We start from the raw sequence: 57671 nt of genomic DNA, 5'->3' as shown, positions 1-57671 counted from the left end.
TTAATGGCGAAATAAAGTTATCTTCACGCTGTTTTTGCGTTAAGCAGTTGCGTCGTTTTGGCAATGCATTTTTCGCAGCATCATTAATTTCACGACTCAATGCGGGTAAGCTAAACAGCTTGCCTTGATTAGCTAATATAATTAAGCGGTCAGCATGCTCATCAAACGCTATTTGTTGCTGTTGATAATCATCAACCTGATAAAACAGCTGACCCGTGTCAAGATGATAAATACTAGGCTTACCTTGGTTAATTATTAAATATTCTGCTGATGCTGATAAGCTTAAATCCCCAGCTTCTTCAGTGGTGTTAAATCGATAAAGTTCTTGCAAGCTAACAGTGTCAACAACCACAACAGCTTTGTCTTTTAATCCAATAACCAGCTCACTCCCCTTAACAAGTAGGTCTGCAATATCAGACTGGAAGGTCAGTTGTTTTAAAACCTCACCGGTTTGCAGATCCAAGATACCCACTTTACGCTTGGCTGCTTTTATTACCAAACGGTTTGCTTGTGACACAAAGTAGGCATCAAGAACTCGGGCTATTTTAGTTGTATTAAACTGCGGCTTTTTCGCTTGTAAATCATAAAGCATCACCCCTTTTTTATTATTACCTAGCAATAAATAACGCCCATCAGCACTCAGCCTAGGCTCGGTCATGATGGTATCTTCACTAAGGGGGATTTCGGCGATGCTTTGTTCGCTCATCAAGTCAACGGAGTAAAGCGCTTTTTTGTTCCAAGAATCTTCAATAAATAAAACAAACTGCTGTGCTTCATTTAATAATGAAACCGAAGCCGAATCATATTTGTCACCAAACTCAATTAAGCTGTTCTTTTCTAGATCAAATACTTGGTGATTGCCATAACCACATTCCACACTTATAAAGCGTTTTGCATTGGCTACATCGGCGATATTAACACGATGTCGTTTACACAAATCTATGCGTCGAACAAGCTCACCACTCAAGCTATTAAACATATAAAGCTGGTTTTTATTATCAAGGCTCTGTGCTGCCAGAGTGTGCCCGTCAGTGCTAAATTCAGCGCCCCATAAATTAATTTTTTCGCTAAGTGCTATGCTCGGGCTATTTTTCAGTAATGACCAAATTGAAATACTTTTGTCATCACTCGAGGCGTTAACCAACTCACTATTTGTTAAAACAAGCTTTGTGCGCTGATTAATTTTAAAGTTATTAACTTCAATAGCAGTTGCGACATCCCACACACGCACATTTTTATACGCTAATGTGATCAAAAGCTTACCGTCTGGTGTAAATGCGCCATCTTCAACATTTGAAAAATGGCTAAGCTGACTACCTTGATTTGTTTTGATATTCCAAAGTGTCGGAGCCTTTTCTAAACTACGAATAAAATCAGCATTTTCGGTTGTCGATTGTACTTGGTTAACAGTGGCCATTGCATAAACGTATTCTCCATTTTTACTCATCAAGGTATGAATATGCGGAGTAACTCCTTGTTGCTCGCCACTTTCAACTGCTTCAACACGGGTACCATTTAGATCGTAAATAACTAAGCCTTGGCTATCATTGGTAAAGCCTGTTTGTCGAGCTAAGCTATTTTTAGCTGTAAAATCATAAGCTAAATCCAATGAGCGTATTTCATTTCCATTTTGAGCGTTGAAGAGTTTAAGTGGCCCCACGAGCTCAGGAGTCGTTAAAATATAGTGACCATTTGGGCTAATTTGAATGTCTGCCAAGCCGTATTGTTGAGAATGTTTAACATCGTATAAAAGCTCATTATTAGTGACATCCCAAGCAATGAGCCGGTCAAAATGACTGCTCATATAAAGGATTTTGTTATCAGGACTAAATACTAGGTTTTTTATCTCGGCTTTAATTTCGGTGCTTTGTTGTTTGGTTAAGGTATCACTATCCCAAACACTGACTTCGCCCTCACGAGTCGCTATAGCAAGTTGTTTGTTATCACGGCTTAAACTAAAACCTTGAACAAACTGTTCAGTTTTAAGCAGTTTATCTTCGTCACTATCTGTTATTGATAAACGCTTAACTTTGCCATTTGAAAGTACAAACAGCTGCTCATTTTCAACATATTGGTACTGTTCAATTTTTTCTTGTGCTTGATAATAAAAGTGTTTGTTATTGGCATAAATCGCCCGACGCAATTGCCCTATTCCACCGGGCATTGGACGCTCTCCCCCATATAAACCGGGTAGTGCATTGAGGCCTAATAGCAACGCAGTATCATGCTCTCCATCATCGTTTGCTTGACGGGCTCTATCAAGCAAAAAGCGACTTTGATTTAACAATGAAGCATCACGCTGCTCAGTTGCTATTTTAGTTTGCTGTTGCGCAAGCTGTTCATTTTTAATGGCTTGTTGCTGTTTAATATAAGCAAAAACACCCGCAACCACTGCAATAACAGCTAGCATAGCGACGGCACTTAACCATTGGCGCAAACGCTTTGCCTTTTGCTTAGCAAGTTCTAATTGATAAGCTTGATCGCGCTTAGTTAATGCTCCGAGTGGCACACCTAAAATGCCTGCGATAATTTTTAACAGCATCAATTTTTGTTGAGCTTGGTATTGCTCAACATATCGAGCTAAATCTTGGCTTGAAAATTCAGTGCGCGATTTTAAATACTGTTTATATGCTTCAATTGAGGTCCAGCCTTGTTCAAGCTTGCCATCATGATTAACCCGAAAATCAGCCGCTAGAGGCTCAGCTAATTGCGTTGTTGGGTTACCCTGTGCGTCGTAAGCATATTGTAAGGGCTTTGGAAAACATTCATCCTCTGGCGCAACCCCTTGCGATTGCTTTGTTTTATCCCAGCTTGCATTTGGTTCACCGTCAATCATTGCGGCAATAATTTGATCGCTTCGGCCTAACTTTTTGAAGTAATCGATTTCATCTGCAACATAAGTAGATGCCACAGCATTAGGTGAACATAGCACGATAAGCAGTTGAGTATTATCTAGTGCACGTGTAATTGCATTGCCAAGATCAGCATCGGCTGGGAGCTCTTCTTCATCACGAAAAATAGGGAAAATACGCTCTGGGATCAACTCGCCACGGGCATTTTTTTGACCCACTAAATCTTTCGGGATTTCATAGGTTTCGATTGCTTGGTGCAACCAAGTTGCCCACTGCCGTCCAGTTTGCTTATTATCAGCGTGACGATATGAGATAAACGCCAAGTATTGATGCTTAACTAACTTCTCACTCATTAGCTAATCTCTCTTAAAGTCTACAATACGCACTTCACCATTAGGGCGCTGACTAGTAAACGGGTAACGGCACTTAAACTGTTCTGGCACACCATGCTGCCACCAATTTACAACATCAGCTGTACCGCCAATTCCTCTGCTAGGTTGAGAATCCCACACTGCGATTAGCTCGTCGGCCATAGCAACCAAGTGCGCTGCTAAAGAGGCATATTGCAAAGCACGAGACTCATTAGCTGTATCTTCCATCTCGGCTAAACTTCGATAAACAGGGGGAATTTCTGCAAACCACTGTGCTTTGGCGAGCAACTGTTCAAACTCACTATCTTGTTTACTAAAATCCAATTTATACAGTTCGTAAGCCATGGGCAGTAGAGCAATAAAACTAGCGTCTAAATGGGTTAGCGCTCGCTCTATCACTAATCTATCAGCTCCTTCAGCAAGACCAGAAACAAACTGAAAATGACAATTTGGATGAGCCTGCTTAATCGCATCTAACTGCTGATCAATGTCTCGAACCAACGTGTCATGTTGCTGGCTTTCAAGGTTTGTGAAGCGATGGCCTGTGACTGCCACGGTGACCACTTTTTCAATGCCAAAAGGTTGCGTTGTATCTTTTGCCAGTAACAGTAAATCGTTAACAGCTGAGGCAAAAAAATCACTATTACCTTGCTGCTGTTGTTGTGTTAAATCATGCCAAGGTTTTATCAGTGTATGTCGTTTTGCAATATTTGAGCGAGTACTAGAAAACTGCCAGCCATCAATTTTACGCTCAGCGCACCAGCGAGCATGCTCCATCGACGACATCACATTGAGCTCGTTATCTGATAATTCAATGCTGTTTGAGTGGCTGCTAAAACGTGCATTTACCATCGCCAGTTTTTCACGCCAACTCAGCGCAAAAGCTCTATTGGCTTCCTTTAAACTATAAGGTAGATCTTGCCATGAAGTAACATTAGCTTGATTTGCTTGATAGCTTTGTTCGTGAGCTCGCTTAGCTAACACTGAGCCACGAGGCTGAGTCACTGCGCTAATATTGATATCTTTACTGTTATCATTAAAAGCCACCAAGTTATCAGGTACTTGCCTTGTTTTAGCTTGTTGTTGTTCACTAAATTCGGTGTAGCTAGTCGCGTAGTAAATGGGTGCCATAAATAAGCATTCAACTAGCATCTTATTGCGAAGTGTCAAAGCGATTGAGAAACAGTTTAATTGCTGTGTATCGAAAATATAAATTTGCGTTGCATTAGAAATGATATCGAGCAGCAGTTTATTATCTGCGAGTAATTCATGAATTTGCTTATTAATAACATTAAGCTCAGCGGCAGCGTCAATAGCTGTAAGCTCTGCACTCAACTCTGCATTAGATTCGGTAGTGATTAAAGTAATTTTTACCGGCTTTAAACTACTGTAGATAGCACTTTTCGCATAAGTTCTTGCTAAATCTAACGCCGCGTCATTACTACCAAAAATAACCAAATGAACTTGGTCTTTTCCTTGAATATTAAGCAGTGGTAACGGCGAATGCTTGGCGAAAAGCTGCTCTGCTAGTAACTGGCTTTTACGCCAAAAGCGTAATTCAGTGCTGGTATTTTCAATAAATCGAGGGAGTTGTTTAAGTTGATCCGCTAATACCCGACTATGCAGATGTACAAAAACGGGCGCTTTCAAGTTGGGTAAGTTAGTAAGTACTTGCTGTGCAATAGTAATGTTATGGCTATCATCGCCACAACAGAAAAATACCGCCTCAGCATGCTGTAAATGAAGCTTATCAGCAACTGATTGATTAATATCACCAACATGCACAATCGCACCTTTTTGTTTCAGTAAGGCAATATGACTATTTTCAGGGTTACTTTCGATTGCTATAACTGATTTATTCGCAGCCAATGCAGATAGAGCAATGGCAGAACCTTTATTTCCCAAACCAATAACAAGCTGAAAATCAGAGCGAGGCCTCAGTAAATATACAATGAGCTGCTTTGCACCATCAAAAATTAGATAAAAGAAAATTAATGCTGTCGTTAAGGGGGCTGCAAATCGAGCAAATTCAATGAAAGGGTTCATTTGATTGGTTTTATAAAGCTCTTGTGTCCAATCACCACTAAAAGCAAACAGGCCCGCAATTGCATATATATTGTTAGCTAAAGGTTCACTCCAGCGTGTTGTTTGCGATACACCAAACAGCCCCACCAACATAATGAACATAAATAAGCCGAACAGAAATAAAGTCGATTTCTTTTGTGAATCCATGGGCTACCTTGGGTTATTTTTATAGTTTATATTAGGAAATAATAACCCCTCAACGCAGTTACCACCAGCGAGGCTTACTAAAGCCCACCCGATACGTCTATAAAACTGCCCGTTGTGAATGAGGCTTGCTCACTTGCCAAAAAGTAAATTGCTGAAGCGACCTCTTCTGCCTCACCACCACGCCCCAGCGGCAACTTAGATTTTAACCTATCGACTCGGTTTGCCTCACCGCCATCGCGGTGCATATCGGTATAAATAAGGCCTGGCCTTATCCCATTAACTCGAATACCTTTACTCGCCACTTCTTTGGCAAGGCCAATCGTGAAGGTATCAAGTGCTCCTTTGGATGCGGCATAATCTAAATATTCATTTGGCGAGCCTGTGCGTGAAGCACCTGATGAAACATTCACAATACAGCCTTTGTCCATACGCTTTATAGCTTCTCGCGCGCACAGAAAGGCGCCTGTAACATTACAACTTAAAATAGCGTTGATACGCTTAGCATCCATCTCTAATAACGGCATTTGCGGCATCATCATCGCTGCGTTATTAACTAATACATCTAACCGCGAAACCTTAGCATCTAATTTAGCGAACATAGCGAGCACTTGCTGCTCATCGGCAATATCAGCTTGCAACAAATAGGCATTCACGCCAAGCGCATTTATCTCATCAGCGACCTGCTCTGCACTTGCGTGATCAGACTTATAGTTAATACATACATCATAGCCATGTTTAGCAAACAGTTTTGCTGTCGCTGCACCTATACCGCGGCCTCCTCCGGTAATAAGAACCACTGGATTCGTGTTCATTCTGACTCCTTGAAAACTAACCTAAACTGCTCACACACCAACGGCATATCAGGGTGACATTGATACTCTGTGTCCGCGAGCTCTCGCTGGTAATAATCCCAATGCACACGCTGCCAGTACTCAAGGCTTTTGTCGCCCTCGCCTTCTAATGCGGCGTAATCGGTGCTTATTTGATTATATGGGGTGATAGTTACAGAAACGGTTTCAATAATGCCGAGAGGCTGTCCCTGCCAATTGGTAAAAATGGCTAAATCACCAACTTCAGGAAGGGCTTCATTATTGGCTTTAAACCAATAAAGTGAAGGGGTTGTTGCTTGTTTTACACCATTTAAAACCAGCAATGCGCAGTCATTGGCATCTTGCTCATTGTCGCAAAAATGCCAACTTGGCAGTTCAATCACTTCGCGCCCTGATTGCTCATTAAAGCGAGCAATCATCTGCGCGATACGCTGCTCGTTACTTAACGGCTGCAACGACAGAAATCTCAACGAGTAGTGCATCGCGCGCCATTTTTGCCTCAACACAAGCGCGAGCTGGTGCATGACCCTGTGGCACCCATGCATCCCAAACAGCGTTCATCTGTGCAAAGTATTCCATGCTCTTCAGGTAAATTGTGGCACTTAGCATGTGCTCTTTGCTACTACCTGCTTCAATAAGCAGCGCCTCGACCTTATCTAGCATGGTTTGAGTTTGTTCGGTGATATCTTTTTCGGCATCAGCACAAACTTGGCCGCATAGGTATACTGTGCCGTTATGCTTAACGATGCGGCTCATACGCGCACCGGTTTGTAAACGTTCGATTGTCATAGTAAGAACTTAAAAAATTAACAGTGGCGCTAATTTAGCAAATCCACTGTTAGATTTCGACGTTATTTGGCGAGTGAATACTGAGGTACTGACTGCGCTGTTTGTGTTCATCATATTCGATAACAGCAACCGCTCCTGTATTGAAGATTGGCATATGACCAGGGCTTAACTGGTCAACTAAGTAGCTAACAATTGGCATATGGGCAACGACCAACCAGGTATTGCAGTCTGGGTGCATAGCAATCAAGGTTTCTAGGTAATCAGCAGCAATTTGCGGTACACCATCGGGGGTAATATCACTGCAGGTTTCGTTAAATTGTAACGAAATATGTTGCGTCGCATCCAAAGCAGTTTGTTGTGCGCGAATGTAAGGACTTACCAACAGAGCATCAGGTTTATGGTGTGTTGCTAACCACTGCCCCATTCGACTGGCTTCTTGGTGACCGGTCTCGGTCAGTTGTCTTGCTGCATCATCTGCTTGCATTGGCGTAGCTTCGCCATGGCGCATGATTAAGATTGTTTTCATAAAAAATCAACCGATTAAAGAATATAAAACAGTAGCCAGTTTGCTTGATTGTTCGCTATATTAGAATATCATCACTAGATACATTAAACATCCGCTTATGATATTCAGGTAGATTTTCGTAGCTCTGTCTTTTTTAGCTTTCCTGAAAATATCATCTGTTGTTAGGACATTAACGCACTCTTTCAGGAGCATCTTTTGAATATCAGCCGCAATGATAACAGAACATATCAACCCCTAACACTGGACAATGGTCTAAAAGTACTTTTAGTGCAAGACTTAGAGTCAACAAAATCAGCGGCTTCAATGGCTATTAACGCAGGCCATTTCGATGACCCCCTTGATAGGCAAGGTCTCGCGCACTTTTTAGAGCATATGCTTTTTTTAGGCACTGATCTGTACCCAGAATCGGGCGGATTTTCTAATTTTGTATCGCAATCTGGTGGTAACACCAATGCCTGGACTGGCACTGAGCACACTTGCTACTTCTTTGATATTAATAACCAACAGTTTGCTGAGGCACTGGCACAATTCAGTCGTTTTTTTATTGCCCCACTCTTAAATCCTAAAGAGACAACTAAAGAACGTAATGCTATAGACGCAGAATTTAAACTAAAAATAAAAGATGACGGCCGCCGTATTTATCAGGCTCATAAAGAAACGGTTAACCCAGCGCACCCTTTTGCAAAATTTTCGGTCGGTAACCAGCAAACCCTCGCGGATCGTGAGGGCTGTATCAGTGATGAGCTACGTGCTTTTTTCGATAGCCACTATCAGGCTCAGTGGATGACACTGGTGATATGTAGCAATGAAGATATTGCGACCATGACCACCTGGGTAAAACAGTTATTTAGCGAAATTAAAGGTCAGCCAAAAAGTAAAGAGATCATAGAGCAGCCACTTTACCGTAAACAAGACTTAGGTAAGGTGCTGCATATTGAGCCACATAAACATATGCAAAAGCTCATTATTAGCTTTGCGATGCCAAATATTGATGACTTTTACCGTCACAAAACCGTTAGTTTTATCGCTCACTTACTTGGCTACGAAGGCAAAGGTTCGCTGTACTCTATTCTAAAAGAGCAAGGCTGGATCAATGCCCTCTCAGCAGGTGGTGGCATTAATGGCAGTAACTTCAAAGATTTTAACGTAAGCATGGCGTTGACTGATGAAGGTATTGAATACTATGAAGATATCGTAGAAATGGTGTTTGAGTATATCTGCTTGATTAACCAAAACTGCGATAAATTGCCGCGCCTTTATCAAGACAAAAAGAACCTCTTGCAAATTGCCTTTGATAACCAAGAAAAAGCACGTTTAATTGATTGGGTTAGTAACTTAAGCATTAATATGCAGCATTACGATGAAGCCAACTATGTGCAAGGCGATTATTTAATGGAAGGCTTTAACCGCTGCGCCCATGAAATTGCCATGCAATGGCTAACACCTGATAACATGCGCTTGGTACTCATTCATCCAGGTGTTGAGCCTGAGCACACTACAGCTTGGTACAACACCCCATATAAAGTAGAAGACATCTCAGCAAGTTGGTTAGAAGCGCTTAGTGAAATAAACACGCCATTACCACAGATGTGCTTACCAAGTGCTAACCCATACCTCACAAAAGATGTTGAACTATTACCATTAGACGAGCCAAATAAATCACCTGAGCTTTTAGTCACACGAGACGGCTTTGATTTTTGGTTTAAGCAAGACGCGACTTTCAGAGTAGCTAAAGGGCATTTTTACTTAGCAATGGACTCAACCTTTGCAATTAAAGATGTTAAACACATGGCCCTTACCCGCTTATTTGCAGACCTGTTTATGGACAGTGTTGCTGAGCAATTTTATCCAGCAGAATTGGCTGGTCTCAGTTATCACTTAACCTCGCACCAAGGTGGCTTAACCCTACATACTGCGGGTCTTTCATCGAGTCAGTTAGAGCTGGTTAATGAGTTACTTGAAGCACTCTTTAATGTTGAAATCTGCGCAAAACGCTTTGCTGAATATAAAAAGCAGCTCGTTAGACACTGGCGAAACAGCAATCAAAACAAACCTGTTAGTGAGCTATTTAGTATTTTGGGTGCGCAAATTATGCCGTGGAACCCAGAGCCGAATGCCTTAGCACAGGCTTTAAAGGATACTAGTTTCCATCAATTTAATTGCTTTAGAAATGAGTTTTTTAAAGCCTTGCACGTTGAGTCTTTTTTACATGGTAACTGGCAACGCTCTGATGCGCTTAAGTTCCAAAAGCAAGTGACAGAGCACCTAGCCGGCAGCACCACAATTATTGATTTAACGCGACCACTTAACGATATAACTGAAGTAGATCAGCAGCGCTTCACGTTAAATTGTAGCGATCATGCGATGGTGCTGTACTATCAAGCACAAACGGATGACACTACCGAAAAGGTGCAAATGATGGTACTTAATCATTTAATAAACCAAGATTATTTTAATGAGTTAAGAACCAAGCAACAGCTCGGCTACTTAGTTGGTGCGGGCTATGCTCCTTTTAATACCCGTGCAGGTATTGCTTTTTACGTGCAGTCACCTATGCATAGTGCTGATGAGATACTTCAGCGTCACCAGCAATTTATTAATAATTATGTGGCACAAGTAAACAACATTTCTGAGCAGCAATGGCTAGATACCAAAGCAGGTCTTGTTACACACATTGCTGAGAAAGATAAAAATTTACGCTTACGCTCACAGCGCCTATGGTTAGCTATTGGTAATCGCGATACTGAATTTAATATGCAACAACAGCTTTTAGAGGCACTTGATAAGTTAAGCCTTACTCAAATGCAGCAGTATATTACCGAAACGTTCAGTGAAAACAGGCCAAGAATAGAACTTTTAAGTGAGCCAAAGGCTAAAAAACAGCCAAAAGCAAGCCTTTCTTCGCATTCTCTTTGACTCGAACGCGAGCTTAGATTAGATTAATTGGTGCGAATTACGGTAATGCATTAATGATAAAAATAATAAAAATGATTTCTGCTTTTTTAACAATAAGTATGGCTGGGATTTTTTCAGCATCCGCCAGCCCCATAGAGCTTGAACAGAGCACATTGCTGCTTATTCCAAGTGCTATTATGATGCTGTTATTGCCGTACCTATTATTTATAATTTTCAAATTAAAGCGCTCTCGAAAACAACTGCGTATTTCAGAACATCGCTTAAAAAGTACCGTAGAAGGCAGTGGCGATACCCTCTGGGATTGGAATATTAAATCCGGAGAAGTGCTGCGAATTAATGATAAATACACTTCAGATACTAACAGTAGCAGCGGCTTTCCCCCTAACCGCGAATTGATTCACCCACACGACTTACAACACGTTGAAACAGCCCTAAAAAAACACTTTGCCGAACACACCGCCTTTTTTGAAGCAAGTTACCGGATTAAAGACAGCCTCGGTCGTTGGCATTGGGTACTAGATCGCGGCAAGATCATCGAAAAAGACGCAAACCTCAACCCTTTGCGTATGACAGGCACTGTAAGAGATATTTCTCAGCTTAAATCAACAGAAGCCCGTTTAAACCTATTTGCTAAATGCGTTGAGTCGCTAACTGACGCCATCGCCATTTTCGATAAAAACTTTAAGCTGGTTGACTTAAACCCAAGCTTCTTAACGCTATTTGGTGGTACACGAGAGCAATACCTAAAGAAAGATTTTACCTTAAATGGCTATGACCAAAGCTATGTGGATGAAATTAAAGCCACCGTAAAAGCGACGGAACATTGGCAGCAAGAGGTTAAACTTCGCAATGCGAAAAGACAACTGCTACCAATTGAAATTTCAATTGATGAAATCAAAAATGAGCACAACCAAATATGTAACTATGTCGTTGTGTTTTCAGATCAAACTGAGCGTAAAAAAGCCGAATCGCAATTACATAATTTATCGAACCGCGACCGTACAACAGGCTTACCTAATCGAAACTTATTTTTCACTAACCTGAAAAAGCTCGCTAAGCAAGATAACCATCACGCTTTATTAGTGTTTGACCTAGATAACTTTAAAAAGATTAATGACTCTCTGGGTCACCAACTTGGTGATAGCTTGCTATCTAAGCTTGCGATGCGTTTGAATAAGTTAACCCGTGAAAAAGATGTGTTTTATCGCCTAGGCGGTGATGAGTTTGCACTGGTAATGTCGGGTACCAACGATATACATACCATCACTCGCATGGCAAAACTCTTTTTAGCCGCAATTGCCACCCCTTTTAATATGGCAGGTCATGAACTGGTGATCACCTCAAGTGTCGGTATCGTGCTGTTCCCTGAAGATGGCAATACCCCAGAGCTATTACTTAAAAATGCGGATACAGCTATGTATCACGCAAAGAAAAAAGGCAATAGCTATCTGTTTTTCAACGACACAATGAACCGTGAAGCAGTTAAACGCTTACAAATCGAAAACTTAATGCGTTACGGCCTAAAAGAAGATCACTTTGAAGTGTATTACCAACCGAAGATGAATATTCGTACAGGTAAACTCGATGGTATGGAAGCGCTTGTGCGCTTTATTACCCCGAAAAAAGGTGTGATCAGCCCAGGAGTGTTTATTCCTATCGCTGAAGAAACTGGGCAAATTATCGAAATTGGTGAAGTTGTTTTAAACAAAGCATGCCGCGATGTAAAAGCATGGATAGATCAAGGCTTATTCAACGGTCGTGTTGCTGTGAACTTATCAGCTAAGCAGTTTAGTTTACCTGATTTAACCACCCGTATTGATGTGATTTTGCAAAAGAATGAACTGCCCTCTTACTTCCTTGAACTTGAGATCACCGAAGGTACGGTTATGGACGACCCTAACGAAGCAATTGCAGTAATGCGTTCACTCAGTGCTCGTGGTATTCACCTTGCGATGGATGACTTTGGTACGGGTTACTCATCTTTAGCCTATCTTAAACAGTTCCCGCTTAATACCTTAAAAGTTGATAAAGCCTTTATTGATGATATGCAATCAGAGCGTGGCCGCAATATGGTTGACTCAATTGTAACCATTGCCCATAACCTTGATTTGCATGTGGTTGCAGAAGGGGTCGAACAAGCCGAACAGGTTGTGATGTTAGAACAGTTAAAGTGTCAGACGGTTCAAGGCTACTATTACTCTAAGCCACTGTCTCAGCCTGAATTTACCGCCTTCCTACAAAAACAACTCGATAAATCTGCGCCTAGCCTGTTAAAAACAGCAGAAATTTAAGGTCGCCAGCCACAAGATTGGCGGCCAACATGGCGCACAAATGCGCGGCGGTAATGCACATTAAATAAACACCAAGCGATAGGCCCAAGCACTCCACCTAACAGCATCCAACGCTTTACCGGCATTCCTTTAGATAAAGACTCTAAATACATCACCAAAATAAACACACAGCTCAAAAATACAAATAACACACAGCACCTCATTAAAATCAGCGGCAGTGTACATAATTTCAGCAAACTTTAAAACTTCTCTCATGCTATACCCTCTATAAGGCTTATTTATACTGACCTTTATGGTAGTTAACCTTACTTTCTAGGCTGTTGAAATGATGTACAAAAACCAGCCTCACTGCTATTATCGGTACGTGCAATTTGCACAAAGGAATATACAAAAATAATTATGAGGAATCGTTATGTCTGAAGAATCAGCTAACATCTATGAAGCGCCAGAAGCTGAGCTTACTCAGCAAAATAATGGTGGTAATAAACCTATTTTAAACTTTGACCGCTTTTCTGCTTGGGGCGTGTTCTTTTTATGTCTTTTCACATTTGGTATCTACGCCGTATACTGGCTAGTAAGCCGAACCAATAAAGCCAATGCATTAGCAAAAAACCAGGTAAGCCAAGGCTTAGTTTATGGCTATGTTGCTTTGTACATTGTGAATATTGCGTTGTCTTTTACAGGAATTTCACCTGAAATTGGTGGTATTGTGTCACTGATTTCGTTTGTTGTTGCCATTGTATTAATTTTCTCTCTTCGTACATCGATTAAAGAGTTGATTAATGAAGGCAGTAATGAACCAGTTCATTTAGGTGGTATTTTAACGTTTTTCTTTAACGTTATTTATTTCCAATACAAAATTAACGAAGCTATTGATAATCAAAAATAATCGTTTCGCTTATTAGCTAATAAAAAAGGCATTGAATTCAATGCCTTTTTTATTGCGGGTTGCTATTAGGTTATTACAATGCCCCGGAGTGCTTCACATTTAAATAGGTGTTAAGCACATGCGGTAGTAGCTGCTCAGGGTTACAATCTATAGCTATTACACCTTGTTTTTTCAGCTTCGCCATATTGGCTTTATGTGAATTTAATAACGCTAATGCTGCACAATAGCTGGTTGCATCTTCGTACTTTTCAATAGGCTCATCGAGCACCTCATTTACCGCCCGATTATTAATATTAATAAGTGCCACTAAGTGGTGTTTTTGTAATAGCTTAATTGCAGGCATTAACTCATCAATGCTTTGCTCATCAAGTGTGGTGACTAATAACACTAAAGAACGCTTACTGCGCTTGGCGATTAATTGGTTTACAGCCACTAAATAGTCACTGCTGCTCTTATCTGGGTATAGATCATAAAAGTGATTCATTACCCGTGATACATTCTGCGCGCCTTTTACATCGGGTAACCAGCGCAGGTTTTGATTAAAGCTTTGCATGCTAAACCAATCACCTTGCTTTAAAACGGTGTGTGACAGCAGTAGCAATGCATTTAAAGCATGATCAAAGTGGCTGCCTTCATTAGCTTCAATGGCCATTTTTTTAGAGGCGTCTAGCATCACTATAACGTGTTGGTTTTGCTCTTCTTGATACTCACGAGAAATGAGTTTTCGACGCTTACTGGTCGCCTGCCAGTCTATCTGTCTAACACTATCACCTTGGCGATATTCGCGTAATTGCTGAAATTCGATACCATCACCGCGCTTTTTAGTGAGCTTTAAGCCTGAAATAGGCTTATTCACTACGCCATTTAAATGCTGCTTTGAAGTAACTCGGCTAAAGTCGGGATACACTTTTAATTGAATTGCTTGCACAGCTAACCAGTTTGTTTGCCAAAGGCCAAATGGCGACCCTACCCTAAGTTCAATGGCACTGATCTGCGCATCACCTCGTTTGTGAGCGCGTAATGTAAAGCTCTGCTTTACTTGTTGCATTGCATCTATAAACACCGTTTGCTGTGGCTTTTGTAGCTCAATTGCATTACTTAAATGAACACTGACATCTAGCATGGTCGCATGCTTCGCTTTGTTTTTAATCACTAGCTGCAATGCTTGGCGGCGATACAAAGCCATGTTGAGACTCGTTTGTGCACTTACTTCAAGTAAAGGCTCTGACTTCGCCGCTATGTAATCTACAAATGCGAGCAATAAAGGCACTAAGAGCAAGGCCGTTAGCACTAAGCTGTCAACTGATGCAATGGCACAGACAAGCAACAATAACAGCAACAAAGCTGTTAATTGTACTAAGCGTTTTGCAGGTCTATGCTTAATGCGATTCATGAGCGTGGCGCTTCAACACTGGCTAAAATGGCATTGATCACTTCATCAAATGACACCCCTTCCAGCTCCAAATCAGCCGATAAAATTAATCGGTGTCTTAAGATATTCACAGACACTGACTTCACATCATCAGGAGTTACAAAGTCACGGCCATTCATTAATGCCATTACTTTTGCCGCTTTAATGATATTAATTGAGGCACGTAACCCTGCGCCGTGCAATACGCCTTGCCAAGTTCGTGAACTACGCACGATATCGACGGCATAATTCAGTATTTGTTCGTCTACTAAGATATCTGCACAAAGCTGTTTAATTTCCGCAATTCGATTAGCATCCAATACCGCAGGGAGCTGCTCTACTTTGGTTTCATTAGAGACAATTTGTGTATTCAGTTTTAAAAGCTCAACTTCCGATTCATGAGAAGGAAAACCAAGCTCCACTTTCATCATAAAACGGTCTAATTCAGCCTCAGGCAGTGGGTACGTCCCTTCTTGATCTAATGGGTTTTGAGTGGCTAATACCATAAACGGTGAATCAATAGATAATGACTCGCCATCAATGGTGATTTGTTGCTCTTGCATCACCTCAAGAAGAGCTGATTGCGTTTTAGCTGGTGCACGGTTGATTTCATCAGCCAGCAAAATATTAGTAAATGCTGGGCCTTTTTTGATATTAAATTCACCTGATTTCATATCATACAAACTATGACCAACAACATCTGAAGGCATTAAATCCGGTGTAAACTGCACTCGCGAAAAGTCTACATTTAAGCTTTTTGCCAAGGCTCTAACCAGTAGCGTTTTACCAAGCCCAGGAACCCCTTCAAGTAACACATGGCCACCCGCAAAGAGCACTGTAAGCACATCTTCAACAATGGCATCTTGACCAACTAACACACGCGAAATGTTATGCTTTACTTGTTTTACTGCATCAGCTGCCTCAACTAAGCTCATGCGATTAGTGTCCAATTCCGTGCTCATAAGGCATTCCTTAATTGTTTAAATCGTTTTATATATTCTGTTCGTTGTTCTTTGGACTCAGGCAACTTGCTAGCAAGCAACTCAGCCACATTGTGTTTTTCAAAATGAGTTAAATTAGCGATGATCTGCGCCTGCTTTTCAGCACTAAGCATCTTAAAATTAGGCACTCGCGACTCTACTTTGGCGTAAAAATCTTTCTTGAGTGCAGTAAATAGCACGGCTTCGTGACCATGCTCTGAATAAAAGTTTGCCACTGCACGAATATGCTGGTTAAAGCTGGTTTTTATATCGAAGTCAGGAGCATAAGAGCGGCCTATACGACTACTGATATGCCACACTGCAAGCACAATTAATAACAGCAACGTCACCACAAATTGCCAGCTCCAGTGCCATAATTTGGCAAACCAATTTGGGTAAGTCAGGTAAGGTACATAGGTTACTTTTTCAGCCCCTTTACTTAACCAAAGTAATAAACTGCCATGATCCAGATGGCGAAGTCGGTAATTGGTAAAAGGTAACAGCGATGGCATCACAATGACCCTACCTTGACCAAATGCAAAGTCACACATCAAGGTATCGCCGTTATCATTGTTGGTACTCACACCGGGGCAGTTTTCAATAAAAAAGGCACGGCTTAGCTCAAGGTCAAGCTGAGTGTTTTCATCAATTGATAAAGTACTATTTTTATTCCCTTCTTTGAGCATCGCAAAATCATATTCAAAAACATCTTCTTGGCTTTCTACATTGATGCCAAGCTGACTAAAAAATACTGTGCTATCTATTGCCAGCTCATCACGTTGCCTGTTTAATACATAAATTAAACGCCCGCCTTCTGCGACCCAATCGGCAAGTTGTACATCTAACTGGTAAGAGTCAGCAAGCACCGCCTCATCCAAAATTAAGATACTTTGCGGGTCTATGTTTAACTCATCACTTTGTGCTTGCTCTGCCAAGCGTTTGTTTTTATTCCAATCGATACCATTGGCTTTAAGTAGCCGCTTAGCCATCGTAAAGTTATCTCTTGCCACATCACTATGAAAGCCAATTTCTATTTCTTTTTTCTGCCAATCTAAAGAAGCAATACCAGCAATAACAAATAAGCTAAACACCACTAGCGCCGCTATGAGCACAACCTTAAGCTTCATGGGCTTGCTCCTTAGTCTCTGTTGTCATTGCCGTAATTTGCTCTGTCAGCTCGATAAAGTCGATATCAGGGGTTTTATGGCCCCAAGCAACCGTGACCCACGCAGAAAATAAGCGGGCAAAAATTTCTTGCCCTTGATTTGGCACCCTAGCATCTATTGCACGTTTACATTCGAGCTCAGTCATCGAGCGGTGCAAGCGCACTTCATGTTGTTGCTGCGCCCAACTCAGCGCATGATGAAGCAAATACGCCAGCGCCAAGCGGTGCTCACCTCGCTCAAAACACTGCTTTGCTGCGGCAATTAAATCTGTAGGTAAATCTTTGCTTTTAATTTCTGCAAATAAGGTTGGGATAACAGGCTCTTCATTCACTTTACTGCGCTCAGGCAAGCTTAAGTTGGCAAAAAAGCCACGCTTTTGCATCAGGTAATAAACTAGCCAAATAACTAATAAACCGACCAATACCCAAACTAACACGCCAAACACTTCACCAATGGCAGTAAACACATCGATAAGCCATGACCAGTCACTATCTGATGAACTCGCTTTTGCTTCGATATTTGGCACCCAAGTAGTCTCAGTTTCGATGACATTAGGCTCATTATAAAGAGCAGTAACTTGCTCTTTTACTGCTTGCTTATCGATTTGCTCGGCGTAGCTTGTTGATGGTTGCAGCGTAAACGTTGTTAGCATAAGTAGTGCTACAGCACTGACTACGCCTGCAAGACGGGTGCGAATATTTTTAAATGCCAGCTCGATATCCCATCCCTCTAGTTCAACACGGCGGTGTAAGTAAGCAAGAAACCCACCGGTGACAAAAAGCGGTGCCACTAACGAGATACTGATGATATAAATAAAGTTAAACGCTATCTCAACCCAGATAGGCGCTTCGAATAGTTGGTACATGGCTTCTTGTGCAGAGAATGAATGGGGCACAAGTGCAATTGTCAGCGCAGATATACCCATCAATAAGATAAACTCAAAATGTACACAGAACAGCATCCACAATGTTTGCTTAGGCTTAGTTGAAGCAAACAATACCTGCTTACGCTTAGTTTTGCGTTCACCTGATAGTCGTTCAAGTTGCTCTACGGGGGCTAAAAATGCTCTGTTTGGGCTGAGCCTAAAAACGGTTAAATGCGCTAACATATCAGCGATTTTTAACTGCTTGAGTGACTTTAAGCTACTCATTATGTTGACTGGCTGATTGAAAACCGCTTTTGACATGTAATCGAGCAAAGGTCGCTCAAATACAGGTTTAAGCCACCAAACAACAAAGCCACCTATGCCCCAGCTTAATAAAAAGCCGACAATCAAAAATACGGGTACTGCCATCATCAAATACAAAGAGACCAATGCCACAGCATGCTGCTTAACTAGCAACACTGTTAAATCAAAGGTTTCGTAAGCACTGCGCTTGCGAGGATTGAAGCTAAGACGATTAAGCTCCATAGCGCATTCCTCTGTATAAGCGAAAAATGACATAAGCCCAACAACCGCTGCCAACTAAATATTTAACTTCGTTAGCAATATCACGGGGTGACCAAAATGCTTCGATGAAAGCGGCAATGACTAACATCAAAAATGCGCCAACAATCAGTGGAAGCGCTTTTTGTGCAGCCTGTTTCATCGCATATGCACGGGTATACTGCCCTGGATTTAACAAGCCGTAGCCTATTTGACACCCGGCCGCTGAAGCAATAATGATAGCGGTTAACTCAAACGAGCCATGGGTTATTACAAACGAGAAAAACGGCCCTTCAAATCCAACATTCACAATGTGAGCCGCAACGGCACCAAAATAAAAACTATTGAACAACAAGAAAAAGGCAGCGCCAACACAGAACAATACGCCACCTGCAAACATCTGAAATGCGATACCAATGTTATTGTAGATATAGACCCCGAACATCATCAGATCTTGCGATGCGCCGCGCTCCGCCGATTGAACGCTACCACTAGGGTTATACATTTGTTCGATATTAAGTACGGTGCCTTGCCCTAAAAATGTATACGCAGCATCAGGGTCTATTGTCACCCAAATAAAAGCAATTAAGGCCAATCCCCAGAATGCCAATAGGTTAATACCAAGCATTAAACGATTTTCATACAGTGCACGCGGAAATGCCGTGCGGGCCACATGCCATATTTCAGAAAATTGATTGCTTCGAGATAAATAAAGGCGCTTCTGCCCTAACTGCACCAGCCTGTTTATTTGCTCGATCAACACTGGACTATATTGACGACTTTGCGCAATGGCTAAATCATTACAGACTTTGCGATACAAGTTAGGGAAATTAACAGGTAAAGACTCTGCACTATTTTGTTCACAAAGCGCTTCAAACTCATCCCAACTGACACTATTTGATTTTACAAATTGAGCTTGCTTCATTGCTTACCCTCCTGCTGCGGGTAATCGTTATCGTGTTGAACTTGCCCAGCAAAGTGGCGTGCATAGCTAACGAGCTGCGCCTCAATCTCATGCTCTTCAGCAGAAAACGGTGCAGCTAAAATAGCTGCCAACTCACGGCGCCTTGCATCAGATAATTCATCATGACGCTCTGCAAAAGCAAGCACCGCTAATTGCTCTTCGGTGGTTAAGCTAATGGTAGGAATATGCACTTCACCTTGAGATAATTCAGGGCGCGTAGCTAACTCATCGTCGTAAATAACCATGGTGCCTGCAGCCCAATCACCAATGCGTTTAAAACGGTTGTTAAACAACATAACCACAAGGCCTAAGAAATAGCCTATAGGTAGCATATCGGCTGGGCGTAGTAAGTTACGCACTACAATTTGCGAAAAGCTTGCTGGTAAACCATTGTCTTGCACAACACGAATTTTTAGGCGTTTTTTACCCGGCGTTTGGCCACTTTCCATTTCAAACAGGATGTTATAACCCCATGAAATTAAAAAGTAAGCAATTAATATAAGTCCTTGCCCAGCATCGCCAAAAAAGGCAAATACAGTACCTACAGCAAGTAAAACCAAACTACGGATAATAAAATCGATGATGTAGGCATAGCTTCGGGCAACAACGCCAGCGGGAGTAATGGCGATATCAACGCCTTCGGGGAGTTTGATGTATTCTCTGTTTTCCAATCCGTGGTTCAACATTAATCTACTACTGGTATTTATTGTTGTTTTCGTAAGCCAATAATAATGCGCGTTTTTCGTTCCTTTTTCAATGAATTTTGTTATGAGCGCGTTACAAATAAAACAAAAAAACCGGCTATAAGCCGGCTTTCAAAGGGGTTACAGAATTATTTTTCTGCGCGACCCATAAATTTATGCTCAACGGTATTAATACGAATACGGTCGCCTGTTGAAATATGCTCAGGAACTTGAATCGTTAAACCCGTTGTTAAACGTGCAGGCTTTGAACGTGCACTTGCTGAAGCGCCCTTGATTGAAGGGTCAGTTTCTTCAACTACAAGCTCAACACTCGATGGTAAATCTAAGCCAACTGGCGAGCCATCAATCACAATAACGTGCAGACCTTGAGTTTCTTCATTAACGAATAAAATCTCTTCGCTGATTGCTTCTTTATTTAGGTTATATGGCGTGTAGTCTTCGTTATCCATGAAAACATACTCTTCACCGTCAATGTAAGAGAACATAGCTTCACGACGAATGAGATCAGCAAGCTTTAGCATGTCGCTGTCTTTAAATGTTTCATCAACTTTACCACCTGTTACCACATCGTATAAACGCATGCGGTATAAACTGCCACCAGCACGGCCTTGTGGTACTGAACGTTGAATATCTTTAACTACTAAAACACGGCCGTTATGCTCGATAGCGGCGCCTTTTTTAACTTCACTTGCCTTAGGCATGGGTGTATTCCTATCGTTTTTTGATGACAGAAATTTACCACGTAATGGCTTTTGTTCAATAAAAATTTACAGTTTTGACTCGCAGCCGTTATTTATTCGATTTTTCAGCAAATTATGACAATAGTTGTCTCAAAACTACGAAAAAGCTGCTATCTTTATAACTACGAAAAATGACTTCAAGGATTGGATCATGAATCAACACACAGTACACGAGTATTTAATGAAAAAGCCATTGGTGATGATCACCCAACCATTTGGCCAAGATGTCGACGTTTACAAGGTGAATCATAAAATGTTTGCCACCCTTGCCGAGGGCAAAGAAGGCCAAACAGACGATGAGGGAAACCTTGTATGGTGGCTAAATCTGAAATGCGATCCAGATGAAGCCCAAGCACTGCGTGATATTTTCCCGTCGGTGATCCCGGGTTATCACATGAACAAACGTTTATGGAATACGGTTATTTTAGACGGCACCGTACCACAAGGAGAGATTGAACGAATGATTGATAATTCGTTTGATTTAGTGGTTGCGAATATGCCAGAAAAAGACAGAAAAGCGATTGAGCTTCATCTGTAAAATTGCGCACTGATCACGCTCTGTGATCAGTGCAACTTAAATGAAAATGATGATCGGTATACAAAACACCGCCAATAGCATACGCATCTAGCTGCTTATCGACTAACTGAAAACCACATTTCTCAAGTACTTTTTCTGAACCGATATTACCCTCGGTGACAACCGCTTTAAATTCACGTACGGCATGTTCTGTTTTGGCGTAATCAAGCACTGCTTGCAAAGACTCTGTGGCATAGCCACGACCATGAAAATTAGGCAGCAACAAATAACCGACTTCTTGACTATCTGGCACTGTTGATGAAGTAAACCCAGTTACCCCCACCTCTTTACCTGTACTGGTTTCAACAATAACTAAACAAAGTGGTGAATTCGAATTTGGCTGCCAAGGCTTTAAACGTTCATTAAACTTAGCTCGCAGCTGCGCCTCTGAGGGCTTATCGAAGCATTTAGCTATAACTTGGGTATCATTATGCAAAGTATAAAACAATGGCCAATCATCGGCATTTAACAGCCGTAATGTTAATCGCGCAGTGGTGAGAGTCATGGTGATTAATCGCTTTGTAAATAAACCTAGTTATAACAAACTGATTTCGTGAGTTAAATACCACTTATGGCCAATACAGAAGAAAAAAGCCCCGCTCAATGAGCAGGGCTTTTAAAATTAACTAATTAATTTAAATAATTAGCTTTTAGTCGTTTCTGTATCGGCATCTTCTGACGCTTGCTCGTCTTCAACCACTTCTTTGGTTACTTCAACCGGATCGACAGGCGTAGCTTCAACTACTGCCGGCTCTTCGCTTTCTGCTTGGTAAAAACGACCACCTTTTTCAGCCATTGCTTTTAACGTATCGCAAGGTGTGAAAATTGGGTTGTAGTTAGCAAAAGTCGCCATTTCAGAGCTCACTTGTGCTGCACCAAGTTTATCCATATAGCTAAATGGACCGCCTAAGAATGGTGGGAAACCAATACCAAAAATAGCACCGATATCACCATCACGCGGGCTTGCAATAATGCCATCATCTAAACAGCGCACCGCTTCGTTTAGCATTTGCGCAACACAACGTTTAGCAATTTCGCTCTTGTTTAAACGAGGTGATGGCGTAACACCAAGTAGCTCGTATACTGACTCATCCACTTTTTTATCTTTCTTATCGTAAAGATAAAAACCACGGCCAGTCTTACGACCTAAACGCTTAGAATCGATTAAGCGATTAAAGGCATCCGGGGCTTTAAAGCGCTCGCCCAATTCTTTTTCAAGGATTGGCGCAATTTTAGAACCGATATCAATCCCTACTTCATCAAGTAACGCTAAAGGCCCTACCGGGAATCCAAACTCAACCAATGCTTGGTCAATCTTTTCAATTGGCTCACCTGCTAGCAGTAAATTAGCCGCTTCATTGACATAAGGCGCTAAGATTCGGTTTACATAGAAGCCAGCCATATCTTTAACCACAATCGGTGTTTTACCTTGCTTACGGGCAAAATTAACAACGCGTGCGATAGTCTCTTCAGACGTACCTTCATGTGGAATGATCTCAACAAGTGGCATTTTCTCAACAGGTGAGAAGTAATGCAGGCCAATTACATTTTCTGGGCGTGCTGCATCAGCAGCAATTTGTGCAATTGGTAATGATGAGGTATTACTTGCAAAAATCGTGTTGTCTTGGCACTCACGTTCTACATCAGCCACCATACCTTGCTTTAAAGCAAGATCTTCAAACACGGCTTCGATAACGATATCAATGTGTTTAAAGCCGCTGTAATCGGTGGTACCGGTAATGCGGTTCATGGTTTGTTGTAGCTCTGCTTTAGATAAAATACGACGCTTTTGCTTTTTATCTAAAATTTTATAGCTGTAGTTCATTGCATTGCTGATGCCCTTTTCAGCCACATCTTTAATGCGCACAGGAACACCCGCTTTTACAGCACTAACATGGGCAATACCCGCGCCCATTAGGCCGCCACCTAATACTGCCGCTTTAGCGATTGCTGGGGCATCATCATTACGCCACTCTTTTTTCATTTCAGTGGTTGCAAAGAAAATACCGCGTAATGCTTTTGACTCATCGCTCATTACCAGCGTGGCAAAGCCTTCAGCTTCAGTTTTGTATGCTTTTAACTGATCAAGTTCAACACTTGCACGAACCGCTTTAATAATGGCTAAAGGTGCTGGGTAGTGACCGCCTGTTTTCTTCAGTACATTTTCTTGTGCTTTTTTGAAAATAATATTGCGACCAAATGGGTTTGACTCAAGTAATTGGCTTAAACGGTCTAGCTTTGGTTTAGTGACCTTTGCCTTACCTTTCAGAGCAAACTCTTTAGCAACGTCAAGTAATACACTGTGTGGTACACAGTCATTTACTAAGCCTGTTTTCTTCGCTTGCTTAGCACGTACTTGCTTACCAGTAAGCATCCACTCAAGTGCTTTTTGCAAGCCAACTAATTTTGGTAAACGTTGAGTACCGCCACCACCAGGTAATAAGCCTAACTGTACTTCTGGCAAACCAAGCTTAGTGATATCGCTGTCTGAACACACGCGATAATCACAAGCTAAAGCAAACTCTAAACCGCCACCCAATGCAGCTCCATGAATAGCACTTACTGTTGGGAAAGGCAGCTTTTTCATATCGAAAAATGCTTGCTGACACATTTCGCTTAATGCTAATGCATCTTCACGGCTATTGGCGCTATCAAGCATTTTAATATCAGCACCGGCGATAAAGTTATCGCTTTTACCACTGATAAATACCATGCCTTTTACTGCTTGCGCTTGTGCGTCTTTAAGTAAGGTTTTTAAATCTTCTGCAAAACTGCTGCGCAGGGTGTTCATTTTTTCACCCGGCACATCAATGGTTACAACGGCTACGCCGTCATCAGCCACTGATAAACTAAATACTGAATCTGTCATTACGCACTCTCCAATACAAAGGCTGCGCCTAAGCCACCCGCTGCACACGCAGTCGTAAGCGCTAAGCCGCCACCGCGACGATTAAGTTCATGTAAGCTTTGCGTGATCAGGCGCGCACCTGTTGCCGCAAATGGGTGACCGTATGCAAGTGAGCCACCTAATACATTGAACTTGTCCATGTTAATTTCGCCGATCGCTTTGCTGCGACCTAGCTTTTCTTGTGCAAATTTATCTGACGCAAACATCTTCATATTAGCAAGTGTTTGCGCTGCAAATGCTTCATGCATTTCGATTAAATCTAAATCAGCTAATGTGATACCTGCTCTATCTAGGGCAATTGGCGTTGAGTGCGCCGGCCCCATTAGCATATCTTCATGTACACCAATTGCTGAGAAAGCAAAACTGCGTACATAACCTAGAATGTCGTAACCCAATGCTTTGGCTTTACTCTCACTCATCATTAATACCGCAGCGGCACCATCAGTTAATGGCGTTGCGTTAGCTGCAGTCACTGATCCGTGTTGACGGTCAAATACTGGTTTTAATTTCGCGTAGCCTTCAACCGTTGAGTTATGACGAATGTTATTATCTTGCTCAATAAAGCTCTTATAAGGTGCAACATGGGCAGTCATTACTTCATCTTTAAGTTTACCATCAGCCCACGCCTGACTTGCAAGGGTGTGCGAACGATGTGCTAAGGCATCTTGATCTTCACGGCTGATGCTATGTGTTTTCGCCATTTGCTCAGCCGTTTGACCCATAGATAAACCAGTAGAGTACTCAGCGACCGCTGGCGGTACAGGAAGTAAATCTTTTAAACGTAGTTTAGAGAAAATCTTTAATCGCTGACCAAGCGTACGTGCTTTGTTTAAATCAACAAGGCTGCCCGCTAATTTTTTACTAACACCAATAGGTAATACAGACGATGAGTCAGCACCACCAGCAATACCTACTTGCACTGAGCCTGCCATAATTGACTCGGCTACGTTAGCAATGGCTTGGAAACTTGTTGCACACGCACGCGAAACAGAATAAGCATCAACAGAAACAGGCATACCCGTACCTAATACGATTTCACGGGCAATATTTGGCGCTTCTGGCATTTGCACTACTTGTCCAAATACAAGTTGGTCAATTTCAGATTTATCAAAGTTAAGTCGTTCAAGCATTTCGTTGACAACTAACTTACCCATATCAAGGGCTGGTACATGATGGAATGCTGTGGCTTGCTTTGCGAATGGCGTTCGCAGGCCGCTAACGATAGCGATACGATCGCCTTTTGCTGTTTTAAGTATATTTTGCTCAGACATTTATGCTCTCCCGCTGACAGGTCTGACCTGTTTGTTTTTCCTGATTCTAAAACAACCCGTGTACGAATGCCAATAGTAAGTTTTCAACCATAGGCTTTTTTCAGCCTATTTACAAAAAAACACCGTATTTATATGGTAGGCTAAAAATCCTTAAAAAATAACGAACTATTTGAGGATTTTGTGTCTAACACTTGTGTTATAACTTTTGAATCCTTATAACTTGTTAATAGCGCCCCACCACGGTACCGCGCAAATAATTTATCGGTACTGAATATAACCCATTGGCGCATAACAAAAACAATTTTTGACTCACGCTTTTAGGACAGTCTTTTTATTATGGCAGTTAACGCATTTTCACAATTAAAATCATACCTAGACACGCAAATTATCGGCCAACCACAATTAACTCAAGCACTGTTAATCGCAATTTTGGCAGATGGCCACTTATTAGTTGAAGGCCCTCCGGGTCTTGCGAAAACGCGTGCAGTCAATGCCTTAGCGAAAGGCGTTGAAGGCAGTTTCCAACGTGTACAATTTACCCCAGACTTATTACCTGCAGATGTAACTGGTACCGATATTTATCGCCAGCAAACCAGTGAGTTCGTATTTGAAAAGGGCCCGTTATTTCATAACCTAATTTTGGCTGATGAAATAAACCGTGCCCCTGCTAAAGTGCAATCAGCCCTACTAGAAGCCATGGCTGAACGCCAAGTAACGGTAGGTAAAAACACCTATCCACTGTCTGATCTATTTATGGTTATGGCAACCCAAAACCCGCTAGAACAAGAAGGCACTTACCCACTACCAGAAGCTCAGCTTGACCGCTTCTTATTGCATTTGAGCATTGATTACCCGGGTGCTGAACACGAATTAGATATCCTACGCCTAACCCGTGGCGAGGCTATTTCTGACAAGCAAGCAACGACACAGCAAATTAGTCAAAGTGAGCTATTTGCTGCCCGTAAAGCGATATTAGGTTTGTATTTAGCTGAGCCGCTTGAGAAATACCTAGTACAGTTAATTGTTGCCACTCGTGAAGCAGCAGAGCTTGATGAACAACTTGGCCGCTGGATTGAATATGGCGCAAGCCCACGTGCAACAATTGCCCTTGATAAGTGTGCCCGCGCGCATGCTTGGCTAGAAGGCCGTGACTTTGTTGCCCCAGATGATATTCAAGCAGTGCTGCATAATGTATTGCGTCACCGTATTATCTTAAGTTACGAAGCACAGGCCGATGGCATCAGTAAAGACGATGTGATCAGCCGTATTTTAGAATTGGTGGCAGTACCATAAGCTATGTCGAGCCAATTTGATACAGCGGCGTGGTTAGCAGCGAGTCATAGTCAAGGCGTCAATTTATCACTCAAAGAGTTGATGTATTACAAAGCCAAAGCTCGTTTGCTAGAACTTGCGCCCAAAGTAAAAATCAAAAACAGCTTGGCTGGGCAATACCTTGCGCCTCACAAGGGGCGTGGTATGGAGTTTGCCGAGGTGCGCCATTACCAAGCCGGTGATGACATACGCTCTATCGACTGGCGTGTTACTGCACGCACTGGCGAAACCCACACTAAGTTGTTTCAAGAAGAAAAAGAACGCCCAGTTTTTGTATTTACCGACTTTTCTAACTCGATGCTGTTTGGCTCAAAGTTACTGTTGAAGTCAGTGCAAGCAGCGCACATTAGCGCATTGGTTGCTTGGTCGGCGTGTCAACGAGGTGATCGCATTGGTGGCTTGGTGTTTAATCAGCAAGGTCATCACGAATTAAAACCCACCTCACGTGAAAAAGCCGTATTAAAGCTTTGTCACAACTTATGTGATATTCACAGCCAAGCTCTGACTAATATCGATCAAACAGCCACCAGCTTATTTAGCGAAAACCTTAAACGTCTTAATCATTTAGCAAAACCAGGAAGCTTGGTTTATATCGTTTCTGATTTTAGCGCCCTTGATGAAGCAAGTTTCAAACAACTTGAAATGTTGAGCAGGCACTGTGAATTGATTGGCTGTCATATTAGCGATCCGTTCGAGCACCGGCTACCTGCTTTTAAACAAACGGTGACTGTATCAGCAAATGGCCAAGAGCTTGCTTTACCATTAATGGATAAGCAATTTCGTGAACGCTTTGCCAAGTCAGCTGAAGAGTCGTTTTCTAACAGATTAAAACGCTTACAAAAATCTGGGCTTAGTTTAATTTCATTCAGTGCAGCCACTCCTCTTGAGCTGCAATTAGTGAGAAAGTAACAATGCAAAAAAATCCGCTAGATGGCTTACATGATGTCATTGCACCGACCGAGGTTGCATGGTGGCCACTTGCTCCAATTTGGTGGCTGATTATCGCCTTAGTTGGTTCGTTATTAATTATCGGCTTAGTGCTTTTATATAAAAACCAGCAATTTAAAAAAGCCAAAAAACAAGCGATTAAGCTAAGTAAAACCCTTGGTGATGATGACGCGCAAGAGCTACACATTATTTTAAAACGCTTAACTCGTCATTATTACAGCAATCAGCTTGCTTCTCAGCCTTTGGCAAAGTGGTCTGAAAGTTTATCGAAACTGAGTGGCGATAAATTTAGTTACGACGAATTGATGCCGCTTTATCAGCAACAAAGTAATAATGCTGAACTTGCAGCTAAATTACGCAATGCTATTAGCAACTTTAAACTCAAGGAGCCAATTAATGTTTGAGTTTAGTTGGCCATGGTGTTTTGTGCTTTTACCTCTGCCTTGGTTATTAAGCCGCTTTATGCCGTTAAAGCAGCAAGGGCAGTTACGTTTACGTATTCCTGGCTTTGCTAAGCTGGGCTTAAATAATCAAGCAGTGCAGCAACATAGCCGAAAAGTCTCATTGCTCGAGTGGCTAGTATGGGTTTTATTGGTTGTCGCTATTGCAAACCCAACTTGGCTTGATGAACCTATCACGCTGCCTAATGAAGGCCGCGATATTATGCTGGCGGTGGATTTATCTGGCTCTATGACAGAGCAAGATATGGCCTATCAGAATCAATATGTTGATAGGCTTACCATGGTAAAAGCTGTACTCAGTGACTTTATTGAACAGCGTCAAGGCGACCGACTAGGTCTTATCTTATTTGGTGATACCGCATTTTTACAAACGCCTCTTACTCGTGATGTTAAAACCGTGAGCCAAATGCTCAGCGAAGCGCAAATCGGCCTAGTAGGTAGAGCAACAGCCATTGGTGATGCATTAGGTTTATCTGTAAAGCGTTTTGCTAATAAAGATGAAAGTAACCGTATCGTTGTACTTTTAACTGATGGTCAAAATACCGCAGGTAACCTTGATCCAGAAGATGCCCTGCTGTTAGCCCGCGAAGAAGGCATTAAGGTATATACCATAGGTGTTGGCTCTGATAACCCGCGTGGTTTCAGCCTATTTAATATGGGTGGTATGAGTGGCGGTAACTTAGATGAAAGCTTACTCAAGCGTATTGCCGAGCAAACCGGCGGCTTATACTTTAGAGCAAAAGATGTGGCTGGCTTACAGCAAATTTATCAAGAGCTCGATAAGCTTGAGCCAATTAGTAGCGATGAACAAACGTTCCGCCCACAAATTTCATTGTTTTATATTCCACTACTTGTGGCGCTAGGCTTAATAAGCTTAGCAATGCTCGTCAGTTTTATTCGCCAATTTAAGCAGGAGAACTAGTATGGATTTTGAATTTATTCGCCCTGCCCTACTTTGGTTATTAATTCCCGCGCTGATTATTTTTAGTGTGCTGTTGGTACGCAACAAAAAAAGCGCCCCTGCTGATTTAATTGCGCCCCATTTGGCGCAGTTTGTAATGAGCGACAATCATAAAAAACAAAGCCAACCGCTTTGGCTAGTTGCTGTATTTACTCTGTTAGCCATCGTTTTTGCAGCAGGTCCAAGCTTTGAAAAGAAACAGGTTCCGGTGTTTCAAGCAAAGAATGCGCGGGTCATTGTGATGGATATGTCGTACTCCATGTTCAGTACCGACATCGCACCAAGCCGATTAGTGCAGGCTCGATTTAAAGCACTTGATATGATTGAGCTTTTCAAAGAAGGTGATACGGCATTAGTGGCTTATGCAGGCTCTGCATTTACTATTTCACCGCTAACTAATGACGCTAGCACTTTGGCTAACCTTATCCCAAGCCTAAGCCCTGATATCATGCCGAGCAAAGGTTCAAATGTTATTGAAGGCCTAGAAAAAGCCGACGATTTACTTAAACAAGCTGGCTATTTAGATGGTGATATTATTTTAGTCACCGATGGGGTTGATAGCCTAGATCAAGAAGATATTAGCCGCTTTACCGCTCAGTCTAATTATCGTTTAAATGTCTACGGAGTTGGCACAGAGCAAGGTGCGCCGATTAAGTTACCAGAAGGTGGCTTTTTAAAAGACATTCAAGGACAGATTGTGATTCCGACGCTTAATGTTAGCCGTTTAAGCTCGCTTGCGCGCAACAGCGGTGGCAAATTTGCACTATATCAAACCAGTAATCAAGATATTCAAACATTTGCTCCCACCGCCAATGCAGAAATACTCAAAGATGAGAAACAAAGCCAAGCATTATGGCGAGTTGATGCAGGTATTTACGGCCTGATTATTTTATTGCCGTTAGCGCTCTTTTTAATTCGCCGTAGCAGCTTAGTGCTTGGCTTTTTGTTTGTTATGCTCCTACCTCAGCAACAGGTTTACGCTGCTGAGTTACCAGACGTATTTAAAAACCAAGACCAACGTGCTCTTGATGCCTATCAGCAAAATAAATTTGAACAAGCCGCCCAAGCACAAAACACGCGATTAAAAGGCGCTGCTCTTTATCAGCAAGGTAATTACCAAGCTGCGATGGATGCGTTTAGTGAAGATAAATCTGCGACGGGTTTGTACAACTACGGTAATGCCCTTGCTAAGGCTGGTGAGCTAGAACAAGCCATTGAAGCGTATAAGCAAGCCCAGCAGCTTAAAAATGACTTCACTGAGGCAAAAGAAAACCAAGCCCTCGTTGAACAGTTATTGCAGCAGCAAGAGCAACAACAGCAGCAACAAGATCAACAGCAAAACAATGATCAACAAAACTCTGATGGCCAGCAAGATAACCAGCAAAAGCAACAGGGTGAAAATTCACAGCAAGGCGAAAACTCTGAGCAAAGTGAGCAGCAAGATGGCCAACAACCGTCAGAGCAAGGTGAGCAATCAGATCAAAAAGGTGAGCAAAGCGAGTCAAATAGTGATCAGCAAAACAAACCTGAAATGGAATCACAAGCAGACAAGTCGTCACAATCTGGAGAACAACAGCCAGAGCAAGCTCCCGAGCAACAAGATGCTCAGCCACAGCCATCGCAAAACGACGAACAAGCTAAACAGCAAGCAGAGCAACAAGCAATGCAGGCACAAGCTGCTGAACTGACTAATGAAGAGAAAGAAAAAGCTCAGCAACTTAACCAGTTGCTGCGTAAAGTTCCCGATGATCCTGCGATCTTATTAAGAAATAAAATGCAATTAGAAGCACAAAAACGAAACTACCAACGTCGTCCACGAGGAGCCGAAAAATCATGGTAATGCGATTATTATGTTGTTTATTGCTAATCGCGGCAGCGCCGCTTTGGGCTGCCACCCAGCTACAGGCAAGTGTTGATAAAAACCCTGTCCTTGCCGGTGAGTTTTTTGTTTTAACCATCTCAGCAGACGACTCTATTAACAGCGAACAACCAGACACTTCGGTGCTATTAAAAGACTTTGTTGTTGGGCCAACCAGTGTTAGCTCGCGCACTAATATTATTAATGGTGAAATCAGTAAGCAAACTAACTGGTCTGTAAAGCTGATGACCCGCAAAGAAGGCACTTATACCATCCCTGCATTTACTGTAGCTGGTGTCAGTTCAAAACCGATTGAGCTAACGGTAGCTAAGCGCAGTCAAACCTCAGAGCAAAATAAAGAAGCCTTCATTAAAACAAGCATCAAGCCAAGTAGCTTATACGTGCAAGAAGCCGGTGTTTATACGGTTAAATTGTATTTAGACAACAACAAAGAATTGCTTGATGGCAACTTAACTACGCCAGAAATGGAAAACGCTGAGCTAACCCCAATTAACAAGCAATCTGAAGACTATGAGTTAATTGATGGCAAACGCTATTTAGTGATCACCCGTGAGTACTTAGTGCAGCCACAAAAAAGTGGTGTAAATACTATTACGGCACCTGTTTTCAATGGCCGTATTCGTCAAAACTATCGCCAAATGGCTGTGTCAGCGATGGGCGAAGATGTTGATGTTGAAATCAAGCCAATTCCAGAAAACTACACAGGTGCATGGTTACCAAGTGAACTGGTTAACCTTGATGAGCAATGGCAACCAAAAGATGACACCGTTGAAGTTGGCACGCCGATCACTCGAACTATCACCTTAACCGCATTGGGGGTTACTAAAGAGCAACTTCCTGATATCGATATGCCGCAGGTTCAAGGTTTTAGAAGTTACCCTGATGAAAAAGAGAGTAACCACCTGGTACGTGATGGCCGTGTTATTTCACAGCAAACGGCTTCTTATGCTTTATTACCGCAAACGCCGGGCACTTACACATTGCCTGAAATAAAGCTGCCTTGGTTTAATACTAAAATCAATCGTATTAGCTATGCGACCATACCTGCTCGTACATTAACTGTTGTGCCAAGTACAAATCCACTCACACCAACAGCTCCTGCTATCGCAGAGCCGCAAACCGCAAGCTCTAATGAGCAGAGTGATACACCAACTAATGTACAAACCGTTACGCAAGTTACAACCCCTGTGTGGCTTATTATCGTGGCAATTGTCGGCTATGGGCTTTGGTTAATCACCTTAGTGCTTTACATTAAAAAGCGCACTCAACAGTCGGTAGCTGAGCCATTACCTACCAGTGGTTCATCAGTATCGTTGAATGAGCTTAAGCAGTTTGCAAAGCAAAACAATAGCTCAGGGTTTTATAACGCGTTGAACCTTTATGCAAAACAGCAGACAGGTAAAAATGCTGCAGCAATCGAGTGTTTACTAGCATCACTGAAAAATACACAACTTAATGATGAAATTGCTAAATTACGCACTAAACTTTATAGTTCAGCAGATGAACAGGTTGATTTAAGCTTAATCGTCAGCTTGCTAAGCCAAGCTGCAAAGCACACTAAACCGACAAGTAATGATACTGAATTAAAAAATCTTTACGATTAACTATTATTCTAATAGGTTGAATATAAACGGCTAATCTTGAATTAGCCGTTTTTTTAAGAAAAAAATAATAATCTCAGAAAGTTTTTTTCTGATAGGCAGGTCTTAGTTACTATGACAGAAAAACAAAAGCGATATGAAGCGCTGGTTCATGTCTACCACAGTGAGCTTTTTCGCTTTGCGTATTGGTTGTGTCGTGATCAGAACATTGCTGAAGACTTAGTGCAGGAAACCTTCCTGAGGGCTTGGCGTGCCTTGGATTCACTGCAAGATCAACAAGCAGTCAAACCTTGGCTGTTAACTATTTTGCGCCGCGAGAACGCACGCCGCTTTGAACGTAAACAATTTGATTACGCCGATGTTGAAAACGACACCCTTGTAGATGAACAAAGTACAACCCTTGATGCTGAAATGGAACAAACAGTGATTCAACGACAAATAGGAAAGTTATCACAAGAGTATCGAGAGCCATTGCTATTACAAGTAGTAATGGGTTGCTCTGGCGATGAAATTGCCCAGATCCTCGATTTAAATAAAAATACTGTCATGACACGACTTTTCCGTGCCAGAAACCAGCTTAAAGAGGCTTTAAGCAGTGATGATGATCAACTTAGAGGAGCATCAAATTAATGGATGAACTCGAGTTTCGCCGCCGCATCCTCGCCGAGCCAAGCACTATTGATAAGGAACTTGAAGCGTTTGCCGAGCAGGACACAGATAAACAGGCGTTTATTGATGATGTGCGCGCTTTAGATGATGAACTAAGTAATGCGCTTAACATCCCCGTGCCTGAAAATTTAGCAAAGCGAATTATTGATAATACCTATGCCGCAGAAGAAGCGCCTTCAGAGCAGCCGCTAGACACCATTATTGAGGCTAAGTCGCGCTTTGCCTTTAATCGCCTGTATTTAGCCGCTGCAGCGTCGTTTTTAGTAGCAATTAGTGTGTTCTTTGTCACTAACAAACAACATACGCTATACAGCGTGGGTGAGCATGCCTTTGCGCACCTATACCATGAGATAGGCTCGCTAGATAAACATGAAGCGATAGACCTTGCCTATGTGAACGAAAAGTTTGCCACCATTGGCGGACATTTAGATGAGCTACCAGGTAAAGTAACCTATTTAATGTTTTGTGACTTTCAAGGCAAAAAAGGTCTGCACTTGGTATTTGAGTCTGATTTTGGCCCGATGACGGTATTCATTGTGCCTTCTGAAGAGCAACCATTTGGCACTGGCTCTGACGATTTCAATGATGAGCGTTTCGCTGGTCACATCAACCGTGGTGAGCGAGCGGATACTATCTTAATAGCGAGTATTGGCGCTCCACTTGATAGCTACAACAGTATGATCAATGACGCCATTCGCTGGCTGCATTAATACCTACTCGTAGTAACATATATTACAGGCATAAAAAAACCGCAGTCACTGCGGTTTTTTTTATCGCTATAAAGCTGGTTACTTACAAACGTCTGCTACTGCATTTGCAAAGTAATCAATGTTTGCATCACTGATACCAGCAACGTTTACACGGCTAGAACCAACAATGTAGATTGAGTACTCTTTTTGTAAGCGCTCGATTTGCTCTTTATTAATACCTAGGAATGAGAACATACCATTTTGACGGTCAATAAATGAGAAGTCTTGCTCAATGCCTTTCGCTGCTAAGCTTTCTTTGATTAAAGTACGCAAACCATTAATACGATTACGCATTTCATCAAGCTCGTCATGCCACATTTGCGTCAGTTCAGTGCTACCTAAAATCGTGCTAACAATATCAGCACCATGTGCAGGAGGCATTGAATAGATGCTACGTACAACGCTTAATAATACAGAGTTTGAGATATCAGCAGTTGCTGCATCTTTAGCAATGATTGAACATGCACCGATACGCTCGCGGTATAAACCGAAGTTTTTCGAACATGAAGAGCAGATGATTAGCTCATCTACCGCTGCTGCTAATTTACGAAGACCCGCTGCGTCTTCTTCAAGGCTTGAACCAAAACCTTGGTAAGCAATATCAACCAGTGGCGTGAAACCAACTTCAACAGCAAGATCAGCAACTGTGCTCCATTGCTCAGCATTTAAATCCATGCCGCTTGGGTTGTGACAACATGCGTGGAATAACACAACATCACCTTTAGGCACTTGCTTAAGGGTATTAATCATGTCATCAAATAAAAGGTCTTTATTTTCGTAATCGTAGTAAGGGTATTCTTTTACTGTTAAGCCCGCCGCTTCAAATAAGCTGATGTGGTTTGCCCACGTTGGCGTAGTTACCCATACAGTCGCATCTTTGTTGCAGCGCTTGATGAATTCAGCTGCAACACGTAATGCACCTGTACCACCTGGTGCTTGTGCAGTGCGAACACGGTTAGCTAAAAGTGCTGGATGCTCACCCAGTAATAAGTTTTCCATTTTTTGACAGTAATCTAGGTTACCTGCCAAGCCAATGTACGATTTACTGGTTTCGTTTTCTAAACGAAACGCTTCCGCTTTTTTAACCGCTTTTAATACAGGCGTATTGCCTTGCTCATCCTTATAAACACCTACACCCAAATCGATTTTCTTTGGGTTTGTATCTTGTTTAAAGGCCGCCATTAGGCCAAGAATAGGATCTGTTGGTAATGGTTTTAATTCTGAGAACATTGACTATCTCTTTTTATAGGGGTTAGCGTTGCCACTAGCTTAACATAAAAACCCAGCCTGATTACTAGTTAAATTAGACCAAGAGTTGAGGAATTTTAATACAACAAGCCACAAGTAATGCAAGGGTTTGCTGATCAAAGAAATCATTATTAAATGCTTCTGCATCTATAATACCTAAGCATTCATTTTTGTCTGATAATAATGGTAAACAAGTCTCAGCTTTCACCTTAGGATCGCAAGTATAATACTCACCACCTTGTGCGAGGTAATCGGCTACGTTATTGATCACACGCCCTTGCTTAGAAAGTGCAACTTGAACATTGTTACTACCTTTAGCAAATGCTTCAGTTAGCGGGAATAATGGACGGCTCGGTGCACCATGATAAACCAGCTTTAATAACTGAGAACCTTCATTAGTCTCTGTCGCTTGATAAATACCAAACCAATCAACTTGAGTTTGGGCAACAACAAAATCGATAATTTGTTGAAGCTTAGCCAGTTTTTCAGTATTGGTAGCATCATCGGCAACATAATCATTTAATTTGAATGGTTCATCTTGTAAGTAGCCAAACAAGCTACACGCACCACCCTCGCCTAGCTCAGGAATTTGATACTCCCAACGCACTGCTGGTAAAGCTGACTCTGCAAGATAATGTTCAAGGTTTGATAATTGCTCAGCAACCAAATTTTCTGGTAATTTAAGCTGAGCTGTCGATAAGTAGTTAGAAATCATTTAGCCATCCAAACATCTATAATGCCAGAATGATAACATGCGATTTTAGTGTGAGCTAGTACTGCTTGCTGTTAATTGATAATAAATTTCGACTTGGTTGCCTGCACTATTGAAGGTCACTTTTGAAGCTACTTCCCCAAGCAAGCACAAGCCTCTACCATGCTCTCTTGCAAGGCTTTGTTGATTTGCCTGTTCTTTACTAAAACCATTTCCTGAGTCGCAAACAGTAAAATATAAAGCAAGTTCTTCTGGGCAATAACGAATATCAATAATGATTAAGGCATCGGTTAAATTTGCGAGTGCCTCTTCACGTTGTTGATAATAAATTAAAAAGCCATCTTCCTGATTTTTGACCTCTGAGTCGAGACCTAACACCCCATGATCTAAAGCGTTGTTATAAGCTTCTGAGAGTATCAAAAAGATATTAGCGCGATGTGCATTCAACCCTGCTACTTTGCTTATTACATCAACAACTTCCAGCACCGGATCGGTACTTTTGATTTGCTTTGAGTTCAGGCTCAATGAAAAATTAAAAGGTAATGCGGATAGCGGCTCTGATTTTTGCTCAGGCTCGCGCATTGGTAAGCAATTTAATAATACGAGGCTCAAGTCGTCTTGTTGTTTATTACCACGGGCAAATTTATTGACTCGTTCAAGTACATGCTCAGTAGAAATAGCAGGTTTTGAGGCTAGCACTTTTTTAAAGCGATGCTCACCAAAGTACTCGTCATGTGGACTAGTCGTTTCAATGATACCATCGGTTGCCATGACAATACGGCATGTGTCTTCTACTTCAATGTGAATAAGTGCACGTTCAAATTCATCTTCTTCTAAAATACCCAGTGCCATATGTTGAGATTCAAGGGTACGAATAACTTCACCGCTTTGATTGATGATATAGGTATCGGGTAAGCCCCCTAGCCATGCCGAGATACTTTTTCCGGTACTGCTAAGCTCTATGATGGTTGCAGCACAAAACATGTGGCCTGGTAATAACTTACCTAATACTGAATTGATTTCTGCGGCAATATCACTCACAGACATGCCCTTACTCACCATGGTATAAAATACTCTTGAAGCAGGGAGAGCTCCGACTGCAGCGGCTAAACCATGACCAGTAAAATCACCAAGCATGCAATATAAGCTACCTAATGGGCTTTGTGCGACCAAAAACATATCGCCATTAAACATAGCCGCAGGCGATAAATGAAAATCTAAATGCTTAGGAAAAGATTGTTGGTTCTCAAGAGCATTATTAAAAATATGTTCGACAATTTCATGTTCGCGTTCGACTTGATTTTGATGATATTCAAGTTGTAGATTTTGCTCTCTTGCCTTTTGGCTTAAATTACGGATCCGGCTATGCGCTTTAATTTTCGCGTTAAGAATCACTTCTTGAAACGGCTTATGCAAAAAATCATCACCACCAACCGATAAGCAACGCTCAAAGCTCGCTTCGTCTTCTAATGAGGTAATAAAAATAATCGGTAAGTAAACTTGGCTAAAGCGCTCTTTGATAATCGCTGCGGTTTCAAAGCCGTCCATCACAGGCATAATGACATCGAGTAACACAATATCAATGGTGTGTTCTTCGAGCAGATTTAAAGCAACAAGACCGTTCTCAGCGGTATAAACACGGTAGCCCTGCTGCTCTAACATCACGGTTAATAAGCGACGATTTAAGGCAAGATCGTCTACAACCAGAATATTAAGCATCAATCAATATCGAACTTTTTATCAAAACGTGAGATTTGCAGGATTTTTTTCAATTGCGGTTGGCAGTTACTAATTTGAATTGTTTCAACTTTGCCTGTTAGGTTTTTTTTCATGTTCAGCAACATGCCTAAAGCTGAGCTGTCCATGTAATCTGTTTCTCTAAGGTCTATAACCACTTTATCGATATTGTCGTTGAGATCGGCATACGCCTGACGAAAAGATTGCACCAAATTAAAATCAAATTTTCCTTTGATTTGTACAGTTAATATAGCGCCATCAGCAGAAGTGCTGCGCGTTAAACTCATAATAAACTCCTAATAAACAAATCTTTCCTGATACTTAACTAAATATAACCGCTTAAAACAAATAAGCCAAAAATTAAAACACTTAGGATGAAATTTGTTATCATTTAGCCAAGCTTCTATAACGAGATCTACCATGAGCGATAACAATCTAGTTTATTCAACTGCAACGGGTCGCATTGAGCAACCTAAAGAAAGTAAACCAAGCCAAGGTAAAATTTTTAAAGACGGTTTTTTACGCATTGAACGTCAAACCAAAGGACGTAAAGGTAAGGGCGTGATGTTAGTTGTTGGTATCGACAGCGAGCAGCATGATTTAAAAAAATTAGCCAAAACCATTAAAAGTAAAATGGGCCAAGGCGGTGCAGTAAAAGACGGTATCATCGAAGTTCAAGGTGATGACAGAGATAAGCTAAAAGCGATTCTCGAAGGACTAAAATTTAAAGTTAAAATTGCAGGGGGCTAATCACCCCCCTTTTTTGCGTTCTGTATTTTATGAATTCAACGAGTTGAGCTGTTCATAAAGTGCAGGCAACTCATCTTCAGGGATAGGCTTGCTATAGTAGTAACCTTGCACAATATAACAGTTGTTGTTTTGTAAAAACTCAATCTGCTCAATGGTTTCTACCCCTTCAGCAACAACATTAAGCTTCAGCTTTTGTGCCATAGCAATAATCGCAGCGGTAATTTCCATATCATTACTGTCTTGTGGAATATCTTTCACAAACGAGCGATCAACTTTCAAAATATCCACAGGGAAACGTTTTAGGTAACTCAGTGAAGAATAGCCAGTACCAAAGTCGTCGATTGAAATTGATACACCCAAGGCTTTTAACTGATGCAGTTGTAAGATGGCTGCTTCAACATGCCCCATCAGCATACTTTCTGTTAGCTCAAGGTGTAAGCGTTTGGGCTCAACACCTGTTTGCTTGATGATCTTATCCAGTGTCGACACCAAGTTCGCATCTTTAAATTGACGTGCCGACAGGTTGATTGAAATATTATTCTTTAAGTCTTGGCTTGCTAAACGTGCAGCAAACTCACACGCTTCTTGCAGTATCCATGCGCCTAATTCAACAATTAAACCAGTTGCCTCAGCAATAGGAATAAACTTAGTTGGTGGGATCATCCCTTCTTTAGGATGGAACCAACGAATAAGTGCTTCGTAGCCAACCACTTGGTTATTTCTACAATCAACTTGTGGCTGATAATAAACCCTAAACTGCCCTTCGCGAATACCAGTACGAAGCTCATTTTCAATGAATAAGCGCTCGTTTGCTGCAGCATTGAGCTCTTGGCTATAGAAGTGGAAAGTATTACGCCCTTTCGCTTTTGCTTCATACATCGCAAGGTCGGCATGTTTAAGTAGCTGATCTTCTTCTTGGCTATCAAATGGTGCCATTGTGATACCAATACTGGCACTGATGATCACTTCATTGTTACCTAATTTGATTGGCTCATTAAGTGTGCGCTGAATCGTATTAGCCACTTCCATGGCATGTGTTTGATGCTCAATACCACTTAACAGGACCGCGAATTCATCGCCGCCTAAACGCGCTATTGTATCTTCCGTACGCAAACGCTTTTTCAAACGGTTAGCCACTTCAACTAATAACTGATCCCCTGCATCATGCCCTAGTGTATCGTTGATACGTTTAAATTCATCTAAGTCAAAATAGAATAAGGCAAATGCATAATGGCCACGTTCAGCCAGTGCCATTGATTTACGCAGCTGCATTCTGAAGAAAGTACGGTTAGCAAGCCCCGTTAAGGTATCAAAGTAAGCCAATTGCTCCATCTTACGCTGGCTTTCTTTTACAAACGAAATATCTTGAGCTGATGCCACATAACTGGTGATCTCACCACCATCTTCACGAATTGGTGAAATACTTAACGAAACCCAAACTGATTGGCGCTCATTCCCTTGTAATAAGGTATCCCCGCGCCAATAATTACGGCTTCGCAAATCGATATCAATATCATCGACTAAAATCGCCATTTCTTGTGAAATGATATTCAGCAGCGGCGAGCCAATAAAGTGACGCTCCTCAAAACCGGTCATTTCAACCATTTTCGGATTCACGTATTTGATCTCAAAGTCTTGATTGGTGATCACCACACCGGTACCAGAGAAAGCCACAGCTTTAGATAAACGATTCGCCGCTTTTTCCGCTATTTCTTTTTCACTAATGCGCTGGTTTAAGCCATCGATCAACTTACGAATTTCAATAGCCATATCTCTAAACGAGCCATTTAGCGTGCCAATTTCATCTTTATTAGCCTTTGGAAACTCAGTTTGTAATTGCCCTTTGCCAAAACTAACTACCGCATTAACCAACGAATGAATGCGACGCAGTACTAATTGATAAAGTGCTTGATGCAATAACAAAGCAACTAAAATAGCGTACAAGATAAACAAGCCAAAGAATTTTACTTTTAACTCTTCAAGCGCAGAAAGTGCCGACGAACGTTTTTTATAAATTCCAATATACCAATTTAGATTCTCGACTTTACGAATATTGATAATGTGAGTTTCGCCATCTTGTACGAATGAATTTGCCGACTCAGGTAACTTTAAACGAATGGTTTCAGACACTAGTTTTTGCAGATCAGGGTTTACAAAATCTTCGGTGAGTAATTTTTTACCTTCACGACCATATTGCTCAAGCGTGGTTTTATCTAAATCAGGGTGAGCTAATAGCTGACCTTTTGCATCAAACACTAACAGATGCTGCTCACGGTCACCGATAGGTAGCTGTGCCAATAAGGTTTCAAGCGCGATATCACTGCCCGTGACACCAAAAAAATCGTTATCAAGGTAGATTGGCACAAGCACACTCACCACCCACTTATGCCAAATAGTATCGTAATACACTTTTGACCACACCGCTTCTCGGCTTGGGTTAGTTGCAGCCTGAGCGTAATTGAAGGTTTCGCCTTTAGTAAAATCAAAGTCACCAGGTACATTGAGTGCCCAGTTTGGTGGCGCGATCCGAATAAAGTTATCTTTGGTGACAAGGTAAAAATTAAAGAAATCTTGAATTAAGGTCGGTGAAACGATTTTCCATAGCGATTCAGAATCGTTTATAAGCTGTTTATAAAATTCAGAATATTTATCTTGAGGGAGAAATGCAGCCGATAAGCCATCTTCTGAGGTACTACGGATACTGCCATCGAGGGCAAATTTGAGTTCTGCGCTGCGTTTACTTTGTAAATGCGATTCGTTGTGAAGGAGCTGGCTGCTTACGACGTTATTCGCCTGCTCAGCAATATTGATTTTGGTTTTGATCAAGCGGTTAAATTGACGACTCAAGCGTTCACTAGAGTGCTTTAAAAGTTCGTGCTCTTCAAACACAAGCTGTTTTTCTTCAGATTTAAGCATCAAAGCCGCAGCACATATACCTGCAATCAAACAAATCGCAGAGATCAGCAGCGACAATTTCATACTTAATGAATTCACACCAAAACGTGATGGCGGTCGTCGATACACCACAGGACTACCTTATTAATAATTGTTATTATTTATTGTGCAAAAACAAATATACCAGATTCATTTTTATATTTATAAATTTTTTATAAATATAAATGAATTTTCTGAGTAAACACCGATGTTTTCTAAATTAGCTGCGATAGGCAGTTGACTTTACATACAAGTGTTTTTACATTAGTTCAATGAAACAAATTATCTCTCGCACTTATTTTTCGTTTTTTAGCTTCTTTAGATAGAGGAGGCTTAACTGTTTGCGAGATAAATTCACCGAATAGCTAAAGCCTCCCACTTGGGAGGCTTTTTTGTTTGTGCACTGTTTTGGAATGAGGAAACCAACATGAGCATTGATACATTAAATGCGTTACGACACGATATTAATGAAATAGATTCCGACTTATTGGTGTTACTGGCTAAAAGACGCCGTATTAGCCACAGCGTAGTTGAATATAAAATTGCCAATAACAAACCGATTCGCGATGAAGCCCGCGAACAAGCATTACTCGAAAAGCTTATTAATTATGGTAAGTCGCTAGGTCTAGATGCGTACTACATCAATAATGTGTTCCAAACTATTCTTGAAGATTCTGTTTTGAATCAACAAGCAATGCTACAAAAGAATCTAAACCCTGAAGCGATGAGCGAAAGTCATCGTGTTGCATATTTAGGTGGTCAAGGTTCTTATAGCCAATTAGCCTGCCATAAATATTTTAGCCGTCGCCCAGGTAAGCTGATTGAGATGGGCTGTTCGAGCTTTGATCAAATCACTGGCAAAGTTGAAAGTGGCCAAGCTGATTTCGGCTTACTGCCAATTGAAAACACCAGCTCAGGTAGTATCAATGAAGTGTTCGATTTATTACAACATGCACAAGTATCAATTGTCGGTGAGGTCACTCACAGCGTTGAGCACTGTTTATTAGCAATGCCAGGTACTGAGCTTTCTCACATTAATAAAATCTTTGCTCACCCACAGCCTTTTGCTCAATGTAGCCGCTTCATTCAGGGTTTAGGTGATATTCAACATGAAACCTGTGACTCAACCTTCCATGCATTACAATCAGCGGTTGAAACTACAAACAGCGCCGCTATCGGCTCAGCACAAGCAGGTAAAAATGTAGGGTTAGAAGTCGTTAAATCAGGCCTTGCAAACCAAAGCGAAAACCATAGCCGCTTCATTGTCGTCGCGCGTAACCCGTTGCAAGTATCTAAGCAAATTCCAACAAAAACCAGTTTGATTATGGCGACCAAACAACAAGCGGGTTCATTGGCTGATGCCTTGATGATTTTTAAACAACATCAAATTAACCTAGTAAAATTGGAATCTCGTCCAGTACCTGGAAACCCATGGGAAGAGGTGTTTTATGTTGACCTTGAAGCAAACCTTGATGACTTACATGTTAAGCAAGCGCTTGAAGAGCTAAAAGAACACACCCAATACACCCGTGTATTAGGCTGCTATCAAAGTGAGTCTTTGCAAGCTGTTAGTGTGTAACAGCCAGCCTAGGTATGATTAATGAAAAGGAGCTCGTTGGCTCCTTTTTCGTATAATTTCATCTTAGATACTTGCACCCACTGCCCTGTCTAAGCATAATCTTGAAAACAATTTGAAATTGGAACTTTCATGAATTGGTTAGCAGAATTAGCAACTAAAAGAACACCTTGGTTATTATTAGCCGTTATTTCCCTCGCATTTGAAATCACTGCGTTATTTTTTCAATACAACATGGGCCTTGAGCCATGCATCATGTGTATATATCAACGTACCGCTGTTTTAGGCTTACTTGCAGCGGGTGTGATTGGTGCAATTAACCCACAAAATATGGTTGTTCGCTTAGTCGCATTTGCCACTTGGGGTGTCTCTGCAATTTGGGGTTACTTTATTGCCAAAGAACACATTGCAATGCAAAACAATACTGACCCTTTTGCATTTAGCTGTGCATTTGAACCTAACTTCCCAAGCTTTATGCCTTTGCATGAATGGATCCCTAGCTTCTTTGCCGCTACTGGTGATTGCGGAAATATCGATTGGCAGTTTGCTTCTATGAGTATGCCAGCATGGATGGAAGTGATTTTTGCAGCATTTTCAGTGGTATTTGTGGCTGTTCTAGTTAGCCGATTAGTGAGTAAAAAGTCGCTATAATGATTTATTTTTTTACTAGCCAAATCCCTGCTTTAAAAAGCTTTAAAGTAAGGCAACGCCAGCAAATTATTGCCCTTGCTTTGGCTCATTTAAGCCCAAGCAAAAAGATCATTTTATCAGTATGTAAGCTTGCCTTTTTAGCACCATTATTTTTAGGCTTGGCCTACTTTGAAGGCTGGATGCTTATTCCTTGGTTATTGTTAGCGGGCTTGAGTTACCCACTCATCACAACACCTATCGAAAACATGTTCGCATTAGCGCATTTAGACAAAGCTATCGATGAATTTAAACAGGGCGAATAACGCCCTGTTTAGGTGTATAGCCCGCTATTTATAATGTAATTTTCCCCTCAAGTTTAGCAAATAGCTTATCGCCAATTCCTTTTACTTCTTTTAATTGCTCTACCGACTTAAACGGACCTTGCTTTTTACGGTGCTCAACAATCGCTTTAGCTTTTGACTCTCCAATACCCGGTAATTGAGTAAGTTGATCTATGCTGGCTTTGTTTATACTGAGCTTTTGCATTTTAACTTGTGTTGCTTCGGTTGGTTTAACGGCGAATGCCGATGTAGCAGGTAGTAACGCAATGCTTGTGGCAAGTAAAATACTTGATAGTAATTTCATAATTTCCTCCATGATGTCCATCTTGGACAGGTAGTTAGCTATTACCCAACACTCACTCCATCGCTTGTGTTTAACTTTGGGTAACAATTTAAATAAAGCTAATGTCCCTATTATTGTCAAATTTGCTGAATAAAATTTTTCTCAAGTTACTTGCAAAGTAAGCCCCGAAGCATTACTGTATATAAAAACAGTAATCAAAGTAGCGGTATTACGCTGCAAATGCCACGCTTAAATGCAGGAGAAATCATGGCTGTTGTTGTTAAATATGTTGTAGAAAGAAACGGAGTCGAGCGCATGACGTTTACTACTAAGAAAGAAGCTGATGCGTATGACAAAATGCTCGACATTGCTGAGTCATTAGAACTAATGCTTGAAAAAGTTGATGTACCATTAAGCGAGCAACAAATTGAGTCACTGGCGCTTGAAATGGCAAAAGAAAAAGACCAATTTATGGCGGTACTTAAAGGTGCAAAAGACGCCCCAGCTAAGCCTAAAAAAGCAAAGTCAGACGACAACGTTGCTGATATAAAAGAAAAAGCGGCAAGCTAAACGCAAATTTAGATCATAAAAAAGGGCAACAGATGTTGCCCTTTTTTGTGTTTAATCAAAAACTACAGTGACGACTCAACTTCATCAAATAAGTCTGTAATTTCTTTTTTCGGCTCAGCAGTTGTAAGGCTAACAACAACAATAGCAATTGTTGATAAAATAAAGCCTGGGACAATCTCATAAATGATTGCACTTAATGCTTGGCCATCAATTGTAATTGGCGCGTAAATCCAAAACAGCACTGTTGCAGCACCAACAACCATACCACTAATAGCGCCTTGTAAGTTCATACGCTTCCAGTAAAGGCTCAGTAATACGAGTGGACCAAATGCAGCACCAAAACCTGCCCATGCATTACTCACTAAGTCTAAGATAGAGCTATTGCGGTCATAGGCTAGGTAAATAGCAAATAGAGCAACCAAAATAACACTAATACGACCTACTAAAACCAGCTCTTTTTGCGATGCACTACGGTTTAAGTAAATCTTATAAAAATCTTCGGTTAGTGAGCTTGAACAAACTAATAACTGTGATGAGATAGTACTCATAATCGCCGCTAAAATAGCTGCCAATAAGAAGCCGGCAATTAAAGGATGGAAGATAAGCTCAGACAACACTAGGAAAATCGTTTCTTTATCATCAATTGGCATTTGGTTTTCAAGCATATAAGCAGCACCAAATAGACCTGTTAGCACAGCACCAATAGCTGAAAGCGTCATCCACGACATACCCACACGGCGCATAGTCGGCATATCTTTCACAGAACGCACAGACATAAAACGTACAATAATATGTGGTTGACCAAAATAACCAAGGCCCCATGCCATTGCAGAGATAATCGCTATCGTTGAACCACCTGCAAACCAATCCATCATATTAAGTGCATGAATTTCTGATTCTTTTGGTGAGCTTAATAATAAGTCATAGCGTGCATTAGCAAGTGTATCCATAACTGGCTGATCAAGCATGGTAAACGTTGCAATTGGCACAGCCAGCAACGAGATAAACATGATACAGCCTTGTACAAAGTCAGTCAGGCTCACTGCTAAGAAGCCACCAAACAAGGTATATAACACGACGACACCGGTTGTGATGTACAGACCCATTTCGTAGCTCATATTAAATGAGTTTTCGAACAACTTGCCGCCTGCAACAACACCTGATGACGTATACAAGGTGAAGAAAACAATGATTACAATCGCAGAGATCACACGCAGAATATTTTTATTATCATCAAAGCGGTTCGCGAAGTAATCTGGAATGGTGATTGAGTCATTCGCCTTTTCTGTGTAAACACGTAAACGAGGCGCGACTAGGAAGTAGTTAGCCCAAGCACCGAGCACTAGACCTATGGCAATCCAAACCTTGCTTAAACCAAACAAATACATTGCACCCGGTAGACCCATTAGCAGCCAACCACTCATGTCTGATGCGCCAGCTGAAAGCGCAGCAACACTTGGTGATAAATTACGACCACCTAGCATATAGCCTGATACATCGTCGGTAGATTGCTTATAAGCATACAGCCCAATCCCCAGCATGACGATGAAGTACATTGCTAACGAAATTATCATTCCTGTTTCCAAATTAGCCTCCAAAAGTTGTTTAATGTTGGCTTTTAATCCGAATAATGACTCGCAAGTTATTTAATTTTAAGACATTATTGGGGTAAAAACCGATATCACCCATGACTATAACATGCTTCCCCCCTACAACTCCAATCAAGCAGTTCAATGGCAGGGTTTACAATTTCAACCTTTTCATAACAAAAATATGATATTTAATCGCAAGTTATAGAATTCAATTGCAATTTATCCTAGTCTTAAGATCAGAATAAAATCAGTATTTATCCTCAAATACTCGCATTTAATTAATGCTATTTCAGGCACAATGACATATATTGCTGATGGATAAATGAATTAACCGAAGTGGACATGCCAGGACTATGTATTTTTACGCTGCACGCCAACCTATTTTAGATAAGGAAAAGAAACTTGTCGGCTACGAACTCCTGTTTAGGGATGGCGTAGATAACGTGTTTCCAGACATTGATGGCGATGAAGCAACATCACGACTCATTGAAGGTAGTCAGTTCAATTTTGGTTTAGAAGATTTAACGGATAACAAACCAGCTTACATTAATTTCACTTTAGAGACACTCCAAAAAGGCTACCCTTTATTACTGGGTAAAGAACAAGTCGTTGTCGAAATTCTTGAAACTATTCAACCAGGTAAACGTTTACTTGCTCTGGTTAAAGATTTAAAAGAGCGTGGTTACACACTGGCCCTTGATGATTACATTCATCAACCTGTCTGGCGTCATTTTTATCCGTATATCGATATGATCAAAATTGACTTTTTAACCACAGACAAAGAGTCGATTGAAGCGGTTATTGAAGCGATAAAACCTCACCCGCACATCAAGTTGCTTGCCGAAAAAGTCGAAACTTACGAGAAATACCAACTTGCCCTAGAAATGGGTTTTAGTTACTTTCAAGGCTTTTTCTTTTCAAAACCGGAGATGGTACAAAGTAAAACTTTGCCACCTTCTGAGATGGCTCTTGCCGAGCTCCTATACGAAACATCAAGTATTGATTTAAACCTTAGAAAAATCACTGAGGTGTTTGAACGTGACGTTAACTTATCTTATAAGCTATTACGCTATTCAAACTCCGCGGCATTTAAACGCCGTGCCGAAATCAGCACAATCAAGCAAGCGCTTATCGTATTAGGAAGCGAAGAAATTAAACGTTTCTTGTCGCTGTTATTTGCAGCTCAAGTATCTGCAGATAAACCTGCTGAACTGATCCGCCTGTCGCTAACCCGAGCACGGTTTGCTGAATTACTGGCAATTAGTCATGGTAAGTTACGCGATACAGGTATGGCTTTCTTAACAGGCATGATGTCATTAATGGATGCTATCTTAGATGAAGATATGCCAAGCGTTATGAATAAGTTACCGCTGACCAACGAAATTAAAGACGCTCTACTTAAAGATGAAGGCTTACTCGCTACCTATCTAAACCTTGTAAAATTCTATGAGCAAGCAAATTGGGAAAAAGCGAAAGAAATCCAACAACAGTTGGGCCTTAAGCCAGAAGAAGTACCGGACGCTTACCACGACGCATTAAGTTGGTCTAATGACCAAATGAGTGTGTTTGGAGACTGATGAATATCAATCTATTAATGCTATAAAAAATGCCAGCAATTGCTGGCATTTTTATTTGAATAATCTTAAAGATTTTCTAAGAAGTCTTCGTCAAAATCATCAGGCTCTTTTTCTACTGGCGGATTACCATCATGTAGCTCATATAATTGACGCTGGAAGTAAATATCCTTCATGAAGATATAAGGGTCTAGCGACTCATTTAATAGGCTCTCTTGTGGCATTAATGAAGCACGGGCCTCAACCGCTTTCAGCGCGAACACTAATATTGTCTGTGGTGTTGTTAACGTGATTTCAGGTAACACAAAGTTATCTACCACATCACCTGTTAGGTTTCGTGCTGTACTTGGCCCCATACCTGGGATCATCAAGTATGCGCCATCACCTACACCCCATACACCTAAGGTTTGACCAAAGTCTTCATCGACAATTTCTAAACCCAGCGATGAAGCGACATCAAAAAAGCCGAGTAAACCTACCGTAGAGTTCACTAAAAAGCGCGCTAGGCTAATACCCATATTACCAGGTTTACCTTGCAGGCCAGCATTGACCATATCCGTTGGTGCGGTGATGTTATCGGTAAAATTAACAATGCTACGTCTTACCGGTGTTGGCGTGACTGTAACGTAGCTAACAGCTGCTGGGCGAAGAATATAAGCGTCAAGCACGTCCATATTAAAATCATACATAGGACGGTTAAACGACTGTAATGGGTCTCGCTCATCCGCTTTTTCTTCAGGTATTTGTGCGCATCCTGCAAGCACTACAAAAAAGATAAAAAATATACTGTGCCTAAACATCGGCTATCCTTAAGGTATTAACTCATTAATTAGCAACGAATATTCTTTTACGTTTGCGCGCTCTAAAACATCCGACTTGCCTTCCAACTCGCCGCTAGAAGTTACCACAGTTGCATCTTTTGATAAACGCGCAGTTAAAATAATTTTATCGACACTTGATAGATTCAAGCCTTCTACCATGGCATTGCTATCACTCAATGTCACGGTTAGCGGAAAGCTATATTCGGTCATTTTTACCACAGCTAATGGCATTTGTGGACCACTGGCTGCTTTTGCAAAAACAAATAACGTGCCGTTTTGTGGCTGCGAATCTGCAAGTGCAGAGTCTAAATCAACCGTGATGCTAATTTCACTGTTTGAAGCTTCTGCGAGTTTTGTATTTGTAACTTGCTGCTCATTATTTAAATGAGCATCAATTTCAGCAATTCGCTCTGCAATCATGCTATAGCGCGGGTCGTTTTGCTGCATACTTGCAAGCAGTACTTCAAACGCAGTTTTTGCTTGCAGCCAATCTTTACGCTCATAAGCAATTAGGGCTAGCAATGAGATAGCATCAATATTGGTCGGCTCTGCTTTTAACACTCTCGATAACATAGTCGCCGCACGAGACATATTCGCATCACTGCCTTCCATTAACAGAACTTGCGAATAGCTGATCAGCACTTGCTTGTTATCTGGGTTCATTTTAAGAACCTTATCAAATGACTGCATTGCCATATCAAATTCATTTAATGACATAGCAACACGACCTAGCAGCATCCACGCCACTTCATCATCACCACTTTGATCAAGCTTGGTACGCAGTGCTAAAGCAAATGCTTGAAGCTCATTCGGTGTTAACGGCTCACCATCTTGCATCACGGCACGCTCACCATACGACTTAAGGTTTGCCATCGCGTCATGCCAGCCTTTAATTTGCTGCTGACTACCCGTGTAACCGTAAAAGATAGCCGTTAAAACAATTAAAAAGCCAGCGCCAGTAAGGGCAAAAATACGGTTGTTACCTTTACTATTCAGCGCTTTTTCTGGAGACAATTCATTGAGTAAACGACGCTTTTGTTCGATAACTGACTCATCGTGCATTTGTGCATCAATACGCTGGTTATCTAAGTCAGCTTTAAGCTCGTCTAAACGTTGATGATAAATTCGGATTAACTCCGAGTTTGCATTGTGATCAAGGCGTTGAATACGTTCGCGTTTAAAAAACGGAACGACAACAAATAGCAATGCAACCAGTGTGAGTAAAACAAAAGAAGCCCACATAAATGCCATCTAGCTTTGCTCCTGACGTTGATTTTGTTCAATTAACTTTGCAAGCAGCGCCTCGTCTTGCTCTGTCCATGTTTGTTTTACAGATGCCTTACGTTGGCGTAAAACAATAAAGCCAAAGCCAAGTACTACAATTAATACTGGCAATACCCATAACACTAAGGTTGCTGGTGTTACTGGTGGATCGTAATGTACGAAGTAACCGTAACGGTCAATCATATAATCGATGACTTCATCTTTGCTTTTGCCATCTTTTACCAGCGTTAACACTTTGTCACGTAAGTCTTTGGCTACAACGGCGTCTGAGTCAGCAATGTTCTGGTTTTGACATTTAGGGCAACGCAGCTCTTTGGTAAGTTCACTAAAGCGAACAGCTTGCTCTTTATCATCAAATTGATACTTGTCTTGCTCTGCAAATGCGCTAAACGTGATAAGCAAACTTGCTAAAAAAATCACGAGTCTCATTACTGTAACTCCTGCATTAACGGTGCGAATTTGGCTCGCCACACACGCGGATTAATATCGCCGGTATGGTGCAGCAAAATAGTGCCTTGTTTATCGACTAAAAAGGTCTCTGGTGCGCCAGACACACCTAAATCAAGGGCTAATGTGCGTTTTAAATCTAAGATATTAAATTGATATGGGTCGCCAGCACGATTAAGCATGCTAGTGACATCTTCGCGTAGTGCGTTAATATCAAACTGGCCATCAAAGTCAGGGTCGTAGCCTTGCTCGTAGTATAAGCCAACAATCTTAACGCCCTGCTCTCTAAGCTCGGTTAAATAGCCTAACTCAGCTAAACAGGTCGGGCACCATGTGCCCCACACATTAAGTAAGTAAACTTCACCTTTTAAATCTGCATCAGTCCAACGCTTTGACTCATCCATCAAATCTGGCAGGTTAAAAGCTGGCATAGCCTGCCCAATACGCCCTGTTTGCAGCTCACGCGGGTTAGCAAACAAGCCTTGATATAAAAACACACACAGTAAAACGAAAACCAGTAAAGGTGCTAGTGCGAGTAGTTTACGGTTCATGCTGAAGCCTCCTGCTTAGTCGATTTTTGGCGGTAGCGTTTATCACCAAGCACTAAAAAGCCTGCCAGTGAAATCAAGATACCACCGAGCCACATCCAACGAACATAAGGCTTATGGTAAATACGTAACGACCACGCACCTTGGCTTAATTGCTCACCAAGCGCTAGATATAAGTCACGTGTGAAGCCAGCATCAACAGCCGCTTCAGTCATAAACTGCATACCAATGTCATAACGGCGTTTTTCAGCATGTAAAACGGTTACTTGTTTATCGTTTTTCAGCACAGTGACAACACCAGCATGGCCACTATAGTTTGCGCCGCGGATAGACTTAACACCATCAAAACGATACTGGTATTCATTTAACGCCACAGTGTCACCCGGCTTCATTGATACATCACGCTCTACTGAATAAGCAGAGGTGAGCGTTACACCTGCAATCACGAACGCTAAACCAACATGGCCTAAAACCATCGCCCAATAGCTTAGCCCTAAACGTTTAAAGCCTTCGCCTAAGGTTTTGTGAATAGTTACTTTTGCCGCTAAATCAACCACTGTAGTAACAACAATCCATACCGCTAGCGCAGTTGCAATAAAGGTAATTGGCGCAATTACATCGTAACTTGAATATAACCACGCTGCCGTAGCCACGAGACTGACTACAGCCGATAGTGCAAACTTGTTTTGCAACATCGACCATTTATTTTGTTTCCAACGTAACAGCGGACCCATACCCATTAAAATGGCAAACGGTACCAGTAAAATAGCAAACATCTTATTGAAGAACGGCTCACCAATCGAAATGCTGCCTAAGCCAAGTTCTTTGTGGATCATTGGCAATAATGTACCTAGCAATACAATCAGCGTTGCCACAACTAAGAAAATATTATTTAACCAAAGCGCAACTTCACGTGAGGCAAACTTGTAACGGCCCTCACTTTTCACCTGTGATACACGCAGTGCATAAAGCGATAAACCACCACCAACTACAATGGCTAAGAAAGCTAAAATAAACATACCGCGGTTAGGATCTGAGGCAAAAGCGTGCACAGATACTATGATACCCGAGCGAACAATAAAGGTACCCAGTAAGCTTAACGAGAATGCTGCAATAGCCAACAATACGGTCCACGACTTAAATACACCACGCTTTTCGGTGGTTGATAATGAGTGCAGCAATGCGGTTGCTACAAGCCATGGCATTAATGATGCGTTTTCAACTGGATCCCAGAACCACCAGCCACCCCAGCCAAGTTCTGAATATGCCCACCAACTACCAATGGTAATACCGAGTGTTAAAAAACCCCATGCTGTCATAGTCCAAGGACGAGACCACTTAGCCCAGGTATTATCAAGCTTACCTGTAAGTAACGCTGCAATAGCAAATGAGAACGACACAGATAAACCCACATAGCCCATATAGAGCAATGGCGGGTGAATAATCATACCCGGGTCTTGCAATAACGGATTTAAATCGCGACCTTCAACAGGGAAATACGGCAATAAGCGCTCAAATGGACTCGACATTAATAAGGTGTATAACATAAAGCCAACACCTAAAAAGCCAAGTACACCCAGTACACGAGCACGTAATACCCAAGGTAATGATTGCGACCGCATAGCAACAACTGCTGTCCAACCCGCTTGCATTACTAACCAGAGTAAAATTGCCCCTTCATGACCACCCCATGTCGAGGTTATCTTGTAGTACCAAGGTAAGGTGCTACTTGAGTGATAAGCAACATACGAAACAGTAAAGTCGTCGGTTAAACTGGCATAAACAAGTGCAGCAAAAGACAAAAGTACAAATACGAATTGTCCAATTGCCAGTGATGGAGCCGCACGCATTAAACGTAAATTGCCGGTATGCGCGCCCCACAAAGGAAAAATACACAATAGAACACTGAGAACCATGGCCAGTGTTAAAGAAAAATAACCGAGTTCTGGGATCATATTAATTGCCGTTATCTAAGTTATACGTCGGTTTTTCGTGCTTGATACCCTTCACAGCTTCAGCAACTTCTGCAGGCATGTACTCTTCATCATGCTTTGCAAGTACTTCAAAGGCATCAATTTCATTGGCTTTAACTAACACGCCCTGCGCTACAATCCCTTGCCCTTCACGGAATAAATCCGGCAAAATCCCTTGATAATTAATTGTCACCATAGGGCCTTTATCAATCAGTTTAAAGCTTACCTTTAAGCTTGATTCGTCACGAACAACTGAGCCAGGTACAACCATGCCACCAATACGTAGCTTTTGACCAATATGCGGTTTTTCTTTGTTTGGTCCTTTACCCTCAACAAGTTCACTTGGGGTATAGAATAAATTAATGTTTTCTTGCAGTGCGTACAGCACTAAACCAATCGTTGCACCCACACCAAAAATAATGGCTACAACTGCTAATAAACGTTTTTTACGTCTTGGATTCATTGCCCTGCCTCTTGCTTCGCTTTCTTAATGCGCTCTTCACGTTGTGCTTGCTGCTTTACTGAAGAGAAAATACGTTTTGTATCGTTTAACGAACTAAATAAAATACCGAGTAAAATTAATGCACAGCTACCAAAAGACAACCATACATAAAAGCCATAGCCACCCATGGCAATAAAATCTGCAAAAGAATCAAACTGCATGATTAACCTCGCTCAACCATATCACGCACCCAAGGGCGATGCTTTTCACGTTGGAGAATTTCGTTTTTAAGACGGATTAACGTCACCACACCAACAAAACCTGCAAACGCAACAATGTTAACCATTAATGGCCAAAACATGCTTGGATCAATGGCTTTAGTATCAAACTTTGTAATGGTTGCACCTTGATGCAAGGTATTCCACCACTCCACCGAGAAGTGAATAATCGGTAAGTTGATAACCCCAACAATGGCTAATATACAAGCAGCACGCCCCGCTGCTTTTTTATCTTCAAAAGCATGATAAAGCGATAACACACCAAGGTATAAAAATAACAGAATTAACTCAGAGGTAAGACGTGCATCCCACACCCACCATGCGCCCCACATAGGTTTACCCCATGCTGCACCGGTAATTAATGCTATCGCTGTCACACATGCCCCGACAGGTGCAATTGCAATCACTGCAAGTTCTGCATTACGTAATTGCCATACTAGTGCGATCACTGCTGCAATCGCCATAGAAGAGTAAGCGCCCATAGATAAAATAGCTGAAGGCACATGGATAAAAATAATTCGGTAGCTGTCTTTTTGTTGGTAATCGGCTGGGGCATAAGCAAGCCCCCAGACCCATCCAACAATCATACAAACCACCGTAACGACGGCGAAATAAGGCAGTAAGGTGTTACACAATTGGTAAGCACGATCTGCTTTTGCGTAGGGATGTAACCACTTCCACATATTAACTTACACTCACTTTCAATGCTGACGATATGGCAATTGGTGCCGCTATAATCGCTACGATTAGCATGGCACCAAGGATTGCAAGCTGTCCGCTATAGGCAAGCTCCATAGAGCTGGTATCAATAGCCGAGGTTGCAAAAATTAGTACAGGGATATACAAAGGCAGAACAAGCAAACTCATTAAAATGCCGCCTTTTTGTAGTCCCACAGTAAGTCCAGCGCCAATTGCGCCAATGAAGCTAAGCAAAGGCGTACCTAACAATAAGGTCAGAACGGTTGCTAAAAGCGCTGAACTTTCTAAATTCAATAACAAAGCAAATACCGGAGTCATTAATACTAAAGGCAACCCCGTGATCACCCAATGCGCCGCCACCTTTGCAAGGACAGTTAACGGTAATGGGTATGATGAAGCAATTAATTGCTCTAATGTTCCATCGTGATAATCATCACGAAATAGCTTATCTAAGCCCAACATAGTCGAGAGTAACGCAGCGACCCAAATAATGCCCGGCGCCATACGAGCAAGTAGACCGGGTTCAGGGCCAATTGCTAACGGAAAAAGTGTAATAACAATAAGAAAAAACAAGATAGGGTTAACGATTTCAGCACGCTGACGAAACGCTAATTTAAGATCTTTAGAAAAAACCGCAGAGAATAATTGCCAATACGAATGCTGTTTTACCATCAGTGGCGATACTCCAAAGTCACTGTTTGTAGGTCACTAAAATGTGTCGTTAAGTCTTGGTGGGTAGTTAAAAGAATCGCGCCACCAGCATTTAGGTGCTCAACAAAGCGTTCTTGTAAAAATGCCACACCGCTTTTATCAAGGGCTGTAAATGGCTCATCAAGGATCCATAGTTTGGCACTGTTTAACCACAGTCTTACTAGAGCGACACGGCGCTGTTGCCCTGCTGACAACATACGAACAGGCACATCCTCAAGACCTACTAAGCCTATTTTTGCTAAGATCGGATACAAGTCTTGTTTGCTATCGTAGCCATTAATTTTTAGCCAAAATGCGACATTCTCAAGGGCGGTAAGCTGTGTATTTACCCCTGTTTTATGGCCGATGAATAATAACTCTTGTGCAAATTCATCATAGTATTTTGTAATCGAGCGTTCTTGGAACAAAACATCGCCTTCATCCGCCATAGCGAAACCCGCGATAATACGCAATAATGATGTTTTACCAGCCCCATTCGGACCAGCTAATTGCATAATTTGTCCCGATTTCAAGCTGAAATTAAGATCCGCAAACAAACAACGATCTTGCTTGATGCAGGTGACGGCCTTAATGTGTAACAAGATGACGATTCTCTATACCCAAAATTAGGCGTTAGTCTACCATAATGATAGGGTAATACGAATATTGCTTTAAAACGATTAACTTATATTTGATCTAAAATAATGAATAAACAAAGCCAGTTGACTCTCAGCACTCAGCTTAATCTAGACCCAAAAGCAATCAGCAGTGCATCACAGCAATCCCCTAATGATGCCTTAAAAATGCTGGCTGAGCAGAGTCTAACTGCCCGTAATATCGTGATTGGTAAGCAAAGCGTGCAAATGGACGTGCTAATCAATAACTCATGGCAAACACTGCGCTTATCAACAGAGCAAGAAAACCTCAAAACTGAGCGCTTTTTAGCAGCCAATATTCAATTAAGTAGTGATGGAAAACAGCTGACTATCACGCCAGCACCGCTGACGATTACACTTGGCAAAAGCCAGCAATTACAAGCACTACTGAACTTGCTAACACAAGGGAGTGCAAATACAAATATGCCGCACCCAGCTCAGATTGCGCCAAGTAAACCTTTGCTACAACTACCGGCATTAAAAGCTGAGTTTGCTCTTAACAATAGCCTGGTTGCTCTTTTAAAAGCTGAAGCACCACTTAAAGCCATTTTGCTGCCTGCTACCAACCAACAAAATAGCTTTAATTTAAACATTATTAATCGCTTTGGGGATTCTCTCCATCAGCAAAGTGTTAGCCAACAAAAAGTAGCCGAGTTGGTGGCTAAGCTAACCCCTGAAATGAATTTAAAATTAGCTGGGCAACAAGTACAGTTAAGTGTTGCAAACAAGCAAAGTAATGAATTAACTTTACCGCTACCTACAATATCGCCAAAACAAGCGAAGCAAATTCAAGCGCAGTGGCAATTTCACCCTCATGCATTAAAACTAACCCCCCAGCAAGTTAAAAATACTGTTGAACTTATAAATAAAGCGCCTGTGCAACAAATACTGTTAAAGAACTCGCTGTCAGAGACATTCAATCAAGCATTAAAAAGCCAAGCTATTGAACCTAAGAGTACGTTTTTAGCGCCATCGAGCAGCTCAAATTCCCCCATTAGCTCTTGGCTAAAAGACAGTTTTGCAGATTTAAAAACGCGTATTAGTGATGCAGTGCGCTATTTTGAAAAGCTCCCTGCTACCACCAAAGCGGCTGTTTACCAGTCAACGCATCAGCTGATTGAAAGCAAAAATACGATTAGCCAACTGGGCTTTAATGCTAATAAAATCAATATAGTAAAGTTTGCCGCTATTCAACAAAGCGCGCCACAACACGCCGCCCCCCAAGTATCGCAAAAAACCAGTGGGCCAGTTACAGCAAATACGCCATTACCTGCGACTAAACAGACAGTGCCATTAACCGAAAGTCAGTCTTTAAAGCAAGTTAGCTTACCCGTGAGTTATAACAAGGCTCCACCATTAATACAGTTACTGCAACGGATAAAAGTCAGTTTAGAGCCGTTTGTTAGCGCGCAGCGCCCTGCCACTCAAATAGCAATCAATAGT

The 57671-nt window shown here is 41.6% G+C and carries 52 protein-coding genes and 1 pseudogene (2 of these 53 cut by a window edge); 19 read left to right on the top strand and 34 right to left on the bottom strand.

Going from position 1 to position 57671, the window contains the following annotated elements:
- From PASHI_RS20240 to sixA, 6 genes are all read right to left on the bottom strand, one after another.
- Positions 1-3205, bottom strand: the 5' portion of a protein-coding gene (locus PASHI_RS20240) for a toll/interleukin-1 receptor domain-containing protein (RefSeq protein WP_062566841.1). 38 nt of this gene lie to the left of the window's left edge; only the first 3205 of its 3243 coding nucleotides appear in the window; the start codon lies at positions 3203-3205; its stop codon lies beyond the left edge, outside the window.
- Between the two features lie 3 nt (positions 3206-3208).
- Complete coding sequence (locus PASHI_RS20235) at positions 3209-5455, bottom strand: NAD-binding protein (protein WP_062566840.1); 2247 nt, start codon at positions 5453-5455, stop codon at positions 3209-3211.
- Between the two features lie 77 nt (positions 5456-5532).
- Positions 5533-6267, bottom strand: a complete 735-nt coding sequence (locus tag PASHI_RS20230; RefSeq protein WP_062566839.1) for an SDR family oxidoreductase — start codon at positions 6265-6267, stop codon at positions 5533-5535.
- On the bottom strand, positions 6264-6740 hold the full coding sequence (locus tag PASHI_RS20225) for an ASCH domain-containing protein (protein WP_062566838.1): 477 nt from the start codon (positions 6738-6740) through the stop codon (positions 6264-6266). The genes PASHI_RS20230 and PASHI_RS20225 overlap by 4 nt, the downstream gene beginning before the upstream one ends.
- Positions 6724-7074: a RidA family protein gene (locus PASHI_RS20220; protein WP_054562122.1), complete on the bottom strand. Its 351-nt coding sequence runs from the start codon at positions 7072-7074 to the stop codon at positions 6724-6726. The genes PASHI_RS20225 and PASHI_RS20220 overlap by 17 nt, the downstream gene beginning before the upstream one ends.
- 49 nt (positions 7075-7123) lie before the next feature.
- Positions 7124-7600, bottom strand: coding sequence for a phosphohistidine phosphatase SixA (sixA, locus tag PASHI_RS20215; RefSeq protein WP_054562123.1), 477 nt, complete (start codon positions 7598-7600; stop codon positions 7124-7126).
- A gap of 195 nt (positions 7601-7795) precedes the next feature.
- On the opposite strand from sixA, the gene PASHI_RS20210 reads away from it, so the two are divergent.
- Together PASHI_RS20210 and PASHI_RS20205 are read left to right on the top strand one after the other, a co-directional pair.
- Entirely contained in the window at positions 7796-10516 is a 2721-nt protein-coding gene (locus tag PASHI_RS20210; protein WP_062566837.1) for an insulinase family protein, read from the top strand.
- A 176-nt stretch (positions 10517-10692) separates the two neighbouring features.
- A complete protein-coding gene (locus tag PASHI_RS20205; RefSeq protein ID WP_425272501.1) occupies positions 10693-12807 on the top strand; it encodes a sensor domain-containing protein in 2115 nt (704 codons plus the stop codon).
- Here the strand turns inward: PASHI_RS20205 and PASHI_RS20200 are convergent.
- The gene (locus PASHI_RS20200; RefSeq protein WP_054562126.1) at positions 12804-12998 is read right to left on the bottom strand and encodes a hypothetical protein; all 195 of its coding nucleotides are present in this window, start codon (positions 12996-12998) and stop codon (positions 12804-12806) included. The two genes, PASHI_RS20205 and PASHI_RS20200, sit on opposite strands and share 4 nt — an antisense overlap.
- Positions 12999-13219: 221 nt before the next feature.
- Here PASHI_RS20200 and PASHI_RS20195 point away from each other — a divergent pair, with 221 nt between their 5' ends.
- Entirely contained in the window at positions 13220-13696 is a 477-nt protein-coding gene (locus PASHI_RS20195) for a DUF4234 domain-containing protein (protein ID WP_062566835.1), read from the top strand.
- A 73-nt stretch (positions 13697-13769) separates the two neighbouring features.
- Here the strand turns inward: PASHI_RS20195 and PASHI_RS20190 are convergent, their stop codons facing one another.
- The 7 genes from PASHI_RS20190 to efpL form a co-directional block, all read right to left on the bottom strand.
- Complete coding sequence (locus tag PASHI_RS20190) at positions 13770-15089, bottom strand: DUF58 domain-containing protein (RefSeq protein WP_062566834.1); 1320 nt, start codon at positions 15087-15089, stop codon at positions 13770-13772.
- On the bottom strand, positions 15086-16069 hold the full coding sequence (locus tag PASHI_RS20185) for an AAA family ATPase (RefSeq protein WP_062566833.1): 984 nt from the start codon (positions 16067-16069) through the stop codon (positions 15086-15088). The genes PASHI_RS20190 and PASHI_RS20185 overlap by 4 nt, the downstream gene beginning before the upstream one ends.
- Positions 16066-17214: a DUF4350 domain-containing protein gene (locus PASHI_RS20180; protein WP_062566832.1), complete on the bottom strand. Its 1149-nt coding sequence runs from the start codon at positions 17212-17214 to the stop codon at positions 16066-16068. Before PASHI_RS20180 ends, PASHI_RS20185 begins: the two co-directional genes overlap by 4 nt.
- Positions 17204-18664, bottom strand: coding sequence for a hypothetical protein (locus PASHI_RS20175; protein ID WP_062566831.1), 1461 nt, complete (start codon positions 18662-18664; stop codon positions 17204-17206). The genes PASHI_RS20180 and PASHI_RS20175 overlap by 11 nt, the downstream gene beginning before the upstream one ends.
- Positions 18654-19604: a stage II sporulation protein M gene (locus PASHI_RS20170; protein WP_058586348.1), complete on the bottom strand. Its 951-nt coding sequence runs from the start codon at positions 19602-19604 to the stop codon at positions 18654-18656. The genes PASHI_RS20175 and PASHI_RS20170 overlap by 11 nt, the downstream gene beginning before the upstream one ends.
- On the bottom strand, positions 19601-20329 hold the full coding sequence (locus PASHI_RS20165) for an RDD family protein (protein WP_062566830.1): 729 nt from the start codon (positions 20327-20329) through the stop codon (positions 19601-19603). Before PASHI_RS20165 ends, PASHI_RS20170 begins: the two co-directional genes overlap by 4 nt.
- Before the next feature lie 146 nt (positions 20330-20475).
- Positions 20476-21048, bottom strand: coding sequence for an elongation factor P-like protein EfpL (gene efpL / locus PASHI_RS20160; protein WP_055020721.1), 573 nt, complete (start codon positions 21046-21048; stop codon positions 20476-20478).
- A gap of 190 nt (positions 21049-21238) precedes the next feature.
- Here efpL and PASHI_RS20155 point away from each other — a divergent pair, with 190 nt between their 5' ends.
- Positions 21239-21625 (top strand): MmcQ/YjbR family DNA-binding protein, encoded by a 387-nt coding sequence (locus PASHI_RS20155; RefSeq protein WP_054553214.1) that lies wholly within the window; start codon positions 21239-21241, stop codon positions 21623-21625.
- A 13-nt stretch (positions 21626-21638) separates the two neighbouring features.
- Here the strand turns inward: PASHI_RS20155 and PASHI_RS20150 are convergent, their stop codons facing one another.
- From PASHI_RS20150 to fadI, 3 genes are all read right to left on the bottom strand, one after another.
- Complete coding sequence (locus PASHI_RS20150; RefSeq protein WP_062566829.1) at positions 21639-22169, bottom strand: GNAT family N-acetyltransferase; 531 nt, start codon at positions 22167-22169, stop codon at positions 21639-21641.
- Positions 22170-22307: 138 nt separating this feature from the next.
- Positions 22308-24533: a fatty acid oxidation complex subunit alpha FadJ gene (gene fadJ, locus PASHI_RS20145; RefSeq protein WP_062566828.1), complete on the bottom strand. Its 2226-nt coding sequence runs from the start codon at positions 24531-24533 to the stop codon at positions 22308-22310.
- Positions 24533-25843, bottom strand: a complete 1311-nt coding sequence (gene fadI, locus PASHI_RS20140) for an acetyl-CoA C-acyltransferase FadI (protein ID WP_054553218.1) — start codon at positions 25841-25843, stop codon at positions 24533-24535. Before fadI ends, fadJ begins: the two co-directional genes overlap by 1 nt.
- Positions 25844-26179: 336 nt before the next feature.
- Here fadI and PASHI_RS20135 point away from each other — a divergent pair, with 336 nt between their 5' ends.
- The 8 genes and pseudogenes from PASHI_RS20135 to PASHI_RS20100 all read left to right on the top strand — a co-directional run bounded on the left by PASHI_RS20135 (position 26180) and on the right by PASHI_RS20100 (position 34404).
- A complete protein-coding gene (locus PASHI_RS20135) occupies positions 26180-27136 on the top strand; it encodes an AAA family ATPase (protein ID WP_054553219.1) in 957 nt (318 codons plus the stop codon).
- Between the two features lie 3 nt (positions 27137-27139).
- Entirely contained in the window at positions 27140-28084 is a 945-nt protein-coding gene (locus tag PASHI_RS20130) for a DUF58 domain-containing protein (protein ID WP_062566827.1), read from the top strand.
- A 2-nt stretch (positions 28085-28086) separates the two neighbouring features.
- Positions 28087-28527, top strand: coding sequence for a DUF4381 domain-containing protein (locus PASHI_RS20125; RefSeq protein WP_062566826.1), 441 nt, complete (start codon positions 28087-28089; stop codon positions 28525-28527).
- Positions 28520-29506 carry a vWA domain-containing protein gene (locus PASHI_RS20120; RefSeq protein ID WP_062566825.1) on the top strand — a complete coding sequence of 329 codons (987 nt, stop codon included), beginning with the start codon at positions 28520-28522 and terminating at the stop codon, positions 29504-29506. Before PASHI_RS20125 ends, PASHI_RS20120 begins: the two co-directional genes overlap by 8 nt.
- A gap of 1 nt (position 29507) precedes the next feature.
- Positions 29508-31385: a vWA domain-containing protein gene (locus tag PASHI_RS20115; protein ID WP_062566824.1), complete on the top strand. Its 1878-nt coding sequence runs from the start codon at positions 29508-29510 to the stop codon at positions 31383-31385.
- Positions 31379-33028 carry a BatD family protein gene (locus tag PASHI_RS20110; protein ID WP_062566823.1) on the top strand — a complete coding sequence of 550 codons (1650 nt, stop codon included), beginning with the start codon at positions 31379-31381 and terminating at the stop codon, positions 33026-33028. The genes PASHI_RS20115 and PASHI_RS20110 overlap by 7 nt, the downstream gene beginning before the upstream one ends.
- A gap of 78 nt (positions 33029-33106) precedes the next feature.
- Positions 33107-33655, top strand: a pseudogene (locus tag PASHI_RS20105) (sigma-70 family RNA polymerase sigma factor); the annotation flags it as partial.
- A complete protein-coding gene (locus PASHI_RS20100; RefSeq protein WP_062566822.1) occupies positions 33655-34404 on the top strand; it encodes a DUF3379 family protein in 750 nt (249 codons plus the stop codon). The pseudogene PASHI_RS20105 and the gene PASHI_RS20100, both read left to right, overlap by 1 nt.
- A 78-nt stretch (positions 34405-34482) precedes the next feature.
- Here PASHI_RS20100 and PASHI_RS20095 read toward each other — a convergent pair whose 3' ends face one another.
- The 4 genes from PASHI_RS20095 to PASHI_RS20080 all read right to left on the bottom strand — a co-directional run bounded on the left by PASHI_RS20095 (position 34483) and on the right by PASHI_RS20080 (position 38427).
- Complete coding sequence (locus tag PASHI_RS20095; RefSeq protein ID WP_054553227.1) at positions 34483-35673, bottom strand: amino acid aminotransferase; 1191 nt, start codon at positions 35671-35673, stop codon at positions 34483-34485.
- A gap of 73 nt (positions 35674-35746) precedes the next feature.
- Positions 35747-36406, bottom strand: a complete 660-nt coding sequence (locus PASHI_RS20090) for a GAF domain-containing protein (RefSeq protein ID WP_055197972.1) — start codon at positions 36404-36406, stop codon at positions 35747-35749.
- A gap of 45 nt (positions 36407-36451) precedes the next feature.
- Positions 36452-38122 (bottom strand): ATP-binding SpoIIE family protein phosphatase, encoded by a 1671-nt coding sequence (locus PASHI_RS20085; protein WP_062566821.1) that lies wholly within the window; start codon positions 38120-38122, stop codon positions 36452-36454.
- Entirely contained in the window at positions 38122-38427 is a 306-nt protein-coding gene (locus tag PASHI_RS20080) for an STAS domain-containing protein (protein ID WP_054562148.1), read from the bottom strand. Before PASHI_RS20080 ends, PASHI_RS20085 begins: the two co-directional genes overlap by 1 nt.
- 133 nt (positions 38428-38560) lie before the next feature.
- Here PASHI_RS20080 and PASHI_RS20075 point away from each other — a divergent pair, with 133 nt between their 5' ends.
- Positions 38561-38890, top strand: coding sequence for an SUI1 family translation initiation factor (locus PASHI_RS20075; RefSeq protein WP_054562149.1), 330 nt, complete (start codon positions 38561-38563; stop codon positions 38888-38890).
- A gap of 27 nt (positions 38891-38917) precedes the next feature.
- Here PASHI_RS20075 and PASHI_RS20070 read toward each other — a convergent pair whose 3' ends face one another.
- Complete coding sequence (locus PASHI_RS20070) at positions 38918-41917, bottom strand: bifunctional diguanylate cyclase/phosphodiesterase (protein WP_105181454.1); 3000 nt, start codon at positions 41915-41917, stop codon at positions 38918-38920.
- Positions 41918-42251: 334 nt separating this feature from the next.
- Here PASHI_RS20070 and PASHI_RS20065 point away from each other — a divergent pair, with 334 nt between their 5' ends.
- From PASHI_RS20065 to PASHI_RS20055, 3 genes are all read left to right on the top strand, one after another.
- Positions 42252-43403 (top strand): chorismate mutase, encoded by a 1152-nt coding sequence (locus PASHI_RS20065; RefSeq protein WP_054562150.1) that lies wholly within the window; start codon positions 42252-42254, stop codon positions 43401-43403.
- Positions 43404-43532: 129 nt separating this feature from the next.
- The gene (gene dsbB, locus PASHI_RS20060) at positions 43533-44051 is read left to right on the top strand and encodes a disulfide bond formation protein DsbB (RefSeq protein WP_054562151.1); all 519 of its coding nucleotides are present in this window, start codon (positions 43533-43535) and stop codon (positions 44049-44051) included.
- Positions 44051-44353, top strand: a complete 303-nt coding sequence (locus tag PASHI_RS20055) for a DUF6170 family protein (protein ID WP_055197970.1) — start codon at positions 44051-44053, stop codon at positions 44351-44353. Before dsbB ends, PASHI_RS20055 begins: the two co-directional genes overlap by 1 nt.
- A gap of 28 nt (positions 44354-44381) precedes the next feature.
- On the opposite strand, the gene PASHI_RS20050 is transcribed toward PASHI_RS20055, so the two are convergent.
- Positions 44382-44675, bottom strand: coding sequence for a ComEA family DNA-binding protein (locus tag PASHI_RS20050; RefSeq protein ID WP_054562153.1), 294 nt, complete (start codon positions 44673-44675; stop codon positions 44382-44384).
- A 246-nt stretch (positions 44676-44921) separates the two neighbouring features.
- Here PASHI_RS20050 and PASHI_RS20045 point away from each other — a divergent pair, with 246 nt between their 5' ends.
- The gene (locus tag PASHI_RS20045; RefSeq protein WP_054553324.1) at positions 44922-45224 is read left to right on the top strand and encodes a YebG family protein; all 303 of its coding nucleotides are present in this window, start codon (positions 44922-44924) and stop codon (positions 45222-45224) included.
- 62 nt (positions 45225-45286) lie between these two features.
- On the opposite strand, the gene putP is transcribed toward PASHI_RS20045, so the two are convergent.
- The gene (gene putP / locus PASHI_RS20040; protein ID WP_062566820.1) at positions 45287-46798 is read right to left on the bottom strand and encodes a sodium/proline symporter PutP; all 1512 of its coding nucleotides are present in this window, start codon (positions 46796-46798) and stop codon (positions 45287-45289) included.
- A gap of 371 nt (positions 46799-47169) precedes the next feature.
- Between putP and PASHI_RS20035 the strand changes: the two genes are divergently transcribed.
- A complete protein-coding gene (locus PASHI_RS20035) occupies positions 47170-48393 on the top strand; it encodes an EAL and HDOD domain-containing protein (protein WP_054562155.1) in 1224 nt (407 codons plus the stop codon).
- Between the two features lie 65 nt (positions 48394-48458).
- Here the strand turns inward: PASHI_RS20035 and PASHI_RS20030 are convergent, their stop codons facing one another.
- From PASHI_RS20030 to ccmA, 10 genes are read right to left on the bottom strand one after another with little or no spacing between them, the layout of a single operon-like run.
- Positions 48459-49190 carry an MlaA family lipoprotein gene (locus tag PASHI_RS20030; protein ID WP_062566819.1) on the bottom strand — a complete coding sequence of 244 codons (732 nt, stop codon included), beginning with the start codon at positions 49188-49190 and terminating at the stop codon, positions 48459-48461.
- A 9-nt stretch (positions 49191-49199) separates the two neighbouring features.
- Positions 49200-50462: a c-type cytochrome biogenesis protein CcmI gene (gene ccmI / locus PASHI_RS20025; RefSeq protein WP_062566818.1), complete on the bottom strand. Its 1263-nt coding sequence runs from the start codon at positions 50460-50462 to the stop codon at positions 49200-49202.
- A complete protein-coding gene (locus PASHI_RS20020; RefSeq protein ID WP_054562158.1) occupies positions 50463-50924 on the bottom strand; it encodes a cytochrome c-type biogenesis protein in 462 nt (153 codons plus the stop codon). It abuts the gene before it with no gap.
- Positions 50924-51493, bottom strand: a complete 570-nt coding sequence (locus tag PASHI_RS20015; RefSeq protein WP_054562159.1) for a DsbE family thiol:disulfide interchange protein — start codon at positions 51491-51493, stop codon at positions 50924-50926. The genes PASHI_RS20020 and PASHI_RS20015 overlap by 1 nt, the downstream gene beginning before the upstream one ends.
- A complete protein-coding gene (locus PASHI_RS20010; RefSeq protein WP_062566817.1) occupies positions 51490-53445 on the bottom strand; it encodes a heme lyase CcmF/NrfE family subunit in 1956 nt (651 codons plus the stop codon). The genes PASHI_RS20015 and PASHI_RS20010 overlap by 4 nt, the downstream gene beginning before the upstream one ends.
- Before the next feature lies 1 nt (position 53446).
- Entirely contained in the window at positions 53447-53926 is a 480-nt protein-coding gene (gene ccmE / locus PASHI_RS20005) for a cytochrome c maturation protein CcmE (protein ID WP_054562161.1), read from the bottom strand.
- A complete protein-coding gene (ccmD, locus tag PASHI_RS20000; protein ID WP_054553244.1) occupies positions 53923-54126 on the bottom strand; it encodes a heme exporter protein CcmD in 204 nt (67 codons plus the stop codon). Before ccmD ends, ccmE begins: the two co-directional genes overlap by 4 nt.
- 2 nt (positions 54127-54128) lie before the next feature.
- Complete coding sequence (locus tag PASHI_RS19995) at positions 54129-54866, bottom strand: heme ABC transporter permease (RefSeq protein ID WP_054553245.1); 738 nt, start codon at positions 54864-54866, stop codon at positions 54129-54131.
- A gap of 1 nt (position 54867) precedes the next feature.
- Complete coding sequence (ccmB, locus tag PASHI_RS19990) at positions 54868-55554, bottom strand: heme exporter protein CcmB (RefSeq protein WP_054553246.1); 687 nt, start codon at positions 55552-55554, stop codon at positions 54868-54870.
- The gene (gene ccmA / locus PASHI_RS19985) at positions 55554-56174 is read right to left on the bottom strand and encodes a cytochrome c biogenesis heme-transporting ATPase CcmA (protein WP_156426507.1); all 621 of its coding nucleotides are present in this window, start codon (positions 56172-56174) and stop codon (positions 55554-55556) included. Before ccmA ends, ccmB begins: the two co-directional genes overlap by 1 nt.
- Before the next feature lie 102 nt (positions 56175-56276).
- Here ccmA and fliK point away from each other — a divergent pair, with 102 nt between their 5' ends.
- Positions 56277-57671 carry the 5' portion of a flagellar hook-length control protein FliK gene (fliK, locus tag PASHI_RS19980; protein ID WP_062566815.1) on the top strand. 1389 nt of this gene lie beyond the right edge of the window, so only the first 1395 of its 2784 coding nucleotides appear in the window; the start codon lies at positions 56277-56279; its stop codon lies off the right edge, out of view.

Origin of the sequence: Pseudoalteromonas shioyasakiensis (assembly GCF_001550135.1) — a bacterium.
In the GTDB taxonomy this organism is placed as follows: domain Bacteria; phylum Pseudomonadota; class Gammaproteobacteria; order Enterobacterales; family Alteromonadaceae; genus Pseudoalteromonas; species Pseudoalteromonas shioyasakiensis.
The sequence above is the reverse complement of the archived record's forward strand: the minus strand, read 5'-3'. Positions and strand labels throughout refer to the sequence as shown.

Coding starts and splice junctions, on each gene's coding strand:
- PASHI_RS20235 (WP_062566840.1), bottom strand. CDS start 5,455: ATGGATTCACAAAAGAAATCGACTTTATTTCTGTTCGGCTTATTTATG.
- PASHI_RS20230 (WP_062566839.1), bottom strand. CDS start 6,267: ATGAACACGAATCCAGTGGTTCTTATTACCGGAGGAGGCCGCGGTATA.
- PASHI_RS20220 (WP_054562122.1), bottom strand. CDS start 7,074: ATGACAATCGAACGTTTACAAACCGGTGCGCGTATGAGCCGCATCGTT.
- sixA (WP_054562123.1), bottom strand. CDS start 7,600: ATGAAAACAATCTTAATCATGCGCCATGGCGAAGCTACGCCAATGCAA.
- PASHI_RS20205 (WP_425272501.1), top strand. CDS start 10,693: ATGATGCTGTTATTGCCGTACCTATTATTTATAATTTTCAAATTAAAG.
- PASHI_RS20195 (WP_062566835.1), top strand. CDS start 13,220: ATGTCTGAAGAATCAGCTAACATCTATGAAGCGCCAGAAGCTGAGCTT.
- PASHI_RS20190 (WP_062566834.1), bottom strand. CDS start 15,089: ATGAATCGCATTAAGCATAGACCTGCAAAACGCTTAGTACAATTAACA.
- PASHI_RS20185 (WP_062566833.1), bottom strand. CDS start 16,069: ATGAGCACGGAATTGGACACTAATCGCATGAGCTTAGTTGAGGCAGCT.
- PASHI_RS20180 (WP_062566832.1), bottom strand. CDS start 17,214: ATGAAGCTTAAGGTTGTGCTCATAGCGGCGCTAGTGGTGTTTAGCTTA.
- PASHI_RS20175 (WP_062566831.1), bottom strand. CDS start 18,664: ATGGAGCTTAATCGTCTTAGCTTCAATCCTCGCAAGCGCAGTGCTTAC.
- PASHI_RS20170 (WP_058586348.1), bottom strand. CDS start 19,604: ATGAAGCAAGCTCAATTTGTAAAATCAAATAGTGTCAGTTGGGATGAG.
- PASHI_RS20165 (WP_062566830.1), bottom strand. CDS start 20,329: ATGTTGAACCACGGATTGGAAAACAGAGAATACATCAAACTCCCCGAA.
- efpL (WP_055020721.1), bottom strand. CDS start 21,048: ATGCCTAAGGCAAGTGAAGTTAAAAAAGGCGCCGCTATCGAGCATAAC.
- PASHI_RS20155 (WP_054553214.1), top strand. CDS start 21,239: ATGAATCAACACACAGTACACGAGTATTTAATGAAAAAGCCATTGGTG.
- PASHI_RS20150 (WP_062566829.1), bottom strand. CDS start 22,169: ATGACTCTCACCACTGCGCGATTAACATTACGGCTGTTAAATGCCGAT.
- fadJ (WP_062566828.1), bottom strand. CDS start 24,533: ATGACAGATTCAGTATTTAGTTTATCAGTGGCTGATGACGGCGTAGCC.
- fadI (WP_054553218.1), bottom strand. CDS start 25,843: ATGTCTGAGCAAAATATACTTAAAACAGCAAAAGGCGATCGTATCGCT.
- PASHI_RS20135 (WP_054553219.1), top strand. CDS start 26,180: ATGGCAGTTAACGCATTTTCACAATTAAAATCATACCTAGACACGCAA.
- PASHI_RS20130 (WP_062566827.1), top strand. CDS start 27,140: ATGTCGAGCCAATTTGATACAGCGGCGTGGTTAGCAGCGAGTCATAGT.
- PASHI_RS20125 (WP_062566826.1), top strand. CDS start 28,087: ATGCAAAAAAATCCGCTAGATGGCTTACATGATGTCATTGCACCGACC.
- PASHI_RS20120 (WP_062566825.1), top strand. CDS start 28,520: ATGTTTGAGTTTAGTTGGCCATGGTGTTTTGTGCTTTTACCTCTGCCT.
- PASHI_RS20115 (WP_062566824.1), top strand. CDS start 29,508: ATGGATTTTGAATTTATTCGCCCTGCCCTACTTTGGTTATTAATTCCC.
- PASHI_RS20110 (WP_062566823.1), top strand. CDS start 31,379: ATGGTAATGCGATTATTATGTTGTTTATTGCTAATCGCGGCAGCGCCG.
- PASHI_RS20100 (WP_062566822.1), top strand. CDS start 33,655: ATGGATGAACTCGAGTTTCGCCGCCGCATCCTCGCCGAGCCAAGCACT.
- PASHI_RS20095 (WP_054553227.1), bottom strand. CDS start 35,673: ATGTTCTCAGAATTAAAACCATTACCAACAGATCCTATTCTTGGCCTA.
- PASHI_RS20090 (WP_055197972.1), bottom strand. CDS start 36,406: ATGATTTCTAACTACTTATCGACAGCTCAGCTTAAATTACCAGAAAAT.
- PASHI_RS20085 (WP_062566821.1), bottom strand. CDS start 38,122: ATGCTTAATATTCTGGTTGTAGACGATCTTGCCTTAAATCGTCGCTTA.
- PASHI_RS20080 (WP_054562148.1), bottom strand. CDS start 38,427: ATGAGTTTAACGCGCAGCACTTCTGCTGATGGCGCTATATTAACTGTA.
- PASHI_RS20075 (WP_054562149.1), top strand. CDS start 38,561: ATGAGCGATAACAATCTAGTTTATTCAACTGCAACGGGTCGCATTGAG.
- PASHI_RS20065 (WP_054562150.1), top strand. CDS start 42,252: ATGAGCATTGATACATTAAATGCGTTACGACACGATATTAATGAAATA.
- dsbB (WP_054562151.1), top strand. CDS start 43,533: ATGAATTGGTTAGCAGAATTAGCAACTAAAAGAACACCTTGGTTATTA.
- PASHI_RS20055 (WP_055197970.1), top strand. CDS start 44,051: ATGATTTATTTTTTTACTAGCCAAATCCCTGCTTTAAAAAGCTTTAAA.
- PASHI_RS20050 (WP_054562153.1), bottom strand. CDS start 44,675: ATGAAATTACTATCAAGTATTTTACTTGCCACAAGCATTGCGTTACTA.
- PASHI_RS20045 (WP_054553324.1), top strand. CDS start 44,922: ATGGCTGTTGTTGTTAAATATGTTGTAGAAAGAAACGGAGTCGAGCGC.
- putP (WP_062566820.1), bottom strand. CDS start 46,798: ATGATAATTTCGTTAGCAATGTACTTCATCGTCATGCTGGGGATTGGG.
- PASHI_RS20035 (WP_054562155.1), top strand. CDS start 47,170: ATGTATTTTTACGCTGCACGCCAACCTATTTTAGATAAGGAAAAGAAA.
- PASHI_RS20030 (WP_062566819.1), bottom strand. CDS start 49,190: ATGTTTAGGCACAGTATATTTTTTATCTTTTTTGTAGTGCTTGCAGGA.
- ccmI (WP_062566818.1), bottom strand. CDS start 50,462: ATGGCATTTATGTGGGCTTCTTTTGTTTTACTCACACTGGTTGCATTG.
- PASHI_RS20020 (WP_054562158.1), bottom strand. CDS start 50,924: ATGAGACTCGTGATTTTTTTAGCAAGTTTGCTTATCACGTTTAGCGCA.
- PASHI_RS20015 (WP_054562159.1), bottom strand. CDS start 51,493: ATGAACCGTAAACTACTCGCACTAGCACCTTTACTGGTTTTCGTTTTA.
- PASHI_RS20010 (WP_062566817.1), bottom strand. CDS start 53,445: ATGATCCCAGAACTCGGTTATTTTTCTTTAACACTGGCCATGGTTCTC.
- ccmE (WP_054562161.1), bottom strand. CDS start 53,926: ATGAATCCAAGACGTAAAAAACGTTTATTAGCAGTTGTAGCCATTATT.
- ccmD (WP_054553244.1), bottom strand. CDS start 54,126: ATGCAGTTTGATTCTTTTGCAGATTTTATTGCCATGGGTGGCTATGGC.
- PASHI_RS19995 (WP_054553245.1), bottom strand. CDS start 54,866: ATGTGGAAGTGGTTACATCCCTACGCAAAAGCAGATCGTGCTTACCAA.
- ccmB (WP_054553246.1), bottom strand. CDS start 55,554: ATGGTAAAACAGCATTCGTATTGGCAATTATTCTCTGCGGTTTTTTCT.